The sequence below is a fragment of the Streptomyces cyaneofuscatus genome (assembly GCF_000718135.1).
GTDB lineage: Bacteria > Actinomycetota > Actinomycetes > Streptomycetales > Streptomycetaceae > Streptomyces > Streptomyces cyaneofuscatus.
Genome location: NZ_JOEM01000008.1, coordinates 342,473 through 400,143, shown reverse-complemented (window position 1 = coordinate 400,143; position 57,671 = coordinate 342,473). Strand labels below are relative to the sequence as shown.

The window sequence follows — 57,671 nt, the reverse complement described above, 5'->3', positions numbered from 1 at the left end:
CTCGTCGTGATGGTGGTGCGCGGACACCCCGCCCAGACCCTCGCGGTGATCCTCCTCGGCCTGCCCAACCTGGTCTGGCTCGCGCTCACCCTGGGCCTCGGCGCCTCCTGGGAGGGCAAGGTGCAGGGCCCCTTCGGCCTGCCGATGCCCCAGGTGCTCGACTCCGTACTCCGTACGCCGGACCTGTCCACGGTCAACCTGCGCACGCTGGCCGACCAGGACGGACGCGTGTGGTGGCTGCTCGTCGTCACCGCCCTCCTCGTGCTCGGCGCCGCGTTCCTCATGGCCGTCCGGTCGCCCGCCCGCATGCGGCCCTGGCAGCACGCGCTGCACCTGGCGGTCGCGCTCACCCTGACCGTGCTGCTCATCGGCCTGACCGCGGCGGTCTCCGCCCGGTACGGTCTGTCCCTCCTGGGCATCGGGGACCTCGGCGGCGGTCTCGGCGGCGAGGTCTCGCTGCGTCCGAAGCTGTGGACCGCGCTCGGTATCGCCTTCCTGTGGGGTCTGGTCGCCGGATTCCTGGGCGGGCTCGCCGCCTCCCGGATGCACCGGCTCCACGGCGAGGTCCCGCCGGACGACCGGCCCTAGGCCTCCGGAAACACCGGGCGGGCCCAGCGCGGCGGCCGGGGCGGCGGCTCGGGCGTCGCCGACCACGAACCGGCCCGCGCGTCCACCCTGGTCGGCGCATGGTCCCCGGCCGGAACCCCCGACGACGCGGCCCGCAGCGCCGCCACGAACCGCAGACAGGTGTCGTAACGGTCGTCCGGCGCCTTGGCCAGCGCCTTCGCCAGTACGCCGTCCACCGCGCCCGGCAGGTCCGGCCGCTGCCCGGTCGGCGGAGGCGGCGGATCGTACTGGTGGGCCCAGAGCAGGGCCATGTCGTCGTCCCGCTGGAAGGGCGGCGCCCCGGTCAGGGTCTCCTGCACCACGCACGCCAGGCTGTACACATCGCACCGGCCGTCCACGGGCTTCCCCGAGATCTGCTCCGGTGCCACGTAGTCGAGCGTCCCGACGAACTGGCCGACCGTGGTGAATCCCGTCAGCGACAGCGACTTCTTCGTCAGCCCGAAGTCCGTCAGATACACATGCTCCGGATGGTCGCTGTCGGTCCCCGCCGCCACCAGGATGTTGCCCGGCTTCACATCGCGGTGCACCAGATCGTGGTCGTGGGCCGCGTCCAGCGCGGACGCGACCTGCCCGCCGATCCGGACGGCGGCGGTGAGATCGAGCGGCCCGCGCCGGTCGATCAGCACGCGCAGGTCGGCGCCCGCCACGTAGCGCATCGCGATGTAGAGGAGTCCGTCCGTCTCACCGGCCTCGAAGACCGGCACGATGTGGGGGTGGTCGATCGCGGCCGCCACCCGCGACTCATGGGTGAACCGCTGACGGAAGGTGTCGTTGCGGGCCAGTTCGGGGGCGAGCAGCTTGAGCGCGACGATCCGGTCCAGCCGCAGGTCCTTGGCCCGGTAGACGACCGCCATGCCTCCGCGGCCGACCTCGGCCTCCACCAGATAGCCCGCGATCCGCTTGCCGATCAGCTCGTCGTCCCGGCCGGCCGGCAGCCCGGCGTCGTGCGACGGGGGAGGCGGCGGAGGTGCCACGGCCCGTCACCCCCCGCCGTCCCGCGCATCGTCGGGAGTGACGACGCGCGTCGGCTCGGGCGCCGTCAGCTGGGTGGGCTCGGGTCCGTCGGGGGTCACGACCCGGGTCGGTTCGGGTCCCTCGGGGGTCACCACCTGGGTCGGCTCGGGACTGTCCGCGGCGACGATGTGCGCCGCTTCCGGCGGCCCGTCCGCCGTGACCACGCGCGTCGCTTCGGGAGGTCCCTCCGCACCCGCCACCCGCGTCGGCTCCGGTCCCGCGGCGTTCGCACCCGCACCCGCACCCGCACCCGTGAACGCCGTCCCCGATCCCGGCCCCGACTCCGCGGCGTACGTACAGAGCTGTTTCCCGTCGCAGAAGACCCACCGCTCGTGCTCGGCGTCGTACAGCCACACCGACTCCCCGTCCACGACCATCCCCACCCGCATCCCCCGCGTCCGCTGCTGGAAGCCCTCCCCGTCGCTGCGGCCCTCGGCCAGATCCTGGGCGGCGCGCCGGTACTGGTTGAGGGCCTCCTCCGCCCGGGCCAGCAGGGGGCGCGGGTCCGCCGTGCGGGCGAGCGGCTGACCGGGGGCCGGGGGAGTGCGCGGTACGGAGACGAGGAGCCGCCCGTCGACCCAGGCCGCCCAGCCGTTGGAGCAGATCACGTACGCCCAGTCCCCGCGCCGCTCCGCCAGCTGTACCGGCAGCAGGGCGTCGAGCGGGTCGGTGCGCCGGGCGACATCGGGCGCCTCCCAGGCGGGCAGCCCGTCCGGGGGGATGACGTGGGTGGGGCGGAATTCCGGGGCCGGGGTCGCCATGGGACCGCCTTACTTCCGCATGACCGCGGGCTCATGGCGCCGCAGCAGCTTCGCCACGACGTAGCCGAAGAGGGCGGAGAGGACGACCAGCATGCCCATGTTGAGCAGCCAGACCCCCGCGGAGTGGCCGAAGAGCGGGTCGGACGTCAGCTCGCCCGGCACGATCCGGGCCAGATCGATCGTGCCGGCCATCGCACCCAGCGCCCACCGCGACGGGACCAGCCAGGACAGCTGCTCGAGCCCCGGCACCCCGTTCAGCTTCAGCAGGGCCCCGCAGAAAACCACTTGGACGATGGCGAGGAGGACGAGCAGCGGCATCGTGACCTCCTCCTTGCGCACCAGGGCGGAGACCAGCAGGCCGAGCATCATCGCGGTGAACGACAACAGGGCGACGGCCAGAGTGATTTCGACAAGCGGTGGCAGGAACACACCTTCGCCACCCGGTGCGTTGAGGTCGACGCCCACCAGTCCCACCAGGGTCAGCACGACGGCCTGGAGGATGGTGATGGTTCCGAGCACCACGATCTTCGACATCAGGTACGCGGATCTGGAGAGGCCGACGGCTCTCTCGCGCTGGTAGATCACCCGCTCCTTGACCAGCTCCCGTACGGCGTTGGCGGCGCCGGTCAGCACGCCGCCCACACACAGGATGAGCAGCGCGTTCATCGCCGTCTCCTGGGTGAGCCTGCTGCCCGCCAGGGCGCGGGCCATCGCGCCCATGACGAAGGGCAGCGCGATCATGATGATCAGGAACGTGCGGTCGGCGGCGAGCGCGGAGGCGTACCGGCGGACCAGAGTGCCCAGCTGCGCACCCCAGTTACGGGTCTTCGGCGGCGGGGCGACGGACGCCCCGGGCGAGGCCTGGGGGAGCTGGGGCTGCGCCGAGGCGTTCACGATGTACTGCCGGTGGAACGGCGAGTCCGCGTAGGTGGCCGCCCAGTCCCGGTCCCGGTCGTTCTCGAAGGCCTCGAACGCCTCGGGCCACTCGGAGAAACCGAAGAAGGCGAGAGCGTCCTCAGGCGGGCCGTAATAGGCGATGCGGCCGCCGGGCGCGAGGACGAGGAGCCGGTCGCAGACCTCCAGGCTCAGTACGCTGTGCGTGACGACGACGACCGTACGGCCGTCGTCGGCGAGGCCGCGCAGCATGTGCATGACGGAGCGGTCCATCCCCGGGTCGAGCCCCGAGGTCGGTTCGTCCAGGAAGAGCAGCGAGGGCTTCGTGAGCAGCTCCAAGGCCACGCTCACGCGCTTGCGCTGGCCGCCGGAGAGACTGTGGATGGGCTGGTTCGCCCGTTGTTCCAGGCCGAGTTCATGGATGACCTCCAGGACGCGGGCCTGCCGCTCCTCCTTCGCCGTGTCCTGCGGGAAGCGGAGCTCGGCGGCGTACCCGAGGGCTTTGCGTACGGTCAGCTGGGAGTGGAGGATGTCGTCCTGCGGGACGAGGCCGATGCGCTGGCGCAGCTCGGCGAAGTCGCGGTAGAGGTCACGGCCGTCGTAGAGGACGGTGCCGGTGTCGGCCGGGCGCAGTCCGGTGAGGGCGTTGAGCAGCGTCGACTTCCCGGCGCCGCTGGGCCCGACGACGCCGAGCAGGCACTTCTCGCCGACGGGGAAGGAGACCCCGTCCAGCAGCGTCTTGCCGCCCTTGCCCGCCTTGCCGACGGTGACCTCCAGGTCCTGGACGTCCAGCGACACCTCACCGGTGTCCACGAACTCCTGGAGCACATCGCCGACGAGGCTGAACGCGGAGTGGCCGATACCGACGATGTCACCGGCACCGACGACGGCCCGGGCGACGGGTTGTCCGTTGAGGAAGGTGCCGTTGTGGCTGCCGAGGTCGACGATCTCGTGCCGGCCGTCGGGGAGCGCCCGCAGCTCGGCGTGGTGCCGGGAGACCACGAGGTCGTCGATGACGAGGTCGTTGCCGGCGTCGCGGCCGATGCGCACGGTCCTGGCCGGCAGCGGCCGTACGGTGGTCGGCTGCCGGAAGGTGCCGGTGGCGGCAGGCATCGAGACGGCGGAGGGCCGGTCGGCTGCGGCGGGACGGGCGGGGGGCTCCCGGCCTTGGAGGACGGCGCGGGGGCCGTCGCTCGGGTTGCCGAAGTGGATGACGCTGCCGGCGCCGACGTCCGACTCGTGGATGCGGTGACCGCCGGTGTACGTGCCGTTGGTGCTGTCCTCGTCCTGGAGCAGCCAGTGACCGGCCTCGGGGTGGAGGACCGCGTGGTGCCAGGAGACCCGGGCGTCGTCGATGACGATGTCGCTCTCGGGGTCGCGCCCGACATGGTAGTCCCGGCTCGGACTCATCACCGTGGAGCCGATCTCGGTCTCCAGGACGAGCTCGGGCGCTGTCGGCGCTGCGGGCCGCTCTGCCATGTTCGAATTCTATCGAGACGTCACGATGGGCGCCCGTTGCGGCCGGGGGACCGTCGCAGCCGGAGGGCAGAGGGTCCCGGAGGGGCTGAGGGTCAGCGGTTCATCGGTGGGTGGGTTCAGCGGAGCACGGTCGCGAGGATGACCTTCCCGCCGTCCGCCGACTCGCGGACCGTGAGCTCCTGGGACAGCCGCTGGACCATCGGCCAGCCGAAGCCGCCGGTGCGGCCCGTCAGGTCGGGCGTGCGGTCCTGCGGGTGGGCGGGGCTCGGATCGGCGACCCGGACGTGGACGCCCGTACGGTCCGCGGTCAGCCGGAGCGCGGTGACGGCTCCGGCGTGCCGGACGGCGTTGGTGACCAGCTCCGTCACGAGGAGCAGCAGGTTCTGCACCACGTGCGCGGCCGGCGCCGGGTGGAGCCGTGCGATGAAGCTGCTGACCGCGTCCCGTGCGTCGGCGGCCTTCTCCGGCCGGCAGACGTAGTCCGTGCGGGTCTCCCCGTCCGGCGAAAGTGTCATCAGCATGCGGTCGTTCATGGCGGTCACCCCGTCGCGTGTAGCTTTCTGGCTGACGTCCGGATACCCCCGTATCGGCGTTTCATGGAAATCCGCCCCCCCGGGTGCGGGTGAACCGGCCCGGTCACGCCTCAGCTCCCATCCCTGAGCCGGTCCCGCTGGATGCGGTGGGCCAGGGTGCGGCGCACGGAGGCGGACCCTGTGGCGGTCACGTCCGCCGGAACGTCGAGTCTGCGGCTGATGACGTCGTACGCCGTCCGGTAGCCGCCGGGGAGCTCTGTCCGGTGCAGGCGCAGGTCCTCCTCGACGAGGCGTCGCAGCGCGTCCACGTTCGGCGGTGTGAGGCGCTTCCTTCCCCGGCCGACGGCATCGACGAAGCGGGTGCAGCGGGCGTCGTGGCGGAGGGTCTCGGAGATCGCCTCGGCCAGGCCCCACAAGCGTCCTTCGAGCCAGGGCGTGTCGTGCTGGTCGAGGGCGAGCTCCGTGAGCGGCGGCGGGCTGCCGGGGCTGTGCCTGGTCACCTGCTTGGAGACGGCGGGCTGGCTCATCCCGGTGAGCCGGGCGATCCGCTCCTGGGTCCAGCCGGCTCCGGCGCACAGCGCGATCATCTCGCTCCGCAGCCGCCGCATCTCCTCGCCCGCACGGATGACCTCGTTCATGTCGGCGAACATTCTCCCGGCCTGCTCCTCGCTCAGGAATCCGGAAGGGTGACGGTGGTCGTCCTCATCTGTCATAGCTCGGTTATACCTCAAGGGTGCGAGTCCCATAACCTGGTTGTACAACCACGTTATGGCATTCATGATGGCGGCCATGACCTCCTTCGCGGCACCCGATGGAACCTGGCTCGCCTATCGCGAGCTCGGCGACGGCGAACCGGTGATCTGCCTCCCGGGAGGCCCTGCCGACTCCCGCTACCTCGGCGATCTCGGCGGCCTCTCCGCGCACCGCCGGCTCATCCTGCTCGACCTGCGCGGCACCGGCCTCTCCGCGCTCCCCGCGGATGCCGCCTCCTACCGCTGCGACCGCCAGGTGGCGGACGTCGAAGCCCTGCGGGTGCACCTCGGGCTGCCCCGGGCCGATGTGCTGGCGCATTCCGGTGGTGCGAACCTCGCGCTGCGGTACGCCGCCCACCATCCCCGGCGTGTCGGCAGGCTCGCGCTGATCACCCCCGGGGTCCGGGCGGTGGGGGTGCGCATCGACGGGCCGATGCGCCGGGCGCTCGCGCTGCGGCGGAAGGGTGCGCCGTGGTTCCCGGCAGCCTTCGCCGCGCTGGAGGCGATCAGCGAGGGCGCCGGCAGCGACTGGGAGGCCATCGCGCCCTTCTTCTACGGCCGTTGGGATGCCGAGGCCCGGCTCCACCACACCGCCGGGCAGCCGGTCGACAGCGAAGCCGTCGCCCACTTCGCTGCCGAAGGCGCCTTCGACCCTGAGGCCACCCGCGCGGCACTCGCCGCCTTCGGGAGCCCCGTGCTGATGCTCGCCGGCGAGTACGACCTGAACAGCCCGCCCGAGGCGGTGGCGGAATGCGCGGGGCTGTTCCCCCGTGCCTCGCTCGTCGAGCAGCCGGGGGCGGGGCACTACCCGTGGATGGACGATCCCGGCCGGTTCGTGGCGACCGTGTCGGCCTTCCTGGGGTGACCGCGTCGACTTTCCTGCGGTAGCCGCATCGGCCTTCCTGGAGCAGGGGTTCGCCGGAGGCCGGGTTCGCGGGGTCCTGCCGCGCTGCGCGTTTCTATCGTTGAAAATTCTCCGTGCACGACCGTTGTGGAGTGTTTGGTGTTGTGGCTCAATGTTCGACTATGTGCAGTGCCTCGGTGGTTCGAGGTACTCCCGGCTCTTCGACGAGGACGACGCCTTGAGACGACAACACCCGCGCCCCCGTGCCCTGTTCAGGGCGCTCACCTGCGCCGCCGCGCTTCTGATACCGGTCGGCGCCACCCTGGCCCCGACGGCCGCCGCCGCACCCGCCGCCCTGGCGCCGGCCACCGCCACCACCTTCACGGCCGACGACCCGGTCACCGATGTGCACGGGCTGAAGGGCGAGTACTTCAGCATGTCCGCCCCGGGCGCCCGGGACTTCGCGGAGCTAGGCGCCACCTCCCTGGACCCCGAGATCAACTTCCCCGGCCTCACCGGGACGTTCGAGTCGGCGACCGGCAAGACCGAGCACACCACCGCCCGCTGGACCGGACAGCTCGAAGCGCCCGAGACGGGTTCGTACACCTTCTCCGCCATCGGCGACAACGGCTTCCGGCTCTTCCTCGACGGCAACGTTGTCATCGACCACTGGGAGCCCGACTGGGACAAGGAGCAGCACAGCGCGCCGATCGCCCTGAAGGCGGGCGAGAAGCACGACTTCAAGCTGGAGATGTTCCAGGACGTCGGCGGCGCCAGCATGTTCCTGCGCTGGCAGAGCGACAAGCTCAAGAAGCAGATCGTGCCCGAGTCCGCCTTCACCCCGCCCGCGGACTTCGAGGTCTACCCGGTCGCCCTGAGCATCGCCAAGAACGGCAAGCGCCTCCAGGCCACCTTCAGGGACCGGGTCGCCGACTACGGCAAGGTGAAGGACCACCTCAAGATCGAGGTCGACACCTCCCCGATGCCGGTGAAGTCGGTGACCCGGGCCTCGGACAACCCCCGTGCGCTGATCATCGATCTCGCCGCCCCCGTCCTCAAGGACCAGCGGGTCAAGGTCGTCTACGACGGCAAGGGCGGGCTGACGTCGGGGACCGAGACCGTGCCGGAGATCGGCCGCACGGCGAAGAACCTCTCCACGCACCGCCTCACCACCACCTGGGGCGACAAGCTGGACAAGGACCACCCGCTGCCCGAGTACCCGCGTCCGCAGCAGGTCCGTGACCAGTGGAAGAACCTCAACGGCCCCTGGGAGTTCGCCGGGGCCACCGAGGGCGAGAAGCCGGTCTTCGGCAAGAAGCTCGGCGAGCGGATCATCGTGCCGTTCCCGGTCGAGTCCCAGCTCTCCGGGCTGGAGCGCGACGAGGACCACATGTTCTACCGCAAGCTCGTCACCGTGCCGAAGAACTGGTCGGTCGGCAAGGACAAGAACGGCAAGGGCAAGAACGGCAAGAACAAGCGGCTGAAGCTCAACTTCGACGCCGTCGACTACAAGTCCACCGTCTGGGTCAACGGCTCCAAGGTCGCCGAACACACCGGCGGCTACACCGGGTTCAGCGCCGACATCACCGACGCGCTGAAGGGCACCGGCCCTCAGGAGATCGTCGTCGCCGTCACGGACGAGACCGGGCCGAACCAGCCCAAGGGCAAGCAGTCCACCAACCCCGGCGGCATCGTCTACACCCCGTCCTCCGGCATCTGGCAGACCGTCTGGATGGAGCCGGTCGCGCCCGCCGCCATCGACTCCCTGACCACCACCCCGGACATCGACACCGGCCGCCTCGCCGTCACCGTCAACTCCGCGAAGGCGTCCGGCAACGCCCGTATCACCGCCGTCGCCCGCGACCGCAAGGGCAAGGTCGTCGGTACGGTCAGCGGCCCCGCGAACCGCAAGCTCAGCCTCCAGCTCAAGAACCAGCACCTCTGGTCGCCCGACGACCCCTACCTCTACGACCTCGACGTCTCCCTCACCGACGGCCGCTCCAAGGACAGCGTCGAAAGCTACTTCGGGATGCGCCAGCTGAAGATCGACAAGGTCGGCGGCTACCAGAAGCTCGTCCTCAACGGGAAGCCGTTCTTCTCCCTCGCCATGCTCGACCAGGGCTTCTGGCCCGACGGGCTGTACACCCAGCCCAGCGACGCGGCCCTCACCTTCGACCTGAAGGCGCAGAAGGACCTCGGCTTCAACGCCGTGCGCAAGCACATCAAGGTGGAGTCGCCGCGCTGGTACTACCACGCCGAGCGGCTCGGCCTGCTGGTGTGGCAGGACTTCGTCAATGCCGACATCGACAACGACGCCGGCAAGAACGCCTTCCTCACCCAGGGAAAGGAGTTGATGAAGCAGTTCCACAACTACCCCTCGATCAGCGGCTGGATCGTCTTCAACGAGGGCTGGGGCGAGTGGGACCGGACGGAGACCGGCAAGATCGCCGAGGGCGTCAAGGCGCTGGACCCGTCCCGCGTGGTCAACGCGCACAGCGGGGTCAACTGCTGCGCGTCCAAGGGTGATTCCGGCAAGGGCGAGATCATCGACCACCACGACTACGTGAACAACGACCCGGCCTTCCCGGACGACCGCCGCGCCGCGATGGACGGCGAGCACGGCGGCTTCACGCTCCGGACGCCGGGGCACATGTGGCCGGGCGCACCTGCCAACATCTACTCCGGGGTGGCTGACAAGGCCGCTCTCACCGCGAAGTACGTCGACAACACCCGTACGTACTACCTCGCCGCCGCCGGCGCCGAGCTGTCCGGCTCCGTCTACACCCAGGTCAGCGACCTGGAGAACGAGCTCAACGGGCTCTGGACGTACGACCGTCGAGAGATCAAGGTCGACCCCGAGAAGGTCCGCGAGATCAACCGCCAGGTCATCGCCGCCGGGGCCAACGCCGGTCAGCGTGACGAGCTGAAGGGCGGCGGCTCCTGGTCGCTCGACGAGAACAAGGGCACCACGGCCCGCGACAGCGGCCCCAACAAGGCCCATCTCGCCCTGGAGGGCGGCGCGTCCTGGGCGCCGGGCATCACGGGCTCGGCGCTGAAGTTCAACGGCGACGGCCAGTACGCGCAGAGCACCGGCCCCGTCGTGGACACCACGAAGGACTACACCGTCTCCGCGTGGGCCTCGCTGGACGCCCTGCCCGGCAACTACGCCACCGTCGTCAGCCAGGACGGCCGGCGCACCGAGAACCCCTTCTATCTCCAGTACGGACAGGGCGCGTTCGCCTTCTCCACCCCGGGCGGCAAGCGCGCCCGCCTGGAGATCACGCCGGAGACCGGGAAGTGGTACCACCTGGTCGGCGTCCGGCAGGGCGGCGAGGCCAAGCTGTACGTCGACGGGAAGCTCGCCGCCACGACCGAGGCCGGGCCCGCCGATGTGAGCACCGGCCCGCTCTCCGTCGGCCGGGCCCAGTACGCCGGGGCGAAGGGCGACTTCTGGAACGGGTCCGTCGACCAGGTCGGGGTGTACGACAAGGCCCTGACCGCCGATGAGGTGACCGCCCTGTACGGCAGCCGGAAGCCGTAGCGGGGAGCGGACCGGCCCGTTCTCGGCGATCGATCCCTTCCCGGCGATCGGTCCGCTCCCGGCACCCGGGAGCGGACCGATCCGCCATGACGGGCGCGCCGCCCCGCAGGCGGGAAACCACCGGGAGTGACGTCCAACTGCGCTACTCACCACGGTGATTGCCCAACCGTGCGAGGATCCGTGCCATGGAAGGACTGACCTCGGAGGACCCCTCCGGCATCGGCCCGTACCGGCTGTTCGCGCGGCTCGGTGAGGGAGGGATGGGGCGGGTCTATCTGGCGCGTTCCCCCGGCGGTGACACCGTCGCCGTGAAGCTGGTGCGGCGGGAGATCGCGGCGCAGGACGAGTTCCGGCGGAGGTTCAATCGCGAGGTGCGGGCAGCCCGGCGGGTGGGCGGTCGGTGGACCGCCTCGGTGCTCGACGCGGACGTGGCCGCCGAAGTCCCGTGGCTGGCCACGGAGTACGTACCGGGGCCCACGCTCAGGGACGTGGTGAAGGGCGACTTCGGCCCGCTCCCCTCGGCCTCCGCGCACGTGCTCGCCAACCGGATGGGGCTCGCTCTCGCGGCCATCCACGGAGCCGGACTCGTCCATCGGGACCTCAAGCCCTCCAACATCCTGCTGACGACCGACGGCCCCCGCGTCATCGACTTCGGCATCGCCCATGCCCTCGACGGCTCCCACGACGGATCGCTGGGCAGCACCCTCACCCCCATGGGCAGCATGATCGGTTCCCCCGAGTTCATGTCACCCGAGCAGGTGCGCGGCGAGCAGGTGTCGCCGGCCAGCGATGTGTTCTCGGTGGGCTGCGTGCTGGTGTACGCGGCCACCGGCCGGTCCCCCTTCCGGGGCGACGGCACCGGCCTGCACAGCCTGTTGTTCCGCATCGCGTACGAGGACCCCGACCTGGAGGGTGTTCCGGAGGCCTTCGCCGATCTCGCGCGGGACTGCCTCGCCAAGGAGGCTCCCGAGCGGCCGTCCGTGGCGGAGCTGATCGACCGGACCCGCTACGCGCCGTCCGGGGCGTGGCTGCCGCAGCACCTGCTCGCCCGGCTGGACCGGACGGCCACGCAACTCATCGATGAAGAGCGCCGATTGGCCGTGAGGGCGGTCCTGGAGACCGGACACCCCGCCACACCTCTGTCCCGGTCGCCCCTGCCCGGACCCTCCTTGCCCCGATCGCCTCTGCCCTCGTCTTCTCGGACGTCGCCGCCGCGTGCCGTTCCGCTTTCGGACCTACCGAGTGCGCCGGGGACCGCCCGCGTGGCGGTTCGCCGCGAACTGCTGGACCTGCCGGAGTCGGGGATCGTACCGCCGGTGATCCGCTACCGGCCTGGGCCGGCGCCCCTGCTCGGGGCGAGGCGTGACACCGACACCTCACCCCTGCGGCGCCGGGCGCTGCGGGCACGCGTCGTCACGGCGTTCGTCTGCCTGTCGCTGCTGATGGCGCTCGCGGCGGACGCACGACACGCCCCCAGCCCCTTCGTAGGCACCTGGCAGTACCTGCCGCAGACGCAGGGCCCCCGGCTGCCGTACGGGCTGCACCTGGAGTTCACCCTCTCCGGACCGTCCCAAAAGGGTTCGGCGCGGCTCTTCGTGGCCTCGGAGGACGGCTACTGCCACGGAGCCGCGTTCCGAGCACAACATGCGGGCGATGACACCTTGGTCCTCACGGACATGGAGATCAGGACGAGCTCTTCCGGCGGCCACGGGGACGCGACGAAGACAGGCTGTGCCTGGCCCGAGATCCTCACGGTGCGGGCGGGCTCGGCGGCCGAGGGGCGGCCCCTCTCCGTGCGGGGGCCTGCCGGGTATCTGCCGCTGGTCAGGACCGAGGGCGACGCCCAGCACCTCCCGGACGAGTTCATCGGCATCTGGCGTTCCGGCGACACGCGCAGGATCACGTTCGCCCACCCGATAGCGGGTGGTCCCGCTGTCGAGCTGTCCGAGACCACCGAGGGCAGGCATTGCACCTGGCGGGCGGCCTACCTGGGCAACCGGGCGGGCGAGATCGCCACCGGACCGGGCATGCTGGAACCCTCGTCGGACAAGAGCTGTACAGCGGACGGGCGGGCGTCCACCTACCGCTTCACCGACGCCTCGCGCCGGATCCTCGAACGCCGCCTCACCGACGGGTCCGAGCCGGTGCGGTTCACCCTCGGCAGCTGAGCGGCCCACCGAACGGACCATGGCCGTAGCACCCGGACGGCCGGCCCGACAGCGACGGGTGATTCCCGTCGCCGCCGGACCGGCCGGTCATCGCTCATCGGCTCTGAGGTCATCCGCTCCGAGCGCATCGGCTCTCAGTTCATCGGCCCCCGGGGATCACGGAGCCCAGGGGGCGTCCACCGCCCACGTCGTGTCCTCGGCGAAGAGAGCGGGACTGTCGAAGGCCCGTCCGCCGCCCGGGGTGGCCAGCCACACCTCCGAGTCGATGTGGCGCAGATAGCTCCCCGGCAGATTGGCGCTGGTGAACCGCACCCCGCCGTTCCCCGCGACCGCGCACCAGGTCGCATCCGCCTTGAACAGCGCGGAGTTGTCGTTCGCGTCGCGGTGGACCCGGAAGTCCCGGTGGCGGAGGAACTGGCCGGGGTAGTTCCGGGACTCGAAGGAGTAGCAGTTGCTGTTGGCGAGGCCGGTGCCGATCTTCCAGGTGGCGTCCGCCTTCAGCACGGCCGGACTCCCGCTGTTCACCACCTCGGTGAAGGCCTGCGCGTCGTAGTGGCGCAGGTGCTTCGTCGTGTGCCCGGGGGTGGTGACCCGCAGCGACTTGAACTGCCCGGTGGGCAGCGTCACCGGGGGAGCGGGGTTGCGGGACGCCTGGATGAGGGCCTGGTTGGCGGCCTTCACCCGGGCGGTGTCGACCTTGACGACCTGGCGGTCGTAGGTCAGCAGCCCGTTCGCCTCGTTCTCGACGTCCGTGATCTCCGTGTACACCGACGCGGAGAGCCCGGCGGGAAGCTGGCCGATCCGGATGGCGTCGAGCAGGCCGACGAAGCGGTTGTTGAGGGCCGCGATGCTCGGCTGGTCCTCGTAGCTGAACCCGCCGCCCGGGTACCACTCATGGCCCGGCACCTTGTAGCCCAGTCCGCCGAACTCGCCCAGCACGGCGGCCCGGGTCGCGGTCGGCGCCGTGTTGCCGGGGCCGACGTAGATGTGGTTGTCGACCACGTCACCGTTGCCGCCGTCGACCGAGCCGCAGCAGTTGACCCCGCTCATGTTGTTGACGAGACGCGAGGGGTCCTGGGCCTTGACCTCGTCGGCGATCCTGGCCTGGTCGTACTGGCCCCAGCCCTCGTTCTGGTTCACCCACATCACCACCGAGGGCGAGCTGCGGTGCTGGTCGATGACCGCCCGGTACTCCGCCTCCCACTGCGTGCGCGAGGGCCCGTCCGGGACCTTGCCGGTGTCCATCGAAGGCATGTCCTGCCAGACCAGCAGCCCCAGCCGGTCCGCCCAGTAGAACCACCGCTGCGGCTCCACCTTGATGTGCTTGCGGACCATGTTGAACCCGAGGTCCTTGTGGGCCTGGAGGTCGTACTTCAGCGCTTCGTCGGTCGGCGCGGTGTAGATGCCGTCCGGCCAGTAGCCCTGGTCCAGCGTGCCCGTCTGGAACACGAACTTCCCGTTGAGCACCGGCCGCAGCATGTTGTCGACCTTCGCCAGACCCACGGACCGCATACCGGTGTAGCTGCCCACGGTGTCGGTGACCGCCGAGCCGTCGAGGAGGTCGGCCCGCACGTCGTACAGGAACGGGTCCTCGGGGCTCCACAGCCGCGGATTCGGAACGGGTACGGAGATCTCCCCGCCCACCCCACCGGTCGCCGAGCCCACCACCGTACCGCCGGCCGACACGGTGATCCGGGCGTTCCTGCCCGCCGCGCCCGCCGTCTGGACCCGCACCCGCAGGGTGCTGTTGCCCAGGTTCGGCGTCATGTCGAGGCGGGTGATGTGGGCGGAGGCGACGGGTTCCAGCCAGACCGTCTGCCAGATGCCGGAGGCCGCTGTGTAGAAGATCCCGCCGCCCGGATGCGGCTTCACATCGTTGATGCGCTGCTTGCCGACCGCCTGGCCGCCGGTCTGGCTCGGGTCGTGGACGGAGACCACGACCGTGTTCGTACCGCCGCCCAGCTGCGGCGTGATGTCGTACGCGAACGAGTCGAAGCCGCCCTTGTGCGCGCCGACCTGGGTGCCGTTGACCCAGACGGTGGTCTGCCAGTCGGAGGCCCCGAAGTGGAGCTTCACCCGGCGGTTGTTCCAGTTGGCGGGGACGGTGAAGGTCCGCTTGTACCAGAGCTTGTCGTTCTCGGTGATCCTCCGCTGGATGCCGGAGAGCGCGGACTCCGCGACGAACGGGACGCGGATCTGCTCGGGGAAGGTGGCGGGCTGCCCCGCGTCACGGCCGGTGACCGCGAAGTCCCAGATGCCGTTGAGGTTCGTCCAGTCGGGGCGGGTGAGCTGCGGGCGCGGGTACTCGGGCAGAGGCTTGTCGACCGGGACCTGGTTCGTCCACGGCGTCGTCATGGGCGCCGGCTTCGGCGTCCAGGCGGCGGGCGCGGCGGCCGCGGGGGAGGTGCCGCTGCCGACGAGTGCGGTGGCCACCAGGGCGAGGAGGCCGGTGGCAGCCGTTAATCTCCGCCACCAGGTGCGGGGTGGTGAGCTCATGGTGTGAACATCCCTTTCGTAGTCATACCGGGTCAGGCGAGCGGTGGCTTCAGAGCAGCCGCCACAGATGGTCGGCCGTTCCGTTGTCGTCGTACTGGACGACATGGGCGCTGTCGGCCAGGGACATCCCGTCCACGCCGAGCACCTTGTCCGAATTCCGGTTACGGATGCGGTACCATCCGCCCCCGTCCGGGACGAACTGCCAGAGGTGGTCGGCGGTGTCGTTGTCGTCGAACTGCACGACGTGCGCGCTGTTCGCGGTGGACATGAGGTCGACCCCCAGCACCTTGCCGGAGTGGCGGTTGCGGATCCGGTACCAGCCATCGCCGTTGGCCACCAGCCGCCAGAGGTGGTCGGCCGTCCCCGTGTCGCCGAACTGGACGACGTGGGCGCTGTCGGCGGTGGACATCCCGTCCACGCCGAGCACCTTGCCGGAGTGCCGGTTGGCGATCCGGTACCAGCGGTCCGCCAGCCATGGTTCCGCTTCCGGGGCGGCCGTCGGGAAGGACGTGATCCGCAGCCGCGCCGCGCCCATCGGGATGAGCGTGACCTCCTCGACCGGCTCGGTGGAGCGCGCCGGGCTCGCCTGGAGGGGCGCGACCACGCGCTCGTCGTCCGCCGTCCACTCCGGGATGCGGCGGGCCCGGGCGGTCATCGTGAGCGGGGTTCCGGCATGGGTGAACGGGTTGTCGCCGGGGGCGCGGCCCGTGGAGCGGTGGCGCAGGCCGGCGGTGGGGCGGGCGGGGTCCAGGACGAGGCCGTAGTTCCAGGCGCTCGTGGCGTGGACCGCGTACTCCGGGAACGTATCGCTGCCGCTGATCCGTTCGTACCGCTCCCCGATCCGGAGCGAGTACGTGAGCGGCCCGTGGTCCACGCTGACGGAGCGGTGGTTCTCCGCCCAGGTCCGTACGGCGGTCCGCTGCGGCAGTCGCAGGGTGACCCGGTCGCCGCTCGCCCAGGTCCGGTCGATCCGGGTGAAGGCCGGGCCGGCGGGGGCGGTGACCCGCTGCCCGTTGACCCGGATCTCGGGGTCCGCGCACCAGGCGGGGACGCGCAGGACGAGCGGGAAGCGCAGGGGTTTCGGTGCGGTGAGGGAGAGCGTGACCGTGTCCGTGAACGGGTAGCCGGTCTCCTCGGTGAACGTCACCTCCGTGCCGTCCGCGACCTTCGCGGTCACCTCGCTCGGCGCGTACATCGCCGCCGCGAGCCCGCCGTCCGGGGTGGCGAGCCACAGCTCCTCGGTGAAGTAGGGCCAGCCCATGCCGTAGTTGTGCGGGCAGCAGCGGTACTGGTCCACGCCCGGCAGGTACGCCAGCATCGCGAACGGGTTCTGGAACTGGCGGTCGCGCTTGGGCTCGTCGTCCAGGTCCACGCTGTTGGCGCAGGTGATGTAGTGGACCGCCTTGCCCGACGGATCCAGCGACGCGGGAAGCGAGTTGAACGCCAGCTCCTCGCACCGGTCCGCCCACAGCGGGTCCCCGGTGATCCGGGTGAGCAGCTGGTGGCTCGCCATGAACTCGACGATGCCGCAGGTCTCGAACCCCTGGCGGGGGTCGCCGTGGCCGGGCCGGGCGTTCTCGTCCCCGGCGAACCCGCCGCCGGGAAACTGGCCGTAGGCGCCCATGGCCTTCGCGTAGGTGCCGTAGGTGTTACGGGTGTCGGTGGCCGAGCCGCTGCGCAGCGCGAACTGGGCGGGCTCGCGGAAGCCCTGGGCGATGTTGACGTTGTGCGGGTTGACCAGGTTGTCGCCCCAATTCGCCCCGTACCGGTGGATCTTGTCGACGAGGTCCAGGAGGAAGGCGTCACCCGTGCGGTTGTAGAGCCACATGGCGCTGTCCAGGCCGTCGCCCCAACGCAGAGCGATCCAGCTGGTGTTGAAGGCGCCGGGGCCCTGCGCGTTCATATAGCGGAAGAAGCGGCTGAGGAACGGGATGATCCGGGTGTCTCCGCTGTACTCCTGCCAGGAGCGCATCGCCTGGACCAGCGGCAGGAACGGCCAGAAGTCGGGGCCGCCGTTGAGCGAGGTCCGCAGCGCCTTCGGGCCGAAGAAGCCGTCGCTCTGCCCGGTGGCGAGGATCGCGTCCATCCAGCGGCGGGTGGTGGCCAGCGCGGCCGCGTCCCCGGTGACGCTCGCGAGATCGGCGTATCCGCGCAGCCAGTACGGGACTTCCTCCCAGCCGCCACGGTCGGGGCGGACCCAGCCGGTCGCCGTGAAGTCCAGGAAGTGCGAGAGCTCCTCGTACCGGCCGCACAGCCCCTCCAGCTGGAGCCTCAACTGACCGGCCAGCCAGCCGCGCGCTGTCACCTTGCCCGGGGGGAGCTTGAGGAAGGCGGTGGGGTGCAGCGGCGCGGCGTTGGGGGAGTAGTGGCCGCCGGGTGCGGCCGCCACCCGGTGGCGGTGGGGCGTCGCGGCGGTCGCCCACCGGCTCGACGTGCCGGTGGCGACGGCGGTGGCCACGGCGGTGGTGATGAGCTGCCTGCGGTTCAGAGGCATCGGTACGGCTCCTGCTCTGAGCCGGGGACCGCCTGAGCTGCCGGCCGGCTCGGTGGGGGTGGTGGCCACGCGCGGTGCGGCGCGCGGGGCTGGTGCAGGGCGTGGTGCGAGAGCCTGGTGCGGGGGGTCTGGTGCGGAGGCCGCCCGGCCGGGGGAGCGGCGGGGCGGCCGGTCGGGCGCATGCTGAAGATCGCCGTCGCCCGGGCATCCCGGCGAACGGCGCCCGGTCTTTCAACGTTGGAAATGCGGCGTCCGGCGGTATGACAGCACGGCGCCGGGCGGCTGTCCAGAGGGTGCGCAGGAGTCGTTGCCGTACGGCGGGCCGCTGCGCGCACACGCATCCCACCGGGCCGCCGACACATTTTGGAAACGCATCGACCCTGCTCTTGCCGCCCGTGCCGCACCGCATATATAACGTTGTAAACCGAGCCGCCGACAGCCCGAGCAGGCCCTCGTGACCACTGTTCCCGCACGTCGGAGCAGGGCCCTGAGGAGTGCAGGGGCATCAGCCGCCGAGCGGCCGATCGCCTCGTCCCGCCATGCCCGACCGCACGCCGATGCGCGTGCCGTCAACCCGCCAAGGAGCGTTCCGCGCATGATGATCCAGCGTCGACCCCGTACCCTCGCCGTGGCCTGCCTCCTCGCCGCCACCGCCACGCTGGCCGCCGCCGGCTGTGCCAAGTCGGAGACCTCGAACACCGCGGGCGGCGACAGCAGCCAGGGTGCCCAGGAAGCCAAGTCCCCCGACTCCACCTCCGGTTCGGGCTGTTCGCTGGAGACCTACGGCGCGCCGAAGCTGGACCTGAAGAACGCCGTGGTCGGCTTCTCCCAGTCGGAGAAGGAGGCCAACCCGTTCCGGATCGCCGAGACCCAGTCCATCAAGGACGAGGCGAAGAAGATCGGCGTCAAGAAGCTCCTCACCACCAACGCCCAGTCCCAACTGTCCAAGCAGATCAGCGACATCCAGGACATGCTGTCGCAGGGCGCCCAGTTCCTCATCGTCGCGCCGCTCAACTCCGACGGCCTGGAGCCCGCGTTGAAGGCGGCGGCGGCCAAGAAGGTGCCCGTCCTCACCATCGACCGCAAGGTCAACTCCACCGCCTGCAAGGACTACGTGGCCTTCCTCGGTTCCGACTTCGTGGAGCAGGGCAAGCGCGCCGCCGACGCGATGATCAAGGTCACCGGTGGCAAGGGCAAGGTGGCGATCCTGCTCGGCGCCTCCGGCAACAACGTCACCACCGACCGCACCAAGGGCTTCGTCGACCAGGTCAAGGCCGAGGCGCCCGGCCTGGAGATCGTCGCCCAGCAGACCGGCGAGTTCGCCCGCGACAAGGGCCAGCAGGTCATGGAGCAGCTCATCCAGTCCAAGCCCGACATCACCGCCGTCTACGCGGAGAACGACGAGATGGGCCTCGGCGCCCTCACCGCGATCAAGGCCGCCGGGAAGAAGCCCGGCAAGGACGTCAAGATCGTCTCGGTCGACGGCACCCGCAACGCCGTCCAGGCCCTGGTCAACGGCGAGTACAACGCGGTCATCGAGTCCAACCCGCGCTTCGGCCCGCTCGCCTTCGCCACCGCGCAGAAGTTCTACGCCGGTGAGGAGATCCCGGAGAACGTGATCATCACCGACCGGGAGTACGACGAGGCCAACGCCAAGGACTCGCTCGGCGGAGCCTACTGACCCCGACCGGACGGCCGGCCGCTGTGAAGCCCTTCGCGCTCACGGCGGCCCGGCCCCATTCCCGTAACACCGGAAGGCCAGGATCCATGGCACCCACCGAAGCGACACCCCAGCACGCGGAGACCGCCGTCGCGGACGTCGTGCTCGAAGCCCGCTCGGTCAGCAAGCGGTTCCCCGGCGTCGTCGCCCTGGACGACGTCTCCTTCTCGCTGCGCGCCGGGGAGACCCACGCGCTCGTCGGCGAGAACGGGGCCGGCAAGTCCACCCTCATCAAGGTGCTGACCGGCGTCTACCGGAGCGACGACGGCGAGGTGCGGGTGGCGGGCGCGCCCGTCAGCTTCTCCCGGCCCTTCGAGGCGCAGCAGGCCGGGATCTCCACCATCTACCAGGAGGTCAACCTCGTCCCGCTGATGAGCGTGGCGCGCAACATCTTCCTGGGCCGCGAGCCGAAGAACCGTTTCGGCCTCATCGACTTCGGCCGGATGAACCGCGAGACCACCGAACTCCTCGACGGCTTCGGCGTCCGCGTCGACCCCAAACGCCCCCTGCACACCCTGGGCATCGGCACCCAGCAGATGGTCGCGCTCGCCCGCGCCGTCTCCGTACAGGCCCAGGTCGTCATCATGGACGAACCCACCTCGTCCCTGGAGCCCCGCGAGGTCGAGACCCTCTTCCGGGTCATCGAGAACCTCCGCGGCCAGGGCATCGCCGTCCTCTACGTCAGCCACCGCATGGACGAGCTCTACCGCATCTGCGACCGGGTCACTGTCCTGCGCGACGGCCGCCACATCCACACCGGCGACCTGGCCGACCTGGACCGGATGCGGCTCGTGTCGATGATGCTCGGCCGCGACCTGGCCGAGGTCCGCCGCGAGGGCCTCACCAGCTTCGACGCCGCCGGCCACGAGGTGGCCCGTACGCCCGTCCTCACCGCCACCGGCCTCGACCGGCGCCACCAACTGCACGACATATCCCTCCAGTTGTACGGGGGTGAGGTGCTGGGACTCGGCGGGCTGCTGGGCTCCGGGCGCAGCGAGACCGCCAAGGCGCTGACCGGCGCGCTGCCCCTGGACGGCGGCGAGATCACCGTCGACGGCGAGCGCATCGGCCGCCCCACCCCGGCCGCCGCCATCCGCGCGGGCATCAGCATGCTCCCCGAGGACCGCAAGGCGGAGGGGATCATCCCGCAGCTCTCCGTACGCGAGAACATCGTCCTCGCCGCCATGCCCCGGCTCTCCCGGGCCGGGATCGTCTCGCGCGAGAAGCAGGACCGGATCGTCGACATCTTCATGGAGCGGCTGCGGATCAAGGCCTCCAGCCCCGAGCAGAAGGTCGGCGAACTCTCCGGCGGCAACCAGCAGAAGGTGCTGCTCGCCCGCTGGCTCTGCCTGGAACCCAAGGTGCTGCTCCTCGACGAACCGACCCGGGGCATCGACGTCGGCGCCAAGGCCGAGGTGCAGAGCCTCATCGACGACCTCGCCCGCGAAGGCCTCGCTGTCCTGCTGATCTCCTCCGACATCGAGGAGCTGATCGAGGGCGCGGACCGCATCGTCGTCCTGCGCGGCGGTGCCGTCGCCGGTGAACTCGCCGGTGACGAGGTGGAGGAGAGCCGCCTCCTCGAAGTGCTCGCCGACCACACGCCCGCCGCCAAGCCTGCCGACCACACGCCCGAAACCGGCCGGAAGGCCCCGGCGGCCGGCCAGGAGGACCCCCGATGACCACCCAGGCCACCCTGCCACGCCCCGCGAAGCCGCTGGCCCGGCTGCGCGACCCCGCCTGGTACCAGGAGTACGGCGTGTACGCGGCCGTCGCCGTCGTCCTGCTCTTCAACGCCCTGTTCACCGATCACTTCCTGACGGCCGACAACCTGCGCACCCAGCTCGTGCAGGTTGCCCCCATCGTGATCGTCGCGCTCGGCATGGCCCTGGTCATCGGCACCGAGGGCATCGACCTCTCCGTCGGCTCCACCATGGCGCTCGCCGCCGCCCTGCTGCCGCTCTACCTCGGTTACGGACTGGTGCCCGCGCTCCTGATCGCGCTGCTGGCCGGAGCGGTCGTCGGCGCGATCAACGGGACACTCGTCTCGCTCGTCGGGCTGCAACCCATCGTGGCGACCCTCGCCCTGTTCGTCGGCGGCCGGGGCCTGGCCCTGGTGATGGCGGACGGCCAGCTCAAACAGATCGTCAACCCGGACATCCTCGCGCTCGGCACCGGCTCCTTCCTCGGCATTCCGCTCGTCGTCCTCATCGCGGGCGTGCTCGCCCTGGCCGTCGCCTTCCTCGTGCAGCGCACCACCTTCGGCCGCCAGATCGTCGCCATCGGCGGCAACCGGCCGGCCGCCGCCCTGTCCGGACTGCCCGTCAAGCGCGTCCTGATCGGCGTCTACATCCTCTGCGGCACGATGGCCGCGCTCGCCGGGATCCTCGCCACCGCCCGGCTCACCGCCAGCGACCCGTCCTCGCTCGGCACCCTCATGGAGCTCTCCGCCATCACGGCCGTCGTCGTCGGCGGCACCCCGCTCAACGGCGGCTCCATCCGGGTCCTCGGCACCGTCGCCGGCGCCCTGCTGATGCAGCTGCTGCGCGCCACCCTCGTCAAGCACGACCTGCCCGACTCCACCGCACAGATCGCCCAGGCGGCCATCATCATCGCCGCCGTCTACGTCGCCCGGGAGCGTCGGTCCCGATGAAGAACACCACCTCCGCCGCCCCGGCCCCCCAGGCGCCGGCGCCGCTCAAGAACGCCCCCTCGCGCACCGAACCCCGGCCCGAGCGCTCCACCGGCTCCCGGATCGGCGAACTCGTCCAGCGCCAGGGCGTCCTCGCGGTCCTGCTGACCGTGATCCTCATCGCCTCGTTCGTCTACCCGACCTTCGCCAGCCTCGACAATGCCCGGGGCGTCACCGTCCAGGCCTCCTTCCTCGCGATCGTCGCCCTCGGCATGACCCTGGTCATCATCACCGGCGGCATCGACCTCTCCGTGGGCTCCGTCTTCGCCCTCGGGGGAGTCCTGGCGGCCTGGGCCTCGCAATGGGGATTCCTCGCCGCCCTGCTCGTCCCGCTCGTGGTCTGCGGTGTGATCGGGCTGGTCAACGGCCTACTCATCGCCCGCGCGAACATGGCGCCCTTCATCGTCACGCTCGCCTCACTCCTCGCGGCGCGCGGCATCCTGCTCGCCTTCACCGACGAGGGCGCCACCACCTACCTCGTCCCCAAGGACTCCGCCTTCGCCGAACTCGGCCAGGGCAGCGTCTGGGGCTTCGGCTACCCGATCCTCATCGCCCTCGTCCTCTTCGGGGCCGGCGGACTGCTGCTCCAGCGGACCTCGTTCGGGCAGACCCTGTTCGCCGTCGGCGGCAGCAGCGACGCGGCCACCCTGATGGGCCTCCCCGTCGCCCGTACGAAGATCCTCGTCTACACGCTCAGCGGGCTGCTCGCCGGACTCGCGGGGGCGCTGAACGCCGCCCGCCTCTCCTCCGGCGTCACCATCGTCGGCGTCGGCATGGAGCTGGACGCGATCTCCGCCGTCGTCATCGGCGGCACGCTCCTCATCGGCGGCGCCGGATCGATCAGCGGCACGCTCTGGGGCGTCCTGCTGCTCGCCGTGATCCAGAACCTCATCAACCAGATCGGCTCGCTCAACTCCTCGTACCAGTCGGTGGTCAGCGGCGGCTTCCTTATCGTTGTCGTGGTGGCGCAGCGTTACCTCGCGCGCAGCCGGAGAACCACCTGAACCGGACGGACCGGACAGGATGGGCAGGGACGAGTCGAACCGAGTACAAGGAGTGCCGTGGGCGTCAGCCTCAAGGACGTAGCTCAACGGGCGGGCGTGTCCATCAAGACCGTGTCGAACGTGGTGAACAACTACCAGCACGTCACCCCCAAGATGCGCGCCAAGGTCCAGCAGGCCATCGACGAGCTCGGCTACCGGCCGAACCTCACCGCCCGCCATCTGCGTAAGGGCCGCACCGGCATCATCGCGCTGGCCGTCCCCGAGTTCGGCAACCCGTACTTCGCGGAGCTCGCCGGTGAGGTCGTCGATGCCGCCGCCCGGCACGACTACACGGTGCTGGTCGACCACACCGGGGGCCTGCGCGAGAAGGAGCTGCTGGTCAGCCAGGGGTTCCGGTCCCATGTCATCGACGGGCTCATCCTCAGCCCCATCCACCTGGAGACCGAGGACCTGATGGCCCGTACGGAGACAGCACCGCTGGTGCTGCTGGGAGAGCGGGAGTACGAGGCCCCGTACGACCACATCGCCATCGACAACGTGGCCGCCGCCCGCGAGGCCGTCGCCCACCTCATCGCCCTCGGCCACCGCCGGATCGCCTTCCTCGGCTCCCGTACCGGCCAGGAACGCCAGCCCGCCCACCTGCGGCTGCGCGGCTGGCGCGAGGAGCTGGCCGCCTCCGGCATGACCCCCGACGAGTCCCTCGTCGTCGTCACCGACGGCTACGGGAGGGAGGACGGCGCCGCCGCCATGGCCTCGCTCCTCGACCGCGGCGAGCAACCCGACGCCGTCTTCGCGTACAACGACATGATCGCCATCGGCGCCATGCGCACCATCACCGAGCGCGGCCTCACCATCCCGGGCGACATCGCCGTCGTCGGCTTCGACGACATCGAGGAGAGCCGGTACGGGACCACCACCCTCACCACCATCGCGCCCGACAAGGCGGCCATCGCCCGGCTCGCCGTCGACAGCCTCGTCGAACGCCTCGCCGGAACCCCGCTCGCCGAACCCCGGCGGCCCCGCCCCGGCTACCGCCTCGTCGTCCGCGAATCCACCACGCCCCGCCCGTCCCGCTAGCCGTCGCCCGCACCCCCCAAGGAACTCCTCATGCCCACCGTGCACCGCAAACCGTTCGGCCACGCCCCCGGGCAGGGCGAGACCGACCTCTGGACCCTCGAATCGGGCACCGGGGTACGGGCCGAGATCCTCACCTACGGCGGTGTCCTGCACAGCCTCACCGTGCCGGACACCGCCGGCACCCCGGGCCCCGTCGTCCGCTCGCTGCCCGCCCTCGACGACTACACCGACAAGAACCCCTACTTCGGGGCCATCGTCGGCCGGTACGCCAACCGCATCGCCCACGGCCGCTTCACCCTCGACGGCACCACGCACCACATCCCCGCCAACGACCGGGGCCACGCCCTGCACGGCGGCCCGGACGGCTTCCACACCCGGGTCTGGGAGGCGGCGGCGGACCGTACCGACACCGAGGCGGTCCTCCGGCTCACCCTGCACAGCCCCGACGGCGACATGGGCTTCCCCGGAGCGCTCGACATCACCGCCACCTACACCCTGGACACCACCGGCACGCTCGCCCTGGAGTACACGGCCGTCACCGACCGGCCCACCGTCGTCAACCTCACCAACCACGCCTACCTCAACCTCGGCGCCGACGACATCCTCGGCCACACCCTCCAGGTCGACGCCGACCACTACCTCCCCGTCGACGCCACCTCCATCCCGGAAGGCCCTCCGGCCCCGGTGGCCGGCACTCCGTTCGACCTCACCACCCCGCAGCCGATCCGGAGCGCCCTCTCCCGCACCCACCCCCAACTCGCCCTGGCCGGCGGCTTCGACCACTGCTGGGTGCTCAGCGATGCGGCCCCCGGAACCCTCCGCCGCGCCGCCCGCCTCAGCGCCCCCGGCGACCGGCGCACCCTGGAGCTGTGGACCACCGAACCGGGGGTCCAGGTCTACACCGCCAACCAGCTCGACGGCGCCTTCACCGACGGCACCGGCCGCCGCCACGAACGGCACGGATCGCTCTGTCTGGAGACCCAGCACCTCCCCGACTCACCCAACCGCCCCGCCCACCCCAGCACCGTGCTGCGCCCCGGCGAAACCCTGCGCAGCCGTACCGAATGGCGCTTCCCGCACCTGAGCGCTCAAGAAAATCGGTTGCGGCCTTCCACCGCCCCCTGATCTACTCCCCGCAAGCCACCAGGACGACCCAGGAGTTTTCTGACCATGCGCCGAGCTTTCGTGTTCCTCCCGACAGAAACTGACCTTTCTCTCAAGGACATGAAGCTTCTTGCGTACGTTGAACCTGGGAATTCTGGCGCATGTCGACGCCGGTAAGACAAGCCTGACCGAGCGGCTCCTCCACACCGCCGGCGTCATCGACACCATCGGCAGTGTCGACGACGGCAGCACACAGACCGACTCCCTTGCCCTGGAGCGCCGACGCGGCATCACCATCAAGTCGGCCGTCGTCTCCTTCACCCTCGGCGCCACCACGGTCAACCTGATCGACACCCCCGGCCACCCGGACTTCATCGCCGAGGTGGAGCGGGTCCTCGGCGTCCTCGACGGGGCCGTCCTCGTTGTCTCCGCGGTGGAGGGCGTCCAGGCGCAGACCCGGGTCCTGCTGCGGACCCTGAGACGGCTGCGCATCCCGACCCTGCTGTTCGTCAACAAGACCGACCGGCCGGGCGCACGGTACGGCTCGCTGTTGACGAGCATCACCGAACGGCTCTCCCCGGACATCGTGGCCATGGGCTCGACCCGGCACCTCGGCACCCGGTCCGCTTCCACCACGCCGTTCACCGGGTCCGACCCCGGCTTCACCGGCGCGCTCACCGACCTGCTCACCCGCCACGACGACGAACTGCTGACCGCGTACGTCGACGACCCGGCGGCCCTCACCCACGCCCGGCTCCTGGAAGTTCTCGCCGAGCAGACCGCCCGGTGCCGCGTCCACCCGGTTTTCTTCGGCTCCGCCGCCACCGGCTCGGGCATCGACGCCCTGGCCGACGGCATCACCGGCCTGCTGCCCGCCGCCACGGGGGACGCGGAGGCGCCGGCCCGGGGCACGGTGTTCAAGGTCGACCGGACCGCGAACGGCGAGCGGACCGCGTACGTCCGCATGGTCGAAGGGACCGTGCACGCCCGCGAGGTGCTGCGTTTCCGCAGCCCGGACGGCCGGGAGGGAGAGGACAAGGTCTCGGCGGTCACCGTCTTCGAGGACGGCGGCGAAGTGCCGGTCCCCGCTGTCGGCGCCGGCCGGATCGGCAGGCTGAAGGGGCTGGCCGGCATCCGCATCGGCGACAGCGTGGGGGAGGCCCGGGCGGAGGCCGGGCGCCGCCACTTCGCTCCGCCGACCCTGGAGACGGTCGTCGTCCCCGTGCGGCCGGAAGACCGGGGCGCCCTGCACGTCGCCCTCGGCCGCCTCGCCGAACAGGACCCGCTGATCGCCGTCCGCCGCGACGACCTCCGTCAGGAGGTGTCCCTCTCGCTCTACGGGGAGGTGCAGAAGGAGGTCATCCAGGCGACCCTGGCCGACGAGTTCGGGGTCGACGTCACCTTCCGCGCGACCACGACGATCTGCCTGGAACGGCCGGCCGGTACGGGGGCGGCCGTCGAGATCATCGACACCGATCCCAACCCCTTCCTCGCCACCGTCGGCCTGCGCGTCGATCCGGCCCCGTACGGCAGCGGGGTGGAATTCCGCCGCGAGGTGGAACTCGGCTCCATGCCCTATTCCTTGATGCGGGCGGTGGAGGACACCGTGCATTCCACGCTGACCCAGGGAATCCACGGCTGGCAGGTGACCGATTGTGTCGTCACCCAGACGCATTCCGGCTACTGGCCCCGGCAGAGCCATTCCCACGGCACCTTCGACAAAAGCATGTCCAGCACGGCGGGCGATTTCCGTAACCTGACACCCCTCGTCCTGATGGACGCGCTGCGCCGGGCCGGAACCCAGGTGTACGAGCCCATGCACCGCTTCCGCCTGGAGCTGCCCACCGACACCTTCGGCGCTCTGGTCCCGGTCCTCGCCCGGCTGCGAGCCGTCCCCGGGCCGCCCGGGATGCGCGGGGCGCTCTGCACCCTGGAGGGCGAGCTCCCGGCGGCCCGGGTCCACGAACTCCAGCAGCTGCTCCCGGGGTTGACCCGGGGCGAGGGGATGCTGGAATCGGCTTTCGACGGCCACCGCCCGGTGACCGGCCCGGTCCCGGACCGGCCGCGCACCGACCACGACCCGCTGCACCGCAAGGAGTACCTGCTGCGCACGGTGCGGCGGGTCGCCGGTTGAGGCCGCTACTTCAGGTACGGGCCCGCCGCGCCGATCTTCCCCGGCGCGGCGTTCTTCCCGCCGAGGTCCAGGACGTACACGCGCAGGTTCCCCTTCCCGGGCGCCGGGACCGCGAGCATGCCCCCGCTCACCACCTTGGTGTCACCGGTCACGGCGTCCTTGTAGGTGCCGTTCGGGATGCCGGTGTACGTGGCACTCCCGGAGACCGTCACCAGGGCGAAGCTGTCGGTGCCGCTCGCCGCGTCGGTGTAGCGCCGCTTGTACGCCATGGAGCCGCTGATGCCCTCCGTGGAGTACTGGCCCATCTGGAGGGAGGGGACCGCCCGCCGGATCTCGTTGAGCCGCTGGAGGTGCCGGGCCAGGGGCGCGGCCAGGGTGTCGGCGACCTTGCCGGTGGCCGAGGAGACCTTCCCGAAGTCCGACGCCGTCACCTCGCCGGCCAGATGGTCCCCGAAGTAGGCCCGCCCGGTCGACGCCAGCGGGCAGCGGGGCCCGCAGTCGATCTGCTTCCCCTTCTGGAACTCGATCTCGGAGCCGTAGTAGAGCGTCGGAATGCCTCGGAACGTCCACATCAGCGACATGTTCTCCGCCCACGCGTCCGTTCCGCCCGTGTACCGCTCGCTGCTCTTGTTGGGCCCGTAGTCGTGGCTGTCGACGTAGACCACGTTGTAGGTGGCGTCGTGGTAACTGTCGTCGGAGTCCTTGCCGTTGTGGAAGGCGTTGTCCGCGTCACCGAAGTTCATGTGCATCCGCATGTCGATGACGTTCATCCCGGAGAACCGGCTGCGGTCCGGTGCGTGGTAGGCGTTGCCCTTGAGGAACGCGTTGTCGGAGACAGGCTGGGACCCTGTGCCCTGCTGCTGCTCGTAGTCGTACATCTCCAGGGCGGCCTTCTCGTCGTCCGCGCTGTACTCCTTGCGCTCCTTCCAGGTGAAGAACTGCGCGGAGTGGTTGACCGAACCGCGGTTCCACTTGTCGTTGACGAAGGCGGCGACCTCGCCGAAGACGAAGAAGTTCTTGGCCGCCTCGGCACCGAACTTCTGCGTGACCCGTTCCTGGATCGCGGGCAGGAAGCGGCGGTTCCAGGTGGTGCGGGGGATGTGCACCGCCGTGTCGAGCCGGAAGCCGTCGACGCCCATGTCGATGTACTTGTTGTACGCGCCGATCAGGTAGTTCTGCACCTGGGCGTTCTCGGTGTTGAAGTCGGCGAGGTCGTCGTGGAGCCAGCAGGAGCGGGAGTCCTCGCCCTCCCAGTTGCCGATCCAGCAGTTGTGGTAGAGCGCCTTGGGGAACATGCCCGAAGTGGGGCTCGGCCACTGGCAGTTGTAGATCCGATAGCCCTCCGGTGAGGTGTGCCCGGTGGGCGTGCCCCAGCCCACGCAGGTGTTGCCGGTGGGCTCGGCCGTGGACCACAGGTCGCCGTTGTAGTACGACTTCCCGGACTTGGGCTCGACGGTGAGCCCGTCGTAGGTGAAGCCGTCGTTCCTCTCGTCGTAGTACCAGCTCCACTGGCTGTCGCGCACCCCGAACGCCTTCGGCGTGAACAGGCCCTTGGCGCCCCAGCGCGAGGAGTGGTTGTGGATGACGTCCTGGTAGATCTTCATGCCCTTGGCGTGGGCGGCGTTGATGAGGTCCTGGTACGAGGCGCCGGCGGACTCCAGGCGTGGGTCGACCTTGTAGAAGTCGTAACCGTGGTAGCCGTGGTAGTCGTAGTCCGAGCGATTGAGGACGACCGGGGTGACCCAGATCGCGGAGAAGCCGAGCCCCTTGATGTAGTCGAGCTTCTGCACCAGCCCCTTGAAGTCCCCCCGGAACATGGGGTCGTTGTTGGCCGCGTTGCCGGACTTCTCGTGCTGGCTGCCGCCCCGGTTGTTCGTGGGGTCGCCGTCGTTGAAGCGGGCGGTCAGCACGAAGTAGATCGGGTCCTTGCGGGGATCGGTGCCCAGCGGCGTGCCCGTCGCCGGAGCGGTGGGCTTCTCGCCGGTGGTGGCGGTGGCCGCCGCGGACGCGGCCGACACGTTCCCGGCGGCGTCGACGGCCCGCACGGTGTAGCGGTAGGCGGTTTTCGCCTCAAGTCCGGTGTCGGCGAAGACGGTGGAGCCGACATCGGTGACGAAGGTGCCCTTCGTGCCGCCCGTCCGCGTGACCTGATACTTCGTCACGCCCCGGTCATCGATGGAGGGTTCCCAGCTCACCAGGACGGACACCCCGTCGGCCGCGGCCTTCACCGCGGTGGGCACGGAGGGCGCCTCGGTGTCCGGCTCCTCGGTGGCGCAGGGGTCCTTCGCCGTGGCGGTCACCTTGCGGTCCTTCACGGTGGTGAGCCCGGCCGGGAGGGTGTAGTCGCTGCCGTTGTTGTTGTCCCAGACCCCGTTGCCGTTGTTGAACGTGGCCTGGAGGCCGGTGGCGCTGCCCAGGTCCACGGTCCGCCGCACCCAGCCGGTGCAGGCGGCCTCCATGCCGACACCCGGAAGCGCCGTCCAGGCTCCGCCGTGCGGGCGGTAGTGCAGATTGACGGTGGACCAGCCGACGGTGGACGTCGCGTAGTAGACGGACGCGGTGTTCGGCCCGCCGGGATCAGGCTCCTCCGGGTCCGAACCCGCACACGGGTCGCTGTGCGCCACGACCCCGTCCTTGACGGTGATGTTCCCGGTGCCCAGGTCGTAGTTCTTGCCCGCGTTGTTGTCCCAGGTGCCCGAGCCGTTGGTGAAGGTGGCCTTCAGCCCGCTCGCACCGCCCAGCGGAACGGTCAGCTTGACCCAGTCGGTGCAGGCGGAGGCCATACGGGTGCCGGGCACGGTGGTCCAGGAGCCGCCGTCGGGGGCGTAATGCAGGTGGTACGCCGACCAGTTCCGGGTCTTCGTGGAGTAGAAGACGGTCGCCGTGGTCTCGGCGGCGGCCGTAGCGGCGACGGGTGCGGTGGCCGGAGCGGGGTTCGGGGGTGGTGCGGCGGTGAGGAGTCCCAGCAGTCCGGCTGCCGCCACGGCCGCCGCGAGCGGACGTCGGCCGGACAGCCGGCGGGAGGTGCGTCTCATACGTGTCTCCAGGGGAGGGGAGAACCCTGACGCGCCTCGGGGTTCGGCGAAGGGGAGCACGATCCGGCGGCAAACTCTGCCGGAATGTTGCTGCAATCTCTTGCGCCGTGGAAGTTACCGGTGCATGACAGGCCCGTAAAGGGGTGCGGCAGGACCGGCTCACCGGAATGGATCACCGGGCGTGGGCGTTCGCACGGTCATGACCTTCTCCGTTGATGTGACCGTGCGCGGCTACGAGCTCGACACCCAGGGCCATCTGAACCAGGCCGTCTACCTCCAGTACGCGGAGCACGCCCGCTGGGAGCTGCTGCGGGCAGCCGGGCTCCCCCAGGAGAAGCTGCTGGCCGACGGCATCGGCCCGGTGCAGCTGGAGGTCACCGTGAAGTACCGCCGCGAGCTGCGGGGCGGGGAGAAGGTACGGGTCACCTGCCGCTTCGACTACGGCACGGGGAAGACGTTCACCCTGGCCCAGCAGGTCATCAAGGAGGACGGCACCGTCGCCGCCGAGATCACCGGGGTGGCCGGCGTCCTCGACCTGACCGAACGCCGCCTCGTCCCGGACCCGCAGGGCCGCCTGGCCGCACTGGCGGGCAACCCGGACCTGCTGACCGGCTGAGCCGCCCAGAAGTGTGGACGCCCCTGGTCCGGCAGGCGGGGCGTCCACGGTTCATCGGGGCCGGCCGGTCAGACGGGCGTGCCGACGACCAGGTGGTCGCCGGGGATGCCGGCCTTGCCTGGCGCGTAGTAGTCCTTGATCCCGGCGACCCACGTCTCCACCCGGATCCGGTCCCCGTCGGTCGGCTCGAAGGCGTCGAAGAGCGCGTCGATGTTGGCGGGCTCGAACCCGATCGCCGTCATCAGCGCCATGAACAGCGGCCGCTCGATCAGGCCGTCGCCGTCCGGGTCGCCGAGCGCCGCGAGCGCCTCGGCGAACACGGCGACGGTCTCGTCGAACCGCTCCGGCGACAGCACACAGGCGGTGAACTCCTCGAAGCTGATCTCGCCGTCGCCGTTCTCGTCGAGCTCGGTGAGCAGGGTCGTCCAGTACCGCCGGAACGCTCCCCGCATCGCGTCCTTCGCCGCCTGGTCCGAGGCGTGTGCCTCGCCCACGACGCGGTCGGCCATGAGCTCGAAGTCGTCGGCCTCCAGGACCCCGTTGGCGTTGGCATCGAACAGGGAGAAGACGAGTGCGACCCGCCGGGTGGCCTCAGTGGTCATGAATCCGTCACCTTTCACCGTACGGTCCCGCCGACCGGAGCCCGGTCGGCCCACCCACTGTCCGGCCGAAGGGCGGTGAGCACGGCGAAAGCCGTATCCCTTTCACCTGAAGGACGTAACCACCCCGGCGTAAACGTCGAGTTGAGGCAGACGGCGAGGCGCAGCACCCCCGCACGCCCCGGTCCGGGCCATGGGCGACCGCGTCGTACCGGGGGAGCGGGGGAACCGGGCCCCGCGCCCACCTTCTAGGCTGGGCGGATGCGCGTGATGCCCACGGCCGGGGAGGCCGGACCGTCCACGACCAGGGAGACCCGGTCGCTGCCCGCGCATGCGCCCGGTGCGGTCGACACCCCCTTCGTCATCCAGCCCTACGACGAGGTCGTCTCCCACGACACCCTCTGGGACGCGCACTCCCACCCCTTCCACGAGCTGCTCTGGAACGAGCGGGGCGCCTCCTCGGCGGTGGTCGGCGAACGCATCTGGACGATCACCCCCGCCCTCGGCCTCTGGATGCCCGCCGGGACCCTGCACTCCGGGTCGGCGACGGCGGGGACCTGGTTCCGGGCCAGCTTCTTCGGCTTCCGTACGACGTCGTCGATCTCCGACACCCCGGTCGCCGTCGAGATCACCCCCTTGCTGCGCCTCCTGCTGGAACGGCTCGGCGAACCCGGCCTCGCCCCCTCCTCCCGGGCCGCGACCGAGGCGCTCGTGCTCGACGTCCTCGCGCCGTCGCCCCGCGAACTGCTCGTCCAGGTCCCCACCTCCGCACTCCTGCGCCCCGTCGCGGACGCGGTCCGCGAGGACCCGGGCGACCAGCGGACGCTGGCGGACTGGGCGTCCGAGCTGGGGGTCAGCACCCGTACGGTCACGCGCGCCTTCAGCGCCGAGACGGGCACGAGCTTCGTACGCTGGGTCGCGACGGTCCGCGCCCAGCACGCGATCGGCCTGCTCACCCGGGGCTGGGACGTCGAGTCGGTCGCCGAACAGGTCGGCTACCGCTCCGCGAGCGCCTTCGGCGTGGCCTTCCGGCGGACCACCGGGCTGACCCCGGGCACGTTCCGGCCGGAACCCACGCCCTGAGTTCCCTGATTCCCTGAGTTCACGTCCTGAGTTCGCGCCCGGAGATCACGCCCTGAGCAGGCGGAGACCGAGATCCGCCGCGTCGAGCCCGGCCAGGTCGCCGTTGCGTACGGCCCACCGGCCGGAGGCCAGGTCGTCGCCGAGGCTGCGCACCGCACGCTCCTCCGCCTCCGGCCCGACCCTCGTCCACACCGACATCGCACGGCGCACACGCTCCTCCAGATACGCCCCCGGCCGGCGCCAGTACGCCTCGAACAGGCCGTCGGCGCAGTCCCACGGGACGGGTACCGGCTCGGCGCGGGCGCCGATCGCGTCGGCCATCCCGGCGAGCGAGGGGAACTCCGCGAGGACGCCGGTGAACTCGGGCAGATAGTCGCGGGTGAGCCAGAACCGGTCCTGCCATCCGGGCTCGTCGGTGTCGAAGGTGAGCACCACCACGTGGCGGGCCACCCGCCGCATCTCGCGCAGCCCCGCGATCGGGTCCCCCCAGTGGTGAACGGTGGAGACGGCCATCGCGACATCGAAGGAACCGTCCGCGAACGGCAGGCTCTCCGCCGCCGCGTCGACGCACGGCGCCGAGCCGGGAGGGCGCTGTCCCCGCATGACCGCCGACGGCTCCACCGCGGTCACCTGGCGGTCGGAGGGCTCGTAGGAGCCGGTGCCGGCCCCGACGTTCAGCACCGTCCGCGCGTCCCCGAGCGCGTCCCAGATCTGCGCGGCGATCCGGGGATCAGTTTGCCGGGTCGCCGCGTAGGCGTCTCCGATCGCGTCGTACAGCCGTGCACCGAGCACTTCCAGTTGCTCTTCCGGTGTCACCTTGAGCCCACTGGCCCTTGTCCTGAGTTCCCTGTCGATGGCCGTCACCATCGCGTCGGCGCGATCACGCCGCTCCACCAGCAGGCCGCGCAGCCGGTGCAGGTGCGCGACCGCGTCGGCCGACGGGTCGTCGACCAGTTCCGCGATCTCCCGCAGTCCGAAGCCCAGCCGCCGGTAGGCCAGCACCTCACGCAGCCGTTCCACATCGCCCGCCGCATAGGCCCGGTACCCGGCGGCGGTCCGTGCGGACGGGCGGACCAGTCCGATTTCGTCGTAGTGATGCAGGGTGCGAACGCTCACGCCGGCCAGCTCGGCCACGCGTCCCACGGTCCAGTGTTCTTGCACGGCACGACTATGCGGCCTGACGCCACGTGAGGGTCAAGAGCCTTCTTCACCGCCCATCGGATGTCCTTATCGCTACAACCCCTGTCTCAAACAGTTGATTGCGACACCCGCGCCTCCTCTCATAAAGTGCAAAGGCAAGCCTTACCTAAGCCGCTCTGCCTCCGCAGTGCACCCCTCCACGACGGCGGTCCCTGCCCGGACGTGCGGGAAGCGGCACCCCGATCCTCCGGAAAGCCGGGTACTCACCCATGTCCTCACACCGCCTCCGTCTGCTCGCCGTGGCAGCCGCCCTCGTCTCCGTCGCCGCCTGCGGCGGGAGCGGGAGTGGTGACGCCGAGAACAAGAAGAGCGAGGGGAGCGCTGGCGGCGGCTTCCCGCTGACGGTCGAGCACGCCCTGGGCACGACCACCATCCCCGCCGAGCCGAAGCGCGTCGCCACGGTCAACTGGGCCAACCACGAGGTTCCGCTGGCGCTCGGTGTCGTGCCCGTCGGCATGGCCTCCGCCAACTTCGGCGACGACGACGGCGACGGGGTGCTGCCCTGGGTCGAGGAGCGGCTGAAGGAGCTCAAGGCCAAGACGCCGGTGCTGTTCGACGAGACCGACGGGATCGACTTCGAGGCCGTGGCCGACACGAAGCCCGACGTCATCCTGGCCGCGTACTCCGGACTGACCAAGAAGGACTACGAGACCCTCAGCGAGATCGCCCCCGTCGTCGCCTACCCGGACGCCGCCTGGGCCACCCCGTGGCGCGAGATCATCCGCACCAACAGCAAGGCGATCGGCCTCGCCGACGAGGGCGAGAAGCTGATCACGAAGCTCGACGGCGACATAGCGAAGACCGCCGCCAAGTACCCGCAGCTCAAGGGCAAGTCGGCGATGTTCATGACGCACGTCGACCCCAACGACGTCAGCGAGATCGGCTTCTACACCGCCCACGACACCCGCACGCAGTTCTTCCAGGACCTGGGCATGAAGATCCCGGGCAGCATCGCGAAGGCGTCCGAGGGCACGAAGAAGTTCGCCCTCACCAAGAGCGCCGAGCAGATCGACGCGTTCGACGACGTCGACATCATCACCGGGTACGGGGACGACACGGGCGAGCTGCTGAAGACCATCAGCAAGGACCCGCTGCTCTCCAAGATCCCCGCCGTCAAGCGCGGCTCCACCTACCTCCTGCCCGGCACCTCGCCCCTGGCCACCGCCGCCAACCCGACGCCCCTGTCGATCGGTTACGTGCTCGACGACTACGCCGCCGCCCTCGCCGAGGCCGCGGACAAGGTCAAGTGACCGCTTCCACCGACCGGCGCCCGCCGGACGCCACCATGGCCCGGCGTCCGGCGGGCGTCCGCACGCTCTGGCTCCTCGCCGCCGTCCTCGCGCTGGCCGCCGTCATGGTGGCGTCGATCGCGTTCGGCTCGCGCGATGTACCGTGGGCCGACGTCCAGGCGGCGCTCGGCGGGGCCGACGAGACCCTCGGGCAGGCGGCGGCGACGAAGCGGATCCCCCGTACGGTCCTCGCGGTCGTCATCGGCGCGGCGCTGGGCCTCGCCGGAGGCGTGATGCAGGGCGTGACCCGCAACCCTCTCGCCGACCCCGGCATCCTCGGCGTCAACATGGGTGCCTCGCTCGCGGTCGTCACCGCCGTGGCCTTCTTCGGGCTCTCCTCGCCGACCGGCTACATCTGGGTCGCCATCGCGGGCGCCGCCCTCTCCGCCCTGTTCGTGTACACCGTGGGAACTCTCGGGAGGGGAGGGGCCACCCCGCTGAAGCTGGCGCTCGCCGGGGCCGCCACCTCCGCCGCGTTCGCCTCGCTCGTCAGCGCCGTCATCCTGCCCCGTAACGACATCGCCGGATCCTTCAAGCTCTGGCAGATCGGCGGCGTCGGCGGCGCTTCCTTCGAGCGCATCGGCCAGGTGGCGCCGTTCCTCGTGGTCGGCTTCGCCGTCTGCCTGCTCTCCGCACGCGCCCTCAACTCCCTCGCCCTGGGCGATGAGTTGGCGGCCGGTCTAGGTGAACGCGTCGCCGTCGCCCGGGCGGTGGCCGCGCTCGGCGCCGTACTGCTGTGCGGAGCGGCGACCGCCGTCGCCGGGCCCATCGGCTTCGTCGGCCTCGTCGTCCCGCACACCTGCCGGCTGCTCGTCGGCGTCGACCACCGCTGGCTGCTGCCGCTCTCGGCGCTGCTCGGCGCGGTTCTCCTCACCGCCGCCGACGTTGCCGGGCGGATCGTCGCGCGCCCGGCTGAGATCGACGTGGGCATCGTGACCGCGCTGATCGGCGCCCCCTTCTTCATCTACATCGTCCGCCGACAGAAGGTGCGTGCCCTGTGAGCGCCCCCGCCCTCACCCGGCCGGCCCCCCAGGAGGCGTCCCCCGCGTCCGTCGCGGCCGCCACCCGCCGCCGTATCCGCGGCGCCTCCCGCAGGCGCCTGGTGATCCTCGCCCTGGCCGTCCTCGCCGTCGCCGCGTTCGCCGTGACCCTGATGGCGGGCCGGACGTTCTACCCGCCCGGCGACGTGTGGCGGGTCATCCTCGGCGAGCAGGTGCCGGGCGCCTCCTTCACCGTCGGCCGGCTGCGGCTGCCGCGCGCGGTTCTCGCCCTGGTGGCCGGGTTCAGCTTCGGCCTGGCCGGTGTCACCATCCAGACGATGCTCCGCAACCCCCTCGCCAGCCCCGACATCATCGGCATCAGCTCCGGGGCGAGTGCCGCCGCGGCCATCGCCATCGTCACGCTCTCCCTCGGCGAGGTGCAGGTCTCGGTCCTCGCCATCGCCGCCGGACTCGGCGTCGCCCTGCTCGTCTACTCCCTGGCGTTCAGGGGCGGGGTCGTCGGCACCCGGCTCATCCTCATCGGCATCGGCATCTCCGCCATGCTCGACAGCATCACCTCCTACGTCCTGTCCCAGGCCGCCGAATGGGACCTCCAGGAGGCGATGCGCTGGCTGACCGGCAGCCTCAACGGCGCCACCTGGGACCAGGTGTTGCCCGCCCTCGCCGCGGCCGCCGTCCTCACCCCGCTCCTCCTCGGCCAGGCCCGCGGCCTCTCCGCGATGCAGCTCGGCGACGACACGGCCTCCGCCCTCGGCGTACGGGTCGAACGCACCCGGATCACCGTCATCGTGGCCGCCGTCGGGCTCATCGCCTTCGCCACGGCGGCCGCCGGACCCATCGCGTTCGTGGCGTTCCTCTCCGGCCCGATCGCCGCCCGGATCGTCGGCGCGGGCGGCTCCCTGCTGGTGCCCGCCGGGCTCGTCGGCTCGCTGCTGGTCCTCGTCGCCGACTTCACCGGCCAGTTCGCCTTCGGCGAGCGCTACCCGGTGGGCGTCGTCACCGGCGTCCTCGGCGCCCCCTACCTCGTCTACCTGATCATCCGCACCAACCGGGCGGGAGGCTCGCTATGACCACCGACCACCAACTGACCGCCGAAGACCTCACCCTCGGCTACGGCGACCGTACGGTCGTCTCCTCCCTCGACCTGGCCGTACCGCCGGGCGCGATCACCGTCATCGTCGGCGCCAACGCCTGCGGCAAGTCCACCCTGCTGCGCTCGATGTCCCGCCTCCTCGCACCCCGCGAGGGCCGGGTCGTCCTGGACGGCAAGGAGGTGCACCGCCTCCCCGCCAAGGAACTGGCCCGTACGCTCGGCCTGTTGCCGCAGTCCCCGGTGGCGCCCGAGGGCATCACCGTCTCCGACCTCGTGGGCCGGGGCCGCCACCCCCACCAGTCCATGTTCTCCCGCTGGAACGAGAAGGACGACGCCGCCGTGGCCTCGGCCCTGGAGGCGACGGCCACGGAACCGCTGGCCGACCGCGCGGTCGACGAACTCTCCGGCGGCCAGCGCCAGCGCGTCTGGATCGCCATGGCCCTGGCCCAGCAGACCGATCTGCTCCTGCTCGACGAGCCCACCACGTTCCTCGACGCCAGCCACCAGATCGAGGTCCTCGACCTGCTGACCGACCTCAACCGCTTGCGCGGCACCACCATCGTGATGGTGCTCCACGACCTCAACCTCGCCGCCCGGTACGCCGACCACCTCATCGCCCTCGCCGACGGCACGCTGCACGCCGCCGGCTCCCCGGCCGATGTGCTCACCGAGGAGACCGTCCGCGCGGTCTTCGGCCTGGAGAGCCGCGTCGTCGAGGATCCGGTCTCCGGCCGGCCCCTGATGCTGCCGATCGGCCGCCACCACGTGCGGGAGAGGCCGGGCCGTCAGGAGCCGAGCAGCGCGGAGCCGTACCAGTCCGAGGAGCCGGCCACCCCCGGCAGCGCGAGGAAGTAGCCGCCGCCCGTCGTGGTGCTGAAGTCGGCGAACCGCTCGCCCTCCAGCCGCTTCTGCACGGTCGCGAACTGCCTGGCGATGTCCCGCTGGTAGCAGCAGAAGACCAGTCCCACATCGAGGGTGCCGTCGGGCGCGAGGCCCCGGTCGATGTTGTAGCTCCGGCGCAGCAACACCGAGTCCTCGCTTCCGGCGGTCCGCGGATTGGCCCGGCGGATGTGCGAGTCCAGCGGGGTGACCCGGCCCTCCGGATCCCGCCCGTAGTCCGGCAGGTCGCTCTCCCTACGCCCGTCGAGCGGCGCCCCCGTCGACTTGCGCCGGCCGAAGATCCGCTCCTGCTCACCGAGCGGGACCCGGTCCCACGCCTCGGCCCGCAACCGGATGGTGCGCAGGACCTGGTAGCTCCCGCCGCGCGCCCAGCCCGGCCCCTCCGGACCGACCCAGACCAGCCGGTCCATCTCCCGCGCCGACGCCGTGTCCGGGTGCGCGGTGCCGTCCTTGAAGCCCACGAACGACCGCGGGGCGCCGTCGGGGCGCGGCGGGTTGAGGAAGCCGTCGGCCCGCCACCGCGTCCGCAGCAGTCCCGAGGTCTCCCGCGCCAGATCCCGTACGACATGGAGGACGGCGTCCGGGTGCCGGGCACAGACCTGCACCGAGAGATCGCCGTGACAGCTCCCCGGGTCGAGCCGGTCCCCGGGGAACTCCGGCATCGGGACGAGCCCGGGCGGCCGTGCCCCCGCCAGCCCGTACCGCCCGTCGAACAGCGAGGCACCCACCCCGACGGTGATGGTCAGCCGGTCCTCCGGGCCCCGTACCGCCGCCACGTCCGGGTCCAGCGGGGTGACCCCGGCCGTCAGGGTGCGGCACCGCACGGTCAGCTTCTTCAGGAGAGCCGCCAGTTCGGCCCGGTCCCGCGCCAGCACGTCGAAGGCGGCGAAACCACCGAACCGCTGCTGCCGGGTGAGGATCCCCGCCTGGTGCGCCCCGTGGAACTGCACCCGCCCGTCGCCGGCGCCGGCGCCGGCCGCCGGCGCGCCGGAAGCGGCCCCCACCGCCACCGTGCCGGTCAGGCCCGCGGCCCCCACGACACTCGCGGCTCCCCGCACGAAGACCCGTCGGCCGGGACGCGCATCCCGGCTTTGGTCACTTTCCGTCATGGCCGTTCTCCTTCCGGGATTTCGGCGGTCCGCTCCGGCTCCTCGGCCCTACCGCACGGAACCCCAGCTCAGCACGGTTCCCCCGGGCATGGCGGGTCGCTTGGGCCGGGCGGCTGAGCGCCGGGGCGTACGCCCCCCTGATCGGCTGACTGCGGAGGGTGAGTGACATGTTTCGCGGCCCGGCGGGGGACACAGGGGAGGTCTGTTCCCCGGCCCGGAGCCGGGACGGCCTCACACCCCGAACCGGTCATTGGGAGAAACCTCGGTGGAGAACACCTCGGTGCAGCACGCCCCGGCGCAGGACAAGGAAACCGTACGGAGCTGTCCGTTCGACTTCGCACAGCAACTCGAGTTCGACCCCCAGCTCAAGGAACTGCTGACCGAGGAGCCCGTCTCCCGTATCCGTATGGCATACGGAGAGGGCGAGGCATGGCTCGTCACCCGCTACGAGGACGTCCGGACGGTCACCACCGACCGGCGCTTCAGCCGCAGCGCCGTACTCGGCCGGGACTTCCCCCGGATGACCCCGGAACCGATCGTCCAGGCCGAGTCCATCAACCTCATGGACCCGCCCGCCAGCAGCCGGCTGCGCAGCCTGGTCGCCAAGAGCTTCACCCCGCGCCGCGTCGAGCAGATGCGCGAGGGCACCCAGCGGGTCGTGGACCGGCTGCTGGACGGGATGGAGGACGAGGGCTCACCCGCCGACTTCGTCGCCCGGGTCTCCTCGCCGCTGCCGCTGATCACCATCTGCGAGGCCCTCGACATCCCCGAGGCCGACCGCCCCTGGCTGCGCGCCCACGCCCTGACGATGATGAACGTCGGCGCGGCGGGCAAGGAGGACGCCGTACGGGCCAAGGCCGAACTGCGCGGCTACTTCACCGAACTGACCGCCGAGCGCCGCCGCGCCCCGGGCGAGGACCTCATCAGCACCCTGGCCACCGCCCGGGACGGCGATGAGCTCCTCGATGACAAAGAACTGGCCGTCATGGCGATGGTCCTGCTCATCACCGGCCAGGACACCACGACCTACGAGCTCGGCAACATCGCCTACACCCTGCTCACCCGGCCCGACCTGCTCAAGACGCTCCAGGCCGAACCCGAGCGGCTGCCCCGCACCATCGAGGAGCTGCTGCGGTACATCCCCTTCCGCAAAGGCGTCGGCATCCCCCGCATCGCCATGGAGGACGTGGAGCTGAGCGGGGTCACCATCAAGGCGGGCGACATCGTCCACGTGTCGTACCTGACGGCCAACCGGGACCCCGCCAAGTTCGACCGCCCCGACGAGCTGGACCCCGACCGGCCGTCCATCCCGCACATGACGTTCGGCTGGGGCGCCCACCACTGCCTGGGCGCGCCGCTCGCCACCATGGAACTGGAGGTGGCCTTCGCCACGCTCCTGTCCCGCTTCCCGGCCCTGCGTCTCGACGCGGAGCCCGAGGACATCCGGTGGAACACGACGTCCATCTGGCGTTACCCGCTCGCCCTGCCCGTCACATGGTGACGAGAGCCTCCGCTCCCAGATACGAGGAGAACCCATGGCGACCCTGTGCCGACCGGCCATCGCTGTGCCCGAACACGTCATCACGATGCAGCAGACCCTGGAGCTGGCCCGGGAGACCCACCACGGGCACCCCCAGCGCGACCTCGTCCTGAGGCTCATCCGGAACACCGGTGTCCAGACCCGGCACCTGGTGCAGCCGATCGAGGAGACCCTCAAGCACCCCGGCTTCGAACTCCGCAACCAGGTGTACGAGGCCGAGGCCAAGACCCGGGTTCCCGAAGTGGTGCGGCAGGCCCTCGCCAACGCCGGGACCGAACCGGACGACATCGACCTGATCGTCTACGTCTCCTGCACGGGCTTCATGATGCCCTCGCTGACCGCCTGGCTCATCAACACCATGGGGTTCAGACCCGAGACCAGACAGCTGCCCATCGCCCAGCTCGGCTGCGCGGCCGGCGGCGCGGCGATCAACCGGGCGCACGACTTCTGCCGCGCCTACCCGGACTCCAACGTCCTCATCGTCTCCTGCGAGTTCTGCTCGCTCTGCTACCAGCCCACCGACATCGGCGTCGGATCGCTGCTCTCCAACGGCCTGTTCGGGGACGCCGTCTCCGCCGCCGTCGTCCGGGGGCAGGGCGGCACCGGCATGAAGCTGGAGCGCAACGGCTCCCACCTCGTGCCCGACACCGAGGACTGGATCTCCTACGCCGTCCGCGACACCGGATTCCACTTCCTGCTGGACAAGCGCGTGCCCGGCACCATGGAGATGCTCGCGCCGGTCCTGAAGGACCTGGTGGACCTGCACGGCTGGTCGGTGCCCGCCATGGACTTCTTCATCGTCCACGCCGGCGGCCCGCGCATCCTGGACGACCTCTGCCACTTCCTCGACCTGCCGATGGAGATGTTCCGCTACAGCCGGGCCACCCTCACCGAACGCGGCAACATCGCCAGCTCCGTCGTCTTCGACGCGCTCGCCCGCCTCTTCGACGACGGCGGTGCGGCCGAGTCGGCGCAAGGTCTGATCGCCGGATTCGGCCCCGGCATCACCGCCGAGGTCGCGGTCGGCAGTTGGGCGCACCACGACCCGGCCGCCGACCCCGACCGGGAGCTGGCGGACCTGGAGCTCGACGCGGGCGTTGCGCTGTCCGGCTGAACCCGTGTTAAGGCGCCGTACGGGCGGGGACGAAGGACCGGGTATTCGCGCTTCGCGGCCGCACACCCGCACCGCGGACGTAACCCCACCCAAGGAGACCTGCATGCGCCTGCGCGCCCGATGGGCCCCGGCCGCCCTGCTGCTGATCGCCCCGCTGATCGGCACCACCCCGGCCACCGCCGACACCGGACCGGAAGGGGTCCCGGTGGAGCGGTCCGCCCGGGCCGTCCCCGGGCAGTACATCGTCACCCTGGAGCCCGAACTCTCCCCGGACACCGTCCTGGAGGAGTTCGGGCTCCGCCCGTTGTTCACGTACGGGAATGTCCTGCACGGGTTCGCCGTCACCCTCACCGCCACCGAGCTGGAGGCCGTGCGGGCCGTCCCCGGCGTGCTCGCCGTCGAGGAGAACGCCGAAGTGGCCGTGGAGACGCCCCGGGCGGGCGGCCTCTTCCGGGCGCCCGCGGCGACCTGGGGCACCGACCGGATCGACCAGCGCGCCCTGCCGCTGGACGACACCTTCACCACGACCGCCACGGGTGACGGCGTGAAGGTGTACGTCGTCGACACCGGGATCGAGGCCGGCCACGCCGAGTTCGGCAGCCGGGTCGTCAAGGGCTACGACGCGGTCGGCGACGGCCGTGACGGGCAGGACTGCAACGGCCACGGCACCCATGTCGCCGGAACCGTCGGGGGTTCCGTCTCCGGCGTGGCGAAGGACGCGTCCCTGGTCGGGGTGCGGGTCCTGAACTGCCAGGGGCGCGGCACCTGGGCCGGCATCATCGCCGGGTTCGACTGGGTGGCCAAGGACGCGGCGGGCAGCTCCACCCCCGCCGTCCTGAACGCCTCGCTCGGCGGGGCCCGCTCCACCGCGGTGGACGCGGCGGTCGAAGCCGTCGCGGACGCGGGCGTCCTGCCGGTGGTGGCCGCGGGCAACGAGGACCAGGACGCCTGTGACGTCTCCCCGGCCGCGGCCGACGGTGTGGTCACGGTGGGCGCGAGCGACCGCCAGGACCGGGAGACCTCGTTCAGCAACTGGGGCTCCTGCGTCTCGCTCTACGCCCCCGGCGCCGACATCGTCTCCGCGAAGCTCGGCGGTGGCACCGTCTCCCTGAACGGCACCTCCATGGCCAGCCCGCACGTCGCGGGAGTCGCCGCCCTCCACAAGCAGGACAACCCCTCGGCCACGCCGGCCGCCGTCACGCGCTGGCTGACCGACACCGCCACCCCGGACGTCCTCTCCGGCCTCGGCCAGGGCTCGCCGGATCTGCTGCTGTACACCGGCGGCCTCTGACACACCGCCGGCCGGGGCCGGTGAGCGAGGGCCGAGGGGCCTTTCGCTCACCGGCCCCTTCTGCGTCCGGCTGTTGCCGGAACAGTGGACGGTCTCTCATTTCTCTGCAACTCTCTGACCGCACAACGCAAAACCGAGCCGTAGTGCGTGCAGAATCGCGTGTTTCCTGACTACGGATCCAGAGCCGCGCCCTCGTCGCGCCGTGCGCCGAGGCCGAAGATCGGGGAGCTATGAGAGCCCAACGCTGGAGATGGCGGGCGATATCCGCCTTGGTCACGACCAGTCTTCTGATGATCGGCTGGCCGTCGCTCACCGCTTCGGCGGCCGACGGCCCCAACCTCGCCGCGGGCCGGGCCGCGGCCGCGAGCAGCGCCCATGCCGAGTACCCCGCCCCCAACACCACCGACGGCAACGCGTCGACGTACTGGGAGAGCGCGGGCGGCAATCTGCCCCAGTGGGTGCAGACCGACCTCGGCTCGGCCGCCCGGGTCGACGAGGTGACGCTGAGGCTCCCGCCGTCCTGGGAGAGCCGCACGCAGACCCTCTCCCTCCAGGGCAGCGCGGACGGCACCAGCTTCGCGACGCTGAAGAGCTCGGCGGCCTACTCCTTCAGCCCGGGCTCCGCCAACGTGGTGAAGGTGACCTTCCCGGCCACCCTGACCCGCTTCGTCCGGGTGCACATCACCGCCAACACCGGCTGGCAGGCCGCCCAGCTCTCCGAGCTGGAGGTGAGGGCGGCAGCCGACTCATCGGGCAACCTCGCCGCCGGGAAGACCCTCAAGGCCAGCAGCAGCAACGGAAGTTACGTCGCCGCCAACGCCAACGACGGCAACCGGGCCAGCTACTGGGCGAGCCGCGAGAACGACCTCCCGCAGTGGATCGAGGCCGACCTCGGCTCTTCGGTCCGGGTGGACAGGGTCGTCCTGCGCCTCCCCGACGGCTGGGCGGCGCGCAGCCAGACGCTGAAGCTCCAGGCCTCCGCCAACGGCACGGAGTTCACCGACCTCACCGCCTCCAAGGACTACCGCTTCGACGCGGCGGGCGGGCAGTCGGCGACGATCTCCTTCGATCCCACGACCACCCGGTACGTCCGCGTCCTGGTCACCGCCAACTCCGGCAGCCCATCGGCCCAGTTGGCCGAGCTGGAGGTCTACGGCCCCGCGACCGGCGACACCCAGGCCCCGACCGCACCGGCCGACCTGGCGTTCACCGAGCCCGCCACCGGCCAGATCCGGCTGACCTGGAAGGCATCCACGGACAACACCGGCGTCACCGGCTACGACGTCTACGCGAACAACACCCTGCTGGCCTCCGTCGCGGGCAACGTCACCACGTACACCGACACCCGCCCGGCCGGGCAGACCGTCTCCTACTACGTGCGCGCCAAGGACGCGGCGGGCAACGTATCGCCCAACAGCAACACCGTCACCCGCACCGGCGACACGGGCGACACCCAGGCCCCCACCGCCCCCGGCGCGCTGGCGTTCACCGAACCGTCCACCGGCCAGATCCGGCTCACCTGGCAGGCCTCCACCGACAACAAGGGCGTCACCGGCTACGACATCTACGCCAACAACGTGCTGCGCGGCTCCGTCGCGGGCAACGTCCTGACGTACACCGACACCCAGCCGGCCACCACCACGGTCAGTTACGTCGTCCGGGCCAAGGACGCGGCGGGCAACGCCTCCGTCAACAGCAACACCGTGACCCGCAACGGCTCCACGGGCGCCGCCTCCAACCTCGCGGTCAACAAGCCGATCACGGCCTCCTCGGTGGTGCACACCTTCGTCGCCGCCAACGCCAACGACAACAGCACCGCCACCTACTGGGAGGGCGCGGGCGGCAGTTACCCCAACACCCTCACCGTCCAGCTCGGCTCCAACGCCGACACCCAGAGCGTCGTCGTCAAGCTCAACCCGGACAGCAGCTGGGGCCCGCGCACCCAGCGGATCGAGGTCCTGGGCCGCGAGCAGAGCTCCTCGTCCCTCAACTCCCTGGTCGCCGCGAAGGATTACGCCTTCAGCCCGGCGAGCGGCAACACGGTGACCATCCCGGTCTCCGCCCGCGTCGCCGATGTCCAGCTGAAGTTCACCGCCAACAGCGGCTCCGGCGCCGGCCAGGTCGCCGAGTTCCAGGTGCTGGGCGCCCCGGCGGCCAACCCCGACCTCCAGGTCACCGGCATCACCGCGTCGCCCGCCACCCCGGTGGAGTCCGACACCATCACCCTGACCGCCACCGTCCGCAACACGGGCGCGCTCGCCGCCCCGGCCGGCGAGGTCGAGTTCCGGCTCGGCGGCTCCAAGGCCGCCACCGGCAACGTCGGCGCTCTGCCCGCCGGCGCCTCCACGCAGGTCAGCGCATCCATCGGTGCCCGGGGCGCGGGCAGTTACGTCCTGAGCGCGGTCGCCGACCCGGACAACAAGGTCATCGAGCAGAACGAGACCAACAACACCTACACGGCCGCCTCCCCGCTGGTCGTGCAGCCGGTCTCCAGCTCCGACCTGGTCGCCACGGCGGTCACCACCTCGCCCTCCGCCCCGGCGGCGGGCAACACCGTCACCTTCTCCGTCGCCATCAAGAACCAGGGCACCATCGCCTCCGCCGCCGGCAGCCACGGCATCACGCTCACGCTGCTCAACTCCCAGGGCGCCACGGTGAAGACCTTCACCGGAGCGCACAACGGGGCCATCGCGGCCGGCGCCACCACGGCACCCGTCACCCTCGGCACCTGGCCCGCCGCCAACGGCTCGTACACCCTGCGCACGGTCCTCGCGGCCGACGCCAACGAGCTCCCGGTCAAGCGCGAGAACAACACCTCCACCGAGTCCCTCTTCGTCGGACGCGGCGCCAACATGCCGTACGACATGTACGAGGCGGAGGACGGCACCACGGGCGGCGGCGCCCAGGTCGTCGGCCCCAACAGGACCGTCGGCGACATCGCGGGCGAGGCCTCGGGACGCAAGGCCGTCACCCTCAACAACAACGGCAACTACGTGGAGTTCACCACCCGGGCGGCCACCAACACCCTGGTCACCCGGTTCTCCATCCCGGACTCCGCGGGCGGCGGGGGCATCGACTCCACGCTGAACGTCTACGTCGACGGCACCTTCCTCAAGGCGATCGACCTCACCTCCAAGTACGCCTGGCTGTACGGGAACGAGGCCGCGCCCGGCAACTCCCCGGGCGCCGGAGCGCCCCGCCACATCTATGACGAGGCCAACGTCATGCTGGGGAAGACCGTCCCGGCCGGGTCCAAGATCCGGCTCCAGAAGGACGCCGCCAACTCCTCCCGGTACGCGATCGACTTCGTCAGCCTGGAGCAGGTCGCCCCGGTCGCCAACCCGAACCCGGCCACGTACACCGTGCCGGCCGGATTCACCCACCAGGACGTCCAGAACGCCCTGGACAAGGTCCGCATGGACACCACCGGCACGCTGGTCGGCGTCTATCTCCCGCCGGGCGAGTACAGCACCGCGAGCAAGTTCCAGGTGTACGGCAAGGCCGTCAAGGTGGTCGGCGCCGGGCCCTGGTACACCCGGTTCAACGCCCCCGCCACCCAGGACAACACCGACATCGGCTTCCGGGCCGAGGCCAGTGCCAAGGGGTCCTCGTTCGCCAACTTCGCCTACTTCGGCAACTACACCTCCCGCATCGACGGGCCGGGCAAGGTGTTCGACTTCTCCAACGTGTCGGACATCGTCATCGACAACATCTGGAACGAGCACATGGTGTGCCTCTACTGGGGCGCCAACACCGACAACATCACCATCAAGAACTCCCGGATCCGCAACATGTTCGCCGACGGCATCAACATGACCAACGGGTCCACCGACAACCTCGTCACCAACAACGAGGCCCGCGCCACCGGTGACGACAGCTTCGCGCTCTTCTCGGCGATCGACGCCGGGGGAGCGGACATGAAGAACAACGTCTACGAGAACCTGACCTCGATCCTCACCTGGCGCGCGGCGGGCGTGGCCGTCTACGGCGGCTACGACAACACCTTCCGCAACATCCACATCGCCGACACCCTGGTCTACTCGGGGATCACGGTCAGCTCGCTGGACTTCGGCTACCCGATGAACGGCTTCGGGACCCAGCCGACGAAGATCGAGAACGTCTCGATCGTCCGGTCCGGCGGCCACTTCTGGGGATCGCAGACCTTCCCCGGGATCTGGCTCTTCTCCGCCTCCAAGGTGTTCCAGGGCATCCGGATCTCCAACGTGGACATCGTCGAGCCGACGTACAGCGGCATCATGTTCCAGACGAACTACGTCGGCGGACAGCCGCAGTTCCCGATCAAGGACACCGTGCTCACCGATGTCTCGATCTCCGGTGCGCGCAAGAGCGGTGACGCCTTCGACGCCAAGTCCGGCTTCGGGCTCTGGGCGAACGAGATGCCGGAGGCGGGCCAGGGCCCCGCGGTCGGTGAGGTCACCTTCAACAGGCTGAAGCTCAGCAACAACGCCCAGGACATCAGGAACACCACCTCCACCTTCAAGATCAACATCAACCCGTAGCGAGGAGCCGGCAGGCCGAACGAAGGGGCGTCACCCGTTGGCTGGGAGGCGCCCCTTCCGCGTACATTCCTTGCATCGAGAAGTCTGAGACTTGCAGTGCTTACGTTAGCCTTGCGGTCATGACGCGACGACTTGCTCAGGTTGCCAAGAAGGTTGGGGTCAGCGAGGCCACGGTGAGCCGGGTGCTCAACGGCAAGCCCGGGGTGTCCCGCACCACCCGGCAGTCCGTGCTCACCGCGCTGGACGTCCTCGGCTACGAGCGGCCCACCCAGCTGCGGGGGGAGCGGGCCCGGCTGGTCGGCCTCGTCCTGCCCGAACTGCAGAACCCGATCTTCCCGGCCTTCGCCGAGGTCATCGGCGGCGCCCTGGCCCAGCAGGGGCTCACCCCGGTCCTCTGCACCCAGACCAAGGGCGGCGTCTCGGAGGCGGACTACGTGGACCTCCTGCTCCAGCAGCAGGTCTCCGGAGTGGTCTTCGCCGGCGGCCTCTTCGCGCAGGCGGACGAGGCGCACGAGCACTACCACCGGCTCGCCGAGCGGCGCATCCCCGTCGTGCTGATCAACGCCCCCATAGAAGGCCTCGACTTCCCCTGCGTCTCCTGCGACGACGCCGTCGCCATCGAGCGCGCCTGGCGCCACCTGGCCTCCCTCGGCCACGAGCGCATCGGCGTGGTGATCGGCCCGTCCGACCATGTGCCCTCCCGCCGCAAGCTGGCGGCGGCCCGTTCGGTCGCCGAGGCCACCGGAGGGCAGCTGGCGGAGGAGGACATCGAGCGCTCGATGTTCTCCCTGGAGGGCGGCCAGGCCGCCGCATCCCGGCTGCTGGAGCGAGGGGTCACCGGCATCATCTGCGCCAGCGACCCGCTGGCGCTGGGCGCGGTCCGGGCGGCCCGCAGGCGCGGCCTCGGGGTGCCGTCGGACGTCTCGGTCGTGGGCTTCGACGACTCGGCCTTCATGAGCTGCACCGAACCTCCGCTCACCACGATCCGCCAGCCCATCGAGGCCATGGGCCGGGCCGCCGTCGAACTGCTCTGCGCGGGCATCCAGGGCGGCGCGGTGCCGCCCGGGGAGCTGCTGTTCGAGCCGGAGCTGGTGGTACGCGGCTCGACCGCGAAAGCGCCCCGCTGAGGCGCGGTGCCCCCGTGGCCGACGACTTGTGCGTACAGCTGTCGCCCAATTGCGTAACGCACAGGAAATTCTGCGTTCATCCGCCGACCGTGCTCCAGGCTCCGCGATCTGCCCGGCCACCCCGTGTCCGGCACGATCGCGGGGCGGCAGGCGCTGCGGCAGAGTGGTCGGCATGGACGACCTCAACGCACTCGCCGAGGAGCACCTGACCGCCGCCCGCGCGTCCGCACACGGCCGCAGCGCGCATCTCCTCATCCAGGAACCGCCCCTGCGCCAGACGGTGATCGCCCTCACCTCCGGCTCGGCGCTCGACGAACACAACGCCCCGCCCGCCGCCTCCCTCCTGGTGCTGCGCGGCACCGTTCGCCTCACCGCCGGCTCCGGCGACGCCGAGCTCCCGGCCGGCACGCTCCACCCGATCCCACAGGAACGGCACGGGCTGCTGGCACTCCAGGACGCGGTGGTCCTGCTCACCGCCGTCAACGACTGACCCGCCGTCGACGGACTCACGGGGCATCCGGGAAGGCCGTAACGCCCGGACCGGTGTGTCCGGGCCGGGACGTGGCAGGAGAGGATCGAGGGAAGCCGGGGCGTCCGTCGGACGAGCACCCCGCCCGCCGCGTACGACCACGTCCCCGGAGAACCAGCTTGACCACCCAGACCGCCGCAGCCGCGGAACGCACCGCCCCCGCCGCCGGGCGCCCCCGCACGCCGCGCCACTGGCTGACCGCCCTGCGCCGCACCCCCCTCTCGCTGTGGAACGACGACATCACCGACTGGGCCGCCGCGCTCACCTACTACGCCATCCTCGCGCTGCTCCCGGCCCTCCTCGTCACCGTCTCCGTGATCGGCCTCGCCAACCCCGACGCGACCACCGCCCTCATCGCCGACATCACCGCCTTCGCCCCCGCCGAGTCCGGGGAGGCCCTGCGCCGGCCGCTGGAGGCCGCCACCGAGAAGCGCTCCGCCGTCTGGCTGCTCGTCGCGACCGGATCCGTCAGCGCCGTGTGGTCCGCGTGCAGCTACCTCGCGGTCTTCCGCCGCGCCATGCACGCCATGCACGGCGTCCGGGACAACCGCCCGCCCCTGCGGCAGGCGCACATCATCGTCGTCTCGGCGATCGGTCTGCTCGTCCTCCTGATGACCAGCGCCTTCGCCCTCGTCCTCACCGGCCCCCTGGCCCGCTGGCTCGGCCGCCGCGTCGGCCTGCCCCACGAGGGCGAGAGCCTGTGGGTGGTCCTGAAGTGGCCGGTGCTGCTCTGCCTCGTCGCCTGCCTGATCATGGTCCTCTTCAGCACCGGCCCCCGCTCCGCGCGCGGCGTCCGCCGGGGCCTGCCCGGCGGCATGCTGGCCGCCTTCCTCTGGCTCACCGCGTCCGCTCTCTTCGCCCTGTACGCGACCCAGGTCGGCAGCTACAGCAGGCTCTACGGCTCCCTCGCTGGCCTGGTGGTCTTCCTGATCTGGGTCTGGTTCGCCAACCTCTCCCTGCTCGCGGGCGCCCAGTTCAACGTGGAGCTGGACCGCCCGCAGCCGGTGATCGAGCGGGAGGAGGCGCCCGCTACGGCCGCAGGATGAGGCGGACCGGGTCGCCCTCCTTGGTCTCCATCCGCCGCACCGCCGTCGCCGCCTCCTCCAGCGGCAGTACGCCGGTGATCGACCGGGAGAAGTCCAGCCGCCCGCCCTCCGCGAGCCGGACGAGCTGCGCCACATGGTGCTCCTCGGAGCCGTAGTGCCCGAGGATTCGGTGCTGGAGGTAGCTGAACCGGGTGGAGTGGGCGACCGTCAGCGGCTGGTCGCTCAGCCCCACCAGCACCAGACGCCCCTTCGGCGCCAGCACGCTCAACGCCTGCTCCCGGACGGCCGGAGCGCCCGCGAAGTCGAAGGCCGCCTCCAGGCCGGCGCCGCCCGCCGCCCCGAGCACCTGCTCGCGCAGCAGCGGGTCGCCGGGGTCCAGCGCCAGATCGGCCCCGAAGTGCAGGGCCCGGTCGCGGGCGGCGGGGGCCGGGTCCACCGCGATCACCGGGTACGCGCCCACCGCCCGCAGCAGCTGCACGGCGTGCGCCCCGAGCCCGCCCGCGCCCCACACCCCGACGGCCTGCGCCGGGCGCACGTCACCGGTGACGGTGACCGCCGCCCAGGGGGTGGAGACCGCGTCCGGGATGATCGACGCCTGGTCGAGGGGGAGGGTGAGGGGCAGGGCGACCAGGGTGGCGGCGGAGGCGAGGACGTACTCGGCCCAGCCGCCGTCGTAGTCGACGCCTCGCGTGTGGGTCCGGCCTCCGCGCCGCTCGCCCGCCTGGAGGACCACCCGCTGCCCGAGGCTCCAGCCGGCGACCCCCGGTCCCAGTTCCTCGACCGTCCCGGCCACCTCATGGCCCAGAGTGACCGATTCTGCTTCCAGATACAGAGGCGTGAGCGTGCCGTCGATGAGATGCACATCGGAGAGACAGACCCCGGCAGCCGCCACCTTCACCAGCACCTCGCCAGGACCCGGCACCGGCTTCGCCACCTCCTCGACGGAGAGCGTGCGGGTGGGCAGGTGCAGGCGCACGGCGCGCATGCGGTCCATGGTCGGGTCCTTGTCGTGACGGGGTGACGGGGTGACGGCGTGACGGCGTGACGGTTCGAACCGGTCACGGGCCACGGGACCCGGCCGGTCAGGCCTTCGAACGGTATCCGGCCACGATCGGCATCGTCTCGCGCAGCACCCGCACACTGTCGTTCGAGGCGTCGCCGAGCCGGTGCCCCTTCCAGAGACCCTCGGCGCTGGAGAACCGGCTGATGCGCTTGCAGTGGGTGCCGCACGAGGCGCGGTACGCCATGAGCGTGTAGTGCCGCCCGTCCTCGGTGATCCAGCCGGTGTTGTACGGGCGGGTGCGGCTCACGCTCATCGACCCGCCGGCGTCCGTCGCCAGCGTCGTACGGTCGTGGGCCAGGCCCAGGTTGTGGCCGATCTCGTGGCTCGCCGAGTCCAGCCCGATCCCGTCGACCTCGACGACCGCGTACGCGTACTCATGGGTGGAGCTGTCGAGGGCGGGCGTGTAGTCCGCCGTGCCGCCGCCGCGCTCGGTCCGCTCCACGACGAGCGTCACCAGATCGGCGCCGTACCGCTCCCGCTGCTCGTGCACCTGGCGCCCGAGCCCGGAGGTGTGGTCCTTCAGTACGGCGTACGCGGCGCGGAACTCCTCCGAGCCGTCGTAGTCCTTCGCCGTGTACGGGTGGACGACCCGGATGATCCCGCAGAGTCCGTCCGCGGCCAGCGAGCGGTTCATCCGGGTCGCGATCCGCTGGGCCGACGCCGGAACCCGGTGCTCGCCGCCGAGCCGCTCCGCGGCCTTGGGGGTGTGGACCACCAGGACGTCGACGACGGGACAGCGCATCGCTCCCGAGGCCGCCGCTGAAGTCGCCGCCGAAGCCGCCGCCGGTGTGGCCGGGGCGCTCGCCGACGTATCGGTGAGGAGCGGGGCGGCGCAGAGGGACGCCGCGATACCGACGGCCAGAGCCGCTTTCAGGAGAGGTGCGCGCATGGGGAATCGGCTCCATCCGGAGGGGGCGGGCGGAGGGGGTTGCCCTGGTCACTGAACGTGCTTCTTCCTAACACTCAGTGAACTCAGCCGCCTGTCGCGCCGGATACCGGGTGGTACGAAGGTTGGTGCCGGGCCGAGGGGTGTCGAGGTGAAGAGGTGGGCAGGTACACGTGTACGAACTCGCACAAGCGGTACGGCAGTCGGTGGCAGAGGGGCGTGTGTGACGTGACGGAACAGAGCGAATGGCGGTTCTCCGACGACCGGGGTCAGCTGTCGGCGGCACCCCGGCCGCCCGAGCGGGTGCTCGCCTACGTCCAGGCCGGGGCGACGCTGTGGGGCCTCGGCATACGGCCGCAGGGGATCTTCGGCTCCGACCACGACGGCCCCGACCCCGACCGCGCCAAGACCGGGACGCTCCCGCTGGACGAGGTCGCGTACGTCGGTGCGGGCAGCGGGCTGGACGTGGAGCGGCTGCTGAGCGGCCGGCCGGATCTCGTGGTCGCGGTGAGCTACGGCAACGGCCATGTGTACGGGCTGGCGCCGGAGACCGCCAAGCCGCTGGAGGAGCGGGTCCCGGTCGTCGTCATCGATGTCAGCCAGGCCCGGACGTTCGAGGAGATCGGCGACCGGTTCGTCGAACTGGCCCGCTCGCTCGGCGCCGAGGACCGCGCCGACGCGGACGCCGACCTCGACGCCGCCCGGGAGCGGCTGCGGACGATCGCCGCCGCGGGCGGGACCGACGGACCCCGCGTGGTGGCCCTCTCCCCGGCCGGACCCGACCAGGCCCATGTCGCCCGCCCCAAGATGTGGCCCGAACTGCGCGTCCTCACCCACCTCGGTGTCCACCTGGTGGAGCCGGCCCCGGGCCCCGGCGCCAACTGGTCCACCCTCGACCGGGCGGACACCTTCGCGCTGCGCCCCGACGTGATCCTCACCGACATCCGCGCCCACGCCGCCCCGCTCGACGAGCTGCGCGGAGACGAGTACGGTGCGGCGCCCGTCGTGCCGTGGAACCCGGAGCCCTTGTACGGGCCCCGGGACCACGCCCGCTTCCTCGGCCTGGTCGCGGACGCGCTGGAGGGGTAGGCGGTACTCACCCCCCTCGGACGCCTACTCCGTCGGGACCAGTCCGTCGGCCACGAGCCCGGCGAGGACCGCCTCGCCGAGCGCGTGGACGGCGGACTGGGGGCGGACCATCACGGTGAACTCCTTGATCCGCCCGTCCTCGGCGAGGTGGACCAGGTCGATGCCGTGGATCTCCTTGCCGTTCACGGTCGCCCGGAAGAGCAGGATTGCCGCCGGGGCCTCGGCGCCGTCCACGCTGGTCTGTGCCGTGCCCGCGAACTCCCCGACGTACCGGAAGTCCTCGAAAGTGCGCAGCAGCACCCCGAAAAGTCCCAGCACCATGGGCCGGCCCTCGAACGGGGTGAACTTCACCGGGCTGTAGAGCCGGATGTCCTCGGTGAACAGATCGTCCAGGGCGCTGAGGTCGCGGGTGTCGACGGCCGTGCGGAAGCGGTCCACTGCGGTGGTCATGGCGTCTCCTCGAAGGCTGGTGCTCAGGAAAGTGACTAGTCATGAATATGAGTAGTCGCTTTCATGACTATCATGGCCGCGTGCTCCTGGACAGGGGTGGACGGGCATGAGAGGGAGGCGGTCCGATGGCCCTGCGTCACGCCGTGCTGGCGGCGCTGCTCGACGAGGAGCTGAGCGGATACCAGCTCGCCAAGGCGTTCGACATGGGCGTCGCGAACTTCTGGCACGCGCTGCCCCAGCAGCTGTACGCCGAGCTCGCCAAGCTGGAGAAGGAGGGCCTGGTCGCCGGGCGCGAGGTCGTGCAGGACACCCGGCCCAACAAGCGGCTCTTCCGGGTCACCGGCGACGGTCTCGCCGAGCTGGAGCGGTTCGCGGCCCTCGCCGCCAAGCCCTCGTTCATCCGGGACGACCTGCTCGTCAAGGTCCAGGCGGCGGACCATCTCGACGCCGCCGAGCTGATCGCCCGGCTCACCGAACGGGCGGAATTCTCCGAGGCCAAGGCCGCCCAGTTCGAGGCGCTGCTGAAGGGGATGCGCGGCGAGCGGCCGGAGGGGGAGTTCCTGCGGTACGGGGAGCGGATCGGGCCCTATCTGACGTGCCGCCGCGGACGGGACTTCGAGCGGGCCAACCATGACTGGTGCCGGGAGGTCATCGCGGTCCTCCGGGCGCGGTCCGCCTGACGGGACGGACCGGGGCAGCCCGGGGTGCTCGCGCGGGCGGGCGAGTCCTCGGCCTCCACCAGCGACCACCTGCGGGTGCTCGCCGGCCCGGCACGAGGCCGACCTGGAGACTGGCCGGCTCGACAGCGTCCGGCAGGAGTCGGCCGGTATCGTCGACGCGTTGTCCCGGCTTACCCCCGAGTCGCCGGTCGAGCTGTGGGAGGCGGTCGAGGTGAAGACGGCCGAACCGGCCGCCCGCGACGCGGACGACCCCCGCGCCGAGCGGGCCGTGGTGTTCACCGCCGGCTCCCGCCGGCACCGGAACCCGCCCCCGACACGGAGGAGAACCCCTCGTGAGCGGCAGAGCCGTCACCCCGGAACCCGGCGACGGCGCGTCGAAACCGTGCCCGTCCTTACCCGCCGGGCGCGGCCTCGACCCGCTGACCGCGCGCCGCCGCTTCATCACGGTCTCCTTCCTCTTCTGGCTCCCCATCGGCATATCCATCGCCACCGGAGTGCTCCTCTTCACCGACCGGGGCATGGGCCTCGCCGCCATCGCCGGCTTCTTCGCCGTGCACTCCCTCACCGCCGCCGCGATGGAGCTGCCCACCGGCGGCCTCTCCGACGTCATCGGCCGACGCACCGTCCTGGCCACCGCCGGGCTGCTCAACTGCACCGCCTTCACCCTCTTCGGCCTCGCCGGAGCGGCCTGGGCCCTCACCCTCGGCATGGCCTTGATGGGCTGCGCCCGCGCTCTGTCCAGCGGGCCCGCCGAGGCCTGGTACGTCGACACCGTCCACGCCCACGCGGGCCCCGACGCCGACCTCCGTACGGGACTGGCGCGCGGCGGCTCCGCCATGTCGGCCGCTCTCGCGCTCGGCACCCTGCTCGGCGGCGGGCTGCCCTGGCTGCTGGGCCTCGGCCCCGCCGTGGGGGAGTGGCTGACCGACGCGACCGGCGGCCTCGTCATCCCGCTCTCCGTGCCCGCCCTCCTCGGCGCGCTCGTCGAGATCGTCTTCGTCCTCTACGTGCTGAGCGCCCTGCCCGAACCGCCCCGCCCCCCGGCCACCCTGCGCGGGGTCGTCGGCGGCGTGCCCGCCGCCATCGCCGCTGGGCTCCGGCTCGGCGCCCGGGACGCCCTCATCCGGCGCGTCCTGCTGACCGCGTGCGCCGCCGGGGCAGCGCTCGCCGCCGTCGAACTGCTCACCCCGGGCCGGGCCGCCGCCCTCATGGGCACCGCCGAGTCCGGAGCCGTACTCTTCGCCTCACTCGCCTGCGCCGGGTTCCTGTGCTCCGCCCTCGGCAGCCAACTCGCGCCCTTCGCCGCCAGGCTGACCCGCAGCAGCGAGCGCGCGGTGCCGGCCGGGAGCGGGGTGGTCGCGCTCGGGCTCACCCTGCTGGGCATCACCGCCGGCTCGTTGAGCCCCTACGCCGTCACCGGGTACGGGCTGGTGTACCTGGGGCTCGGGGTCGCGGCCCCCAACACGAAGGACCTGCTGCACCGCCGGGTCGATGCCTCGGGCCGCGCCACCGCCCTCTCCGTCCAGTCGCTCGCCCTCCAGCTGGTGGCCGCCGCTGCCGCACTGACCGTCGGGAGCCTGCCGCCCGGCCCGCTGCCCTGGCTGCTGGCCGCCGGTGCCGTACTGGCCGTGGCCCTGCTCTGGGTACGCCGCGCCACCGCGGGCCCGCAGGTGCCCCTGCCCTCCGCGCGGCCCGTTCCGGCCCGATCGACGCCCGAACGGTGACCGGCCGGTGCCCGATGGACCGGGTGGCTTCCGCCGAAGGGGCAGGATCGGGCTGAATGGGTGCGGAGGACCTGAGGACACCCACGCGACAGCAGTTGAGGAGATCCACCCCCATGCTCGACCACAGCGAACTGCTGGTCGTCGGCGAATGCGTCGCCGACATCGTCCGGCAGCCGGACCAGGAGGACAGGGTCCACCCCGGCGGCAGCCCCGCCAACGTCGCCTACGGCCTGGCCCGCCTCGGCCGCCGCGCCACCCTCCTCACCCAGCTCGGCCCCGACCCGAACGGGCGGCTCATCCGCGACCACCTGGCCTCCGCCGGAGTCACCGTCCGCACCGACGGGGCAGCCGCCCCCACCCCGTCGGCCGTCGTCACCCTGGACGGGGCCGGGCAGGCCTCGTACGCGTTCGACATCGCCTGGACCCTCGCCCCGGTCACCGTGGAACCCGCTCCGGGCCATGTGCACACCGGCTCGATCGGTGCCGTGGTGGAGCCGGGGTCGGCCACGGTCCTGGACATCGTGCGGGGAGCCCGGGCCACCGCGACCGTCAGCTACGACCCCAATGTGCGGCCCGCCCTCATGGGCGACCACGCGGCGGCCGTGGCCCGGGTCGAGGCGTGCGTCGCGCTGAGCGATCTGGTCAAGGCGAGCGACGAGGACCTGGCGTGGCTGTACCCGGGGGAGGAGCCGGAGAAGGTCGCCGCCCGGTGGCTGGAGGGCGGACCCGCCGTCGTCCTCGTCACCCGGGGCGGCGACGGGGCCCTGGCCGTGCTGCCCGGCGGACGGATCACGGTGGAGGCCGCGCCGGTCGAGGTGGTGGACACCGTGGGCGCGGGCGACGCGTTCATGTCCGGCACGCTCCACGCGCTGGCCGCGCACGGCCTCCTCGGCGCCGGGGCGCGGGAGCGGCTGCACGTCGTGGACCGGGACACCGTCACCGACGTACTGCGCCACGCGGTTGCCTCCGCCGCCGTCACCGTCTCCCGGGCCGGCGCCAACCCGCCCGACGCGGCGGAGCTCCGGGAGGCGCTGGCCCGTGACGGGGTTCAAGGGGCTCCGGGAGGCGCTCGCCCGTAACGGGGCTCACGGAGTTTCCGGAGGCGCTCGCCCGTGACGGGGCTCAGGGGGCTTCCGGAGGCGCTCGTCCATAACTGACAAACCGTCATGACCCTTTCGGCCCAGTCGAACGCACCCTCGCCAGGCGTCCCGCCGTTCGTCAACCGTTCGCAGTATGACAACGGGATCGGGGTAGCGGGTGGCGAGCAGACGGGCAGTGGGCAGCGGGGCGGGGCCGCAGGCGCACGAGCGTGCCTTAGCGGGCGGTGGCGGCGGGCGCACGGCGGTGCTGGAGAGC

Annotated in this window: 43 protein-coding genes (2 of these 43 running past the window's edge); 29 read left to right on the top strand and 14 right to left on the bottom strand. The window is 71.3% G+C overall.

Going from position 1 to position 57,671, the window contains the following annotated elements:
• Positions 1-588 carry the end of a streptophobe family protein gene (locus tag IF17_RS0116210; protein WP_030566501.1) on the top strand. 726 nt of this gene lie to the left of the window's left edge, so the window shows 588 of its 1,314 coding nt (coding positions 727-1,314); its start codon lies off the left edge, out of view; it ends in the stop codon at positions 586-588.
• On the opposite strand, the gene IF17_RS0116205 is transcribed toward IF17_RS0116210, so the two are convergent.
• The 5 genes from IF17_RS0116205 to IF17_RS0116185 form a co-directional block, all read right to left on the bottom strand.
• Positions 585-1,601 (bottom strand): serine/threonine-protein kinase, encoded by a 1,017-nt coding sequence (locus tag IF17_RS0116205; RefSeq protein WP_030566499.1) that lies wholly within the window; start codon positions 1,599-1,601, stop codon positions 585-587. The genes IF17_RS0116210 and IF17_RS0116205 overlap by 4 nt on opposite strands.
• 6 nt (positions 1,602-1,607) lie before the next feature.
• On the bottom strand, positions 1,608-2,402 hold the full coding sequence (locus IF17_RS0116200; protein ID WP_030566497.1) for a hypothetical protein: 795 nt from the start codon (positions 2,400-2,402) through the stop codon (positions 1,608-1,610).
• 9 nt (positions 2,403-2,411) lie between these two features.
• Entirely contained in the window at positions 2,412-4,775 is a 2,364-nt protein-coding gene (locus tag IF17_RS0116195; protein WP_030566495.1) for an FHA domain-containing protein, read from the bottom strand.
• A 116-nt stretch (positions 4,776-4,891) separates the two neighbouring features.
• Positions 4,892-5,308 (bottom strand): ATP-binding protein, encoded by a 417-nt coding sequence (locus tag IF17_RS0116190; RefSeq protein ID WP_030566494.1) that lies wholly within the window; start codon positions 5,306-5,308, stop codon positions 4,892-4,894.
• A 110-nt stretch (positions 5,309-5,418) separates the two neighbouring features.
• Positions 5,419-6,021, bottom strand: a complete 603-nt coding sequence (locus IF17_RS0116185; protein WP_030566493.1) for a transcriptional regulator — start codon at positions 6,019-6,021, stop codon at positions 5,419-5,421.
• Positions 6,022-6,097: 76 nt separating this feature from the next.
• On the opposite strand from IF17_RS0116185, the gene IF17_RS0116180 reads away from it, so the two are divergent.
• The 3 genes from IF17_RS0116180 to IF17_RS1000000138535 all read left to right on the top strand — a co-directional run bounded on the left by IF17_RS0116180 (position 6,098) and on the right by IF17_RS1000000138535 (position 12,613).
• Positions 6,098-6,925, top strand: a complete 828-nt coding sequence (locus IF17_RS0116180; protein ID WP_030566492.1) for an alpha/beta fold hydrolase — start codon at positions 6,098-6,100, stop codon at positions 6,923-6,925.
• Positions 6,926-7,076: 151 nt separating this feature from the next.
• Positions 7,077-10,445, top strand: a complete 3,369-nt coding sequence (locus tag IF17_RS0116175; RefSeq protein ID WP_030566491.1) for a LamG-like jellyroll fold domain-containing protein — start codon at positions 7,077-7,079, stop codon at positions 10,443-10,445.
• A 185-nt stretch (positions 10,446-10,630) separates the two neighbouring features.
• Positions 10,631-12,613: a serine/threonine-protein kinase gene (locus IF17_RS1000000138535; protein ID WP_051884020.1), complete on the top strand. Its 1,983-nt coding sequence runs from the start codon at positions 10,631-10,633 to the stop codon at positions 12,611-12,613.
• A gap of 156 nt (positions 12,614-12,769) precedes the next feature.
• On the opposite strand, the gene IF17_RS0116165 is transcribed toward IF17_RS1000000138535, so the two are convergent.
• Complete coding sequence (locus IF17_RS0116165) at positions 12,770-15,109, bottom strand: glycoside hydrolase family 2 (protein ID WP_032771995.1); 2,340 nt, start codon at positions 15,107-15,109, stop codon at positions 12,770-12,772.
• A gap of 49 nt (positions 15,110-15,158) precedes the next feature.
• Positions 15,159-17,603: an RICIN domain-containing protein gene (locus tag IF17_RS0116160; protein ID WP_030566487.1), complete on the bottom strand. Its 2,445-nt coding sequence runs from the start codon at positions 17,601-17,603 to the stop codon at positions 15,159-15,161.
• A 595-nt stretch (positions 17,604-18,198) separates the two neighbouring features.
• Here IF17_RS0116160 and IF17_RS0116155 point away from each other — a divergent pair.
• From IF17_RS0116155 to IF17_RS0116125, 7 genes are all read left to right on the top strand, one after another.
• Complete coding sequence (locus IF17_RS0116155; protein WP_018514882.1) at positions 18,199-19,284, top strand: ABC transporter substrate-binding protein; 1,086 nt, start codon at positions 18,199-18,201, stop codon at positions 19,282-19,284.
• Between the two features lie 86 nt (positions 19,285-19,370).
• Entirely contained in the window at positions 19,371-21,002 is a 1,632-nt protein-coding gene (locus tag IF17_RS0116150) for a sugar ABC transporter ATP-binding protein (RefSeq protein ID WP_030566485.1), read from the top strand.
• Complete coding sequence (locus IF17_RS0116145; RefSeq protein ID WP_030566483.1) at positions 20,999-21,973, top strand: ABC transporter permease; 975 nt, start codon at positions 20,999-21,001, stop codon at positions 21,971-21,973. Before IF17_RS0116150 ends, IF17_RS0116145 begins: the two co-directional genes overlap by 4 nt.
• Positions 21,970-23,016 (top strand): ABC transporter permease, encoded by a 1,047-nt coding sequence (locus tag IF17_RS0116140; RefSeq protein ID WP_030566481.1) that lies wholly within the window; start codon positions 21,970-21,972, stop codon positions 23,014-23,016. Before IF17_RS0116145 ends, IF17_RS0116140 begins: the two co-directional genes overlap by 4 nt.
• Positions 23,017-23,073: 57 nt before the next feature.
• On the top strand, positions 23,074-24,093 hold the full coding sequence (locus IF17_RS0116135) for a LacI family DNA-binding transcriptional regulator (RefSeq protein WP_030566479.1): 1,020 nt from the start codon (positions 23,074-23,076) through the stop codon (positions 24,091-24,093).
• Positions 24,094-24,123: 30 nt separating this feature from the next.
• Entirely contained in the window at positions 24,124-25,218 is a 1,095-nt protein-coding gene (locus IF17_RS0116130; RefSeq protein WP_030566477.1) for an aldose epimerase family protein, read from the top strand.
• 109 nt (positions 25,219-25,327) lie between these two features.
• Complete coding sequence (locus tag IF17_RS0116125; RefSeq protein ID WP_030566475.1) at positions 25,328-27,331, top strand: elongation factor G; 2,004 nt, start codon at positions 25,328-25,330, stop codon at positions 27,329-27,331.
• Positions 27,332-27,336: 5 nt separating this feature from the next.
• Here the strand turns inward: IF17_RS0116125 and IF17_RS0116120 are convergent, their stop codons facing one another.
• Positions 27,337-30,366, bottom strand: coding sequence for a carbohydrate binding domain-containing protein (locus tag IF17_RS0116120; protein WP_030566473.1), 3,030 nt, complete (start codon positions 30,364-30,366; stop codon positions 27,337-27,339).
• 199 nt (positions 30,367-30,565) lie between these two features.
• Between IF17_RS0116120 and IF17_RS0116115 the strand changes: the two genes are divergently transcribed.
• Positions 30,566-30,982: an acyl-CoA thioesterase gene (locus IF17_RS0116115; protein WP_018514890.1), complete on the top strand. Its 417-nt coding sequence runs from the start codon at positions 30,566-30,568 to the stop codon at positions 30,980-30,982.
• Between the two features lie 68 nt (positions 30,983-31,050).
• Here IF17_RS0116115 and IF17_RS0116110 read toward each other — a convergent pair whose 3' ends face one another.
• Positions 31,051-31,584, bottom strand: a complete 534-nt coding sequence (locus IF17_RS0116110; protein WP_030566471.1) for an EF-hand domain-containing protein — start codon at positions 31,582-31,584, stop codon at positions 31,051-31,053.
• Positions 31,585-31,842: 258 nt separating this feature from the next.
• Between IF17_RS0116110 and IF17_RS0116105 the strand changes: the two genes are divergently transcribed.
• Positions 31,843-32,664 carry a helix-turn-helix domain-containing protein gene (locus tag IF17_RS0116105; RefSeq protein ID WP_051884019.1) on the top strand — a complete coding sequence of 274 codons (822 nt, stop codon included), beginning with the start codon at positions 31,843-31,845 and terminating at the stop codon, positions 32,662-32,664.
• Positions 32,665-32,709: 45 nt separating this feature from the next.
• Here the strand turns inward: IF17_RS0116105 and IF17_RS0116100 are convergent, their stop codons facing one another.
• Positions 32,710-33,807 carry a MerR family transcriptional regulator gene (locus IF17_RS0116100; RefSeq protein ID WP_030566467.1) on the bottom strand — a complete coding sequence of 366 codons (1,098 nt, stop codon included), beginning with the start codon at positions 33,805-33,807 and terminating at the stop codon, positions 32,710-32,712.
• 266 nt (positions 33,808-34,073) lie between these two features.
• Between IF17_RS0116100 and IF17_RS0116095 the strand changes: the two genes are divergently transcribed.
• Genes IF17_RS0116095 through IF17_RS0116080 form a run of 4 tightly spaced genes read left to right on the top strand, consistent with a single transcriptional unit; the run spans position 34,074 to position 38,102 of the window.
• Positions 34,074-35,114: an iron-siderophore ABC transporter substrate-binding protein gene (locus IF17_RS0116095; protein WP_030566465.1), complete on the top strand. Its 1,041-nt coding sequence runs from the start codon at positions 34,074-34,076 to the stop codon at positions 35,112-35,114.
• Positions 35,115-35,149: 35 nt separating this feature from the next.
• Positions 35,150-36,154 carry a FecCD family ABC transporter permease gene (locus tag IF17_RS0116090; protein WP_051884024.1) on the top strand — a complete coding sequence of 335 codons (1,005 nt, stop codon included), beginning with the start codon at positions 35,150-35,152 and terminating at the stop codon, positions 36,152-36,154.
• The gene (locus IF17_RS0116085; RefSeq protein WP_030566461.1) at positions 36,151-37,224 is read left to right on the top strand and encodes a FecCD family ABC transporter permease; all 1,074 of its coding nucleotides are present in this window, start codon (positions 36,151-36,153) and stop codon (positions 37,222-37,224) included. Before IF17_RS0116090 ends, IF17_RS0116085 begins: the two co-directional genes overlap by 4 nt.
• Positions 37,221-38,102 (top strand): ABC transporter ATP-binding protein, encoded by an 882-nt coding sequence (locus IF17_RS0116080; RefSeq protein ID WP_030566460.1) that lies wholly within the window; start codon positions 37,221-37,223, stop codon positions 38,100-38,102. Before IF17_RS0116085 ends, IF17_RS0116080 begins: the two co-directional genes overlap by 4 nt.
• On the opposite strand, the gene IF17_RS0116075 is transcribed toward IF17_RS0116080, so the two are convergent.
• Complete coding sequence (locus tag IF17_RS0116075; protein ID WP_078615915.1) at positions 38,033-39,184, bottom strand: Dyp-type peroxidase; 1,152 nt, start codon at positions 39,182-39,184, stop codon at positions 38,033-38,035. The two genes, IF17_RS0116080 and IF17_RS0116075, sit on opposite strands and share 70 nt — an antisense overlap.
• 337 nt (positions 39,185-39,521) lie before the next feature.
• On the opposite strand from IF17_RS0116075, the gene IF17_RS0116070 reads away from it, so the two are divergent.
• From IF17_RS0116070 to IF17_RS0116040, 7 genes are all read left to right on the top strand, one after another.
• On the top strand, positions 39,522-40,757 hold the full coding sequence (locus tag IF17_RS0116070) for a cytochrome P450 (RefSeq protein WP_030566456.1): 1,236 nt from the start codon (positions 39,522-39,524) through the stop codon (positions 40,755-40,757).
• A 19-nt stretch (positions 40,758-40,776) separates the two neighbouring features.
• The gene (locus tag IF17_RS0116065; protein ID WP_256859126.1) at positions 40,777-41,910 is read left to right on the top strand and encodes a type III polyketide synthase; all 1,134 of its coding nucleotides are present in this window, start codon (positions 40,777-40,779) and stop codon (positions 41,908-41,910) included.
• A gap of 103 nt (positions 41,911-42,013) precedes the next feature.
• A complete protein-coding gene (locus IF17_RS0116060) occupies positions 42,014-43,201 on the top strand; it encodes a S8 family peptidase (RefSeq protein ID WP_030566452.1) in 1,188 nt (395 codons plus the stop codon).
• A 230-nt stretch (positions 43,202-43,431) separates the two neighbouring features.
• The gene (locus tag IF17_RS0116055; protein ID WP_051884017.1) at positions 43,432-47,721 is read left to right on the top strand and encodes a discoidin domain-containing protein; all 4,290 of its coding nucleotides are present in this window, start codon (positions 43,432-43,434) and stop codon (positions 47,719-47,721) included.
• A 119-nt stretch (positions 47,722-47,840) separates the two neighbouring features.
• A complete protein-coding gene (locus IF17_RS0116050; RefSeq protein ID WP_030566448.1) occupies positions 47,841-48,848 on the top strand; it encodes a LacI family DNA-binding transcriptional regulator in 1,008 nt (335 codons plus the stop codon).
• A 172-nt stretch (positions 48,849-49,020) separates the two neighbouring features.
• Positions 49,021-49,338 carry a cupin domain-containing protein gene (locus tag IF17_RS0116045; RefSeq protein WP_030566446.1) on the top strand — a complete coding sequence of 106 codons (318 nt, stop codon included), beginning with the start codon at positions 49,021-49,023 and terminating at the stop codon, positions 49,336-49,338.
• A 158-nt stretch (positions 49,339-49,496) separates the two neighbouring features.
• Positions 49,497-50,423 (top strand): YihY/virulence factor BrkB family protein, encoded by a 927-nt coding sequence (locus IF17_RS0116040; RefSeq protein WP_030566444.1) that lies wholly within the window; start codon positions 49,497-49,499, stop codon positions 50,421-50,423.
• Here the strand turns inward: IF17_RS0116040 and IF17_RS0116035 are convergent.
• Positions 50,407-51,417, bottom strand: coding sequence for a zinc-binding dehydrogenase (locus IF17_RS0116035; protein ID WP_030566442.1), 1,011 nt, complete (start codon positions 51,415-51,417; stop codon positions 50,407-50,409). The two genes, IF17_RS0116040 and IF17_RS0116035, sit on opposite strands and share 17 nt — an antisense overlap.
• 88 nt (positions 51,418-51,505) lie before the next feature.
• Complete coding sequence (locus IF17_RS0116030) at positions 51,506-52,375, bottom strand: M12 family metallo-peptidase (protein WP_030566440.1); 870 nt, start codon at positions 52,373-52,375, stop codon at positions 51,506-51,508.
• Between the two features lie 225 nt (positions 52,376-52,600).
• Between IF17_RS0116030 and IF17_RS0116025 the strand changes: the two genes are divergently transcribed.
• Positions 52,601-53,461 (top strand): ABC transporter substrate-binding protein, encoded by an 861-nt coding sequence (locus IF17_RS0116025; RefSeq protein WP_030566438.1) that lies wholly within the window; start codon positions 52,601-52,603, stop codon positions 53,459-53,461.
• A 24-nt stretch (positions 53,462-53,485) separates the two neighbouring features.
• On the opposite strand, the gene IF17_RS0116020 is transcribed toward IF17_RS0116025, so the two are convergent.
• Positions 53,486-53,911, bottom strand: a complete 426-nt coding sequence (locus IF17_RS0116020) for a nuclear transport factor 2 family protein (protein WP_030566436.1) — start codon at positions 53,909-53,911, stop codon at positions 53,486-53,488.
• Between the two features lie 125 nt (positions 53,912-54,036).
• Here IF17_RS0116020 and IF17_RS0116015 point away from each other — a divergent pair, with 125 nt between their 5' ends.
• The 4 genes from IF17_RS0116015 to IF17_RS0116000 form a co-directional block, all read left to right on the top strand.
• Entirely contained in the window at positions 54,037-54,591 is a 555-nt protein-coding gene (locus IF17_RS0116015; protein ID WP_030566434.1) for a PadR family transcriptional regulator, read from the top strand.
• A gap of 332 nt (positions 54,592-54,923) precedes the next feature.
• A complete protein-coding gene (locus IF17_RS0116010) occupies positions 54,924-56,315 on the top strand; it encodes an MFS transporter (protein ID WP_030566432.1) in 1,392 nt (463 codons plus the stop codon).
• Positions 56,316-56,428: 113 nt separating this feature from the next.
• Positions 56,429-57,394, top strand: coding sequence for a carbohydrate kinase family protein (locus IF17_RS0116005; protein ID WP_030566430.1), 966 nt, complete (start codon positions 56,429-56,431; stop codon positions 57,392-57,394).
• A 265-nt stretch (positions 57,395-57,659) separates the two neighbouring features.
• Positions 57,660-57,671 carry the start of a beta-ketoacyl-ACP synthase 3 gene (locus IF17_RS0116000; RefSeq protein ID WP_032771994.1) on the top strand. The gene runs 1,023 nt beyond the window's last position, so the window shows 12 of its 1,035 coding nt (coding positions 1-12); the start codon lies at positions 57,660-57,662; its stop codon lies beyond the right edge, outside the window.

Coding starts and splice junctions, on each gene's coding strand:
- IF17_RS0116200 (WP_030566497.1), bottom strand. CDS start 2,402: ATGGCGACCCCGGCCCCGGAATTCCGCCCCACCCACGTCATCCCCCCG.
- IF17_RS0116195 (WP_030566495.1), bottom strand. CDS start 4,775: ATGGCAGAGCGGCCCGCAGCGCCGACAGCGCCCGAGCTCGTCCTGGAG.
- IF17_RS0116190 (WP_030566494.1), bottom strand. CDS start 5,308: ATGAACGACCGCATGCTGATGACACTTTCGCCGGACGGGGAGACCCGC.
- IF17_RS0116185 (WP_030566493.1), bottom strand. CDS start 6,021: ATGACAGATGAGGACGACCACCGTCACCCTTCCGGATTCCTGAGCGAG.
- IF17_RS0116180 (WP_030566492.1), top strand. CDS start 6,098: ATGACCTCCTTCGCGGCACCCGATGGAACCTGGCTCGCCTATCGCGAG.
- IF17_RS0116175 (WP_030566491.1), top strand. CDS start 7,077: ATGTTCGACTATGTGCAGTGCCTCGGTGGTTCGAGGTACTCCCGGCTC.
- IF17_RS1000000138535 (WP_051884020.1), top strand. CDS start 10,631: ATGGAAGGACTGACCTCGGAGGACCCCTCCGGCATCGGCCCGTACCGG.
- IF17_RS0116165 (WP_032771995.1), bottom strand. CDS start 15,109: ATGAGCTCACCACCCCGCACCTGGTGGCGGAGATTAACGGCTGCCACC.
- IF17_RS0116160 (WP_030566487.1), bottom strand. CDS start 17,603: ATGCCTCTGAACCGCAGGCAGCTCATCACCACCGCCGTGGCCACCGCC.
- IF17_RS0116155 (WP_018514882.1), top strand. CDS start 18,199: ATGATGATCCAGCGTCGACCCCGTACCCTCGCCGTGGCCTGCCTCCTC.
- IF17_RS0116150 (WP_030566485.1), top strand. CDS start 19,371: ATGGCACCCACCGAAGCGACACCCCAGCACGCGGAGACCGCCGTCGCG.
- IF17_RS0116145 (WP_030566483.1), top strand. CDS start 20,999: ATGACCACCCAGGCCACCCTGCCACGCCCCGCGAAGCCGCTGGCCCGG.
- IF17_RS0116140 (WP_030566481.1), top strand. CDS start 21,970: ATGAAGAACACCACCTCCGCCGCCCCGGCCCCCCAGGCGCCGGCGCCG.
- IF17_RS0116130 (WP_030566477.1), top strand. CDS start 24,124: ATGCCCACCGTGCACCGCAAACCGTTCGGCCACGCCCCCGGGCAGGGC.
- IF17_RS0116120 (WP_030566473.1), bottom strand. CDS start 30,366: ATGAGACGCACCTCCCGCCGGCTGTCCGGCCGACGTCCGCTCGCGGCG.
- IF17_RS0116115 (WP_018514890.1), top strand. CDS start 30,566: ATGACCTTCTCCGTTGATGTGACCGTGCGCGGCTACGAGCTCGACACC.
- IF17_RS0116110 (WP_030566471.1), bottom strand. CDS start 31,584: ATGACCACTGAGGCCACCCGGCGGGTCGCACTCGTCTTCTCCCTGTTC.
- IF17_RS0116105 (WP_051884019.1), top strand. CDS start 31,843: ATGCGCGTGATGCCCACGGCCGGGGAGGCCGGACCGTCCACGACCAGG.
- IF17_RS0116095 (WP_030566465.1), top strand. CDS start 34,074: ATGTCCTCACACCGCCTCCGTCTGCTCGCCGTGGCAGCCGCCCTCGTC.
- IF17_RS0116090 (WP_051884024.1), top strand. CDS start 35,150: ATGGCCCGGCGTCCGGCGGGCGTCCGCACGCTCTGGCTCCTCGCCGCC.
- IF17_RS0116080 (WP_030566460.1), top strand. CDS start 37,221: ATGACCACCGACCACCAACTGACCGCCGAAGACCTCACCCTCGGCTAC.
- IF17_RS0116060 (WP_030566452.1), top strand. CDS start 42,014: ATGCGCCTGCGCGCCCGATGGGCCCCGGCCGCCCTGCTGCTGATCGCC.
- IF17_RS0116055 (WP_051884017.1), top strand. CDS start 43,432: ATGAGAGCCCAACGCTGGAGATGGCGGGCGATATCCGCCTTGGTCACG.
- IF17_RS0116050 (WP_030566448.1), top strand. CDS start 47,841: ATGACGCGACGACTTGCTCAGGTTGCCAAGAAGGTTGGGGTCAGCGAG.
- IF17_RS0116045 (WP_030566446.1), top strand. CDS start 49,021: ATGGACGACCTCAACGCACTCGCCGAGGAGCACCTGACCGCCGCCCGC.
- IF17_RS0116035 (WP_030566442.1), bottom strand. CDS start 51,417: ATGGACCGCATGCGCGCCGTGCGCCTGCACCTGCCCACCCGCACGCTC.
- IF17_RS0116030 (WP_030566440.1), bottom strand. CDS start 52,375: ATGCGCGCACCTCTCCTGAAAGCGGCTCTGGCCGTCGGTATCGCGGCG.
- IF17_RS0116020 (WP_030566436.1), bottom strand. CDS start 53,911: ATGACCACCGCAGTGGACCGCTTCCGCACGGCCGTCGACACCCGCGAC.
- IF17_RS0116015 (WP_030566434.1), top strand. CDS start 54,037: ATGGCCCTGCGTCACGCCGTGCTGGCGGCGCTGCTCGACGAGGAGCTG.
- IF17_RS0116005 (WP_030566430.1), top strand. CDS start 56,429: ATGCTCGACCACAGCGAACTGCTGGTCGTCGGCGAATGCGTCGCCGAC.